We start from the raw sequence: 57,671 nt of genomic DNA, 5'->3' as shown, positions 1-57,671 counted from the left end.
AAGGTCGCTTCGGTGAGGTCCTGGTCAACGAGCAGTTCCGCGGCGCCCGCCGGGAGTTCCAGGGAGGTGATCTCCGCGGCGGCCTTGAGTACCCGGCGGAACCGGGCAGCTTCCCGGTCGGCAAAGATGGCACCCCAGGTGAAAGTGGGGGTCCGGCTGACAGCCACGGTCTCGGGGAAGAGCACGGCCGAGTTGGTGTCGTAGCCCGGGGTGAAGTCCACGAAGCGGATGGGGACGAACAGTTTGTTGGAGTGCCCGCCGGCTTCCAGGCCCGCGATGAACTCCGGCCAGATCACCTCCACCAGCACGGCCTCCACCAGCCGGCTGCTGCTGCCGTTCTGGGTGTACATGGGGAACACCACCAGGTGCTGCAGGCCGTCGCGGCGCTGCTCCTGTGGCTGGAACGCCAGCAGCGAGGACAGGAAGTCCGGAACGGCGAATCCGCCCGCGGCCCATGCCCGGAAATCAGCGCACGCGGCCTCGAGGTAGGCGGCATCGTGCGGAAAGGCAGGGGAGAGGGCCGTGACGGCGTCCACGATGGTTTCCACGTGGCGTGCAGCTGTCGCGTGGTCGGCCGCCTCGGGAATTGATCCGTCTTGGACCTGGAGGGCCTGGAGGGCGGTGGCTGCGCCTTTGAGCCGCAGCCAGTCCTGGTTCTGCGCGGAAATACCGGTAACGGCGGTGGTCAGGGTCTCTGTCATCGTCGGCTGCCTTTCTGGTTGCTTGCTTCTCTGGCGAGCGTAGCAAGCAACCAGTAGGACTTATGCCCGGACGGCCTTTGCATAAGCAGAACTTAGCCTAGTGCCGTTGCCTGCTGGATCGAGACCGTGCTTTGGCTGTGGGATCCGTGGATCCAGGGCTACGCCCCGTTAGCCCTGCGCCCCATGGTCTGCCCCCTGGTTTTCCGTCTCATCCTTGGTGACGAGCCGGAGGGAGACGGAGTTAATGCAGTAGCGCTGGTCCGTGGGGGTGCCGTAACCCTCGCCTTCGAATACGTGGCCCAGGTGCGAGTCGCACGAGGCGCACCGGACTTCGATCCTTTCCATGCCGAGGGTCCGGTCATGGATGTAGCGGACCTTGCCCTCGGCCAGGGGAGCCCAGAAGGACGGCCAGCCACAATGGGAATCGAACTTCTCGTTGCTCGTGAACAACTCAGCGCCGCAGGCGCGGCACTGGTACGTGCCCTCCGTGTGCGTATCCCAGTACTCTCCCGTGTAGGGCCGTTCCGTGCCGGCCTGCCGCAGGACGTGGTATTCCTCCGGGGTCAGTTCCTCACGCCACTGGGTATCGCTTTTCGCGACGGACCCGGCTTGGGCCGCAGCCTCCTGCGCGGTGCCCTGCCGTGTCCCGCCGTCGACGCCCGGTGCCTTGTTGCCGAAGATGCTGTTTCCAAAGATGCTCATAGTTTTACCAACGCCTAGGAGTCGCCGATAAATCCCGAACCTGCATAGAGGTGGAGCACGGGCACTCCGAGCTGGTCCTGGGCCTTGTTGGCCCAGTCGGTGTGGAAGGTGTCGGCCACGGCGTGCGGCCTGGTGATCACCACTGCCTGCGAGGCGCCCGTTTCCCGGACCTTGGCCACCAGGGCGTCCACTGCCTTTCCGTCCACCACCTGGCCGGTCACGTCCGAGCCCAGTCCCTGCAGCGCTGCGAGCGAAGCGGCCAGGGTCTCGCCGGCCTGGGCCCGCTCTGCGGCGGCGTCCGGGTTGCGTGCCGCCAGTTCGCGGAAAGCCTTGGCAACGTCCAGCATGGACAGGTTCTCGAGGAAGTCCACCAGCAGGTGGCGCTCTGTGTTCGCCGGCACCAGGACCACCAGGCGGCTGTCCGCGCCGTCCACCAGCCGTTCAATGTTCAGGCGGTCGTCCGCGCCGAGGGGTTCTTCAGTCAGGATGACGATGGGATCACTCATGGCCTTAGCCTAGTCCCGCCCGCGTGCCACATGCACTGACTGGCCATTCCGCCGGTTCCGGCCCACTTCCGGTTCCGCCTTGACCTTGCCGCGCCGTTCCCGTCCGGTTCCCGAATGCAGGCATCTGCGGCGGTGCCGGTAACAATAGTCACATGGCACCTTTCCGGCGAGCGCGCCCTGCAGTGACTGCACCTTCCAGGGATACCAGCGGCGTGTCGCCGGGAGCCAAGTGGGCCATTGGGGGAGCCATCGCCGGGGGATCGGTGGCGAGCCTGCTGGGGGCCGGCTCCTCGGCGCTCGCCGTGTACTTCGCGCGCCGGGTCATCACCCCTGCCCGTCAGCGGACGGCGGACAAGGAAGTCCTGGCCGTGATCCGCGACGGGCAAAAGCAGCAGGTGATCCTGGCCGCCAATGAGGACACCACGGTGGACGGGGTCTATGGATTCTTTTTCGACGGCGGGAAGGGGCATGCGCGGATCGGCCGCATCGTTTCCTACTCGCCGGCGGACCGGACGGTGCTGCGCGAGGTGGAAGCCGTCTACAGCGGGGATCTTTCCACTGCACGCTGGGGCTGGTGGAGCGGGGCCACCTACCCGGACCCGGCCGCCGCCGGAATTCCGGCCGAGGACGTCCTGGTCCCCGTTGAACGCGGTGAAGCCCCCGCCTGGCTGGTCCGGGCCAAGGGAACCGCGCGGACCTGGGCCATCATGGTGCACGGCCGCGGGGCAACCCGCCAGGAAGCGCTCCGGGCGGTGGGGCCGGCCCTGGAACTGGGCCTGACCAGCCTGCTGGTGTCCTACCGGAATGACGGGCTGGCGCCCTCGGCGGACGACGGACGGTACGGCCTGGGGTCCACCGAGTGGCAGGACATTGAAGCCGCCATCCGGTATGCCCTGGCCAACGGTGCCGAGGAAGTTGTCCTGTTCGGCTGGTCCATGGGAGGGGCCATCTGCCTGCAGACCGCCGATCTCTCCCGCTACCGCCACCTGATCCGGGCGATGGTGCTGGACGCGCCGGTCATTGACTGGGTGACGGTGCTGGCGCACCATGCGCAGCTGAACCGGATTCCGTCCTTGGTGGGCAAGTATGGGCAGCTGATGCTGGGCCACCCGCTGGGACGGCGGCTCACGGGTCTCTCGGCGCCAGTGGACCTCAAAGTCATGGACTGGGTCTCCCGCGCCGTGGAGCTGAGGACGCCCAGCCTGATCATCCACAGCGTCGACGACGAGTACGTGCCGTACGGACCCTCGGCCCTGCTGGCCGAACGGAACCCGGAGATGGTCACGTTCGAGACGTTCAACCACGCCCGCCACACCAAGGAATGGAACGTGGACCCCGAGCGCTGGGAGCGGCTGGTGAAGGCGTGGCTGCGCCAGCAGCTCGCGCCGCGCCTCAACCCGGGATCCGGCCCGGACCCGGGCCTTAACTCGAACACGCCGGGCCGCCCGACGCCCGCGGGAGCGTAAGGTGCCGAAACAACGTCCGGCGGGAGCCGTAACCGACCGTGGCAGGGAACTGGCCGCAGGCCTGGCGGCCCTGGTGGCGTCATCCCCGGGCAGGCCGGTCCAGGCCTCGCACGCCCCCTTCGACGGCACCCTGCTTGGCGAAGTACCCATCAGCACGCAGGACGACGTCGGGGCCGCCGTCGAGACTGCCCGGACGGCGCAGCAGCTCTGGGCGGCCCGCTCCCTGGCCGCACGCCGTGCCGTGGTGGCGCGGTTCGTTGCGCTGCTGCTGGACAGGGAGCAGGACATCCTTGACCTGGTGCAGGCAGAGAGCGGCAAGTCCCGGCTTAGCGCCTTCGAGGAGTTCGCGGACGTCATCCTCACAGCCCGCTATTACGAACGCAACGCCGGGCGGCACCTGCGCCCACGCCGGCGGAAGGGCGCGGCTCCGGTCCTGACCCGCACCACCGAATACCGTATTCCGAAGGGGGTGGTAGGGGTCATCAGCCCCTGGAACTATCCACTGACCCTTGCCGTTTCGGACGCCATCCCGGCCCTGCTCGCGGGCAACGGCATCGTCCTGAAACCTGACTCACAGACGCCCTTCACGGCGCTGCTGATGCTCAAACTCCTCAGGCAGGCAGGCCTTCCGGAGGACCTGTTCCGGATCGTCACCGGGCCGGGAAGCTCCATAGGCCCTGCCCTGATCGGGCAGGTGGACTTCCTGATGTTCACCGGATCCTCCCAGACCGGCAAGACCGTCGCCAGGCAGTGCGCGGAGCGGCTGATCGGCTTCTCCGCCGAACTGGGCGGGAAGAACCCCATGCTGGTACTGGCGGACGCCGACATAGCCAAGGCAGCCGCCGGTGCCGTGTACGCCTGCTTCTCCAACTCAGGGCAGCTTTGCGTCAGCATCGAGCGGATCTACGTGCACGCCGACGTCCATGACAGGTTCCTTGCGGCGTTCACCGCCAAGGTGGAGGGGATCCGCATGGGCGCCGGGCCGGACTGGGAGATTGGCATGGGGTCCCTCATCAGCGCGGCACAGGTGGAGCGGGTGGACCTCCATGTCCAGGATGCGCTCGCCAAAGGCGCGCAGCTGCTCACAGGCGGACGGCGCCGGCCGGACCTGGGCCCGTTGTTCTATGAGCCGACCGTCCTGACGGGGATCACGGACGACATGCTCCTCGCCAGGGAAGAGACCTTCGGGCCGGTGGTCGCCGTCTACCGTGCCGCAGACGACAATGCAGCAGTCGCCCAGGCCAACGATTCGGAATTCGGGCTCAACGCCAGCGTCTGGTCCGCCGCCCACGGCGAAGAGGTGGCCCGAAAGCTGCTGACCGGGACTGTCAACGTCAACGAAGGCTACGCCGCCACCTGGGCATCCCATGATGCTCCGATCGGGGGCATGAAGGACTCCGGTGCCGGCCGCCGCCACGGCCGGGAGGGCATCCTCAAATACACGGAACCGCAGACCATCTCCGTGCAGCGGCTGCTCCCGGTAGCCCCCGCCCCGGGAATGTCCAACCACGCCTACGCGCGGATCATGAAAGGCGCCATCACGCTGATGGGCCGCTTGCCCCGAAACCGCTGACACAGTCAGAACCAAGAACCGAGGAGAACTGGGATGGCCAAAGGAACCCGACTTGCCGGCGCAACACTGCTGGTCACTGGAGGCGGAAGCGGGCTGGGCCGCCGCATGGCGCTCGGCGCCGCCCGGCGCGGGAGCCGGGTGGTGATCTGGGACGTGGATGCGGCAGCGGGCGCGGCGGTGTGCGACGAGATCCGGGCGGCCGGCGGCCAGGCCGACGCCCAGTACGTGGACGTGACTGACCGGGACGCGGTCAAGGCTGCCGCGGCAGAGGCAGGCACGGTGGATGTGGTGGTCAACAATGCGGGCGTAGTCAGCGGACAGCGGCTCCTCGATGCCACGGAAGACGCCATCGAACGGACCATGAACGTCAACGTCCTGGCCCTGTACTGGGTCACGCGCGCTTTCCTGGGCGGGATGGTGGAGCGCCGGCGCGGCACCGTGGTCACCGTCGCCAGTGCCGCCGGCCTGGTGGGAGTCGCCCGGCAGACGGACTACTCCGCCAGCAAGTTCGCCGCCGTCGGCTTTAACGAGTCACTCCGCGCGGAGCTCCGGGCGGACCGCGCGGACGTCAACACGCTGGTGGTGTGCCCGTTCTACATCAACACCGGGATGTTCGACGGCGTCCGGACCCGCTGGCCCCTCCTGCTCCCCATCCTCGAGGAAGAGGACGTGGCAGCCAGGGTCCTCGACGCGATCGAGGCCGGGCACCGGAAGCTGGTCCTGCCGCCCCTCGTGAACCTGCTCCCGGTCCTGCGGGTGCTTCCGGTCGGCGTCTTTGACCGGCTCATGGATGTCCTGGGAGTCAACCGGACCATGGACCACTTCACCGGCCGCGCCCCGGGCAGGACCGGAGGACATTCGGGGTAGGCCCGCAGCTTTCTGCGGGGCCCGTGACCCTGTGACAGGCCGGTGCAGAGGTCTATCCTGCTGCTCAAGGGGGGAAACCTGCGAAGAAATGGGGCCCCGAAATGCGCATGACACGACGACAACTGTTACAGGCCGGAGCTGTGGCCGGGGCGGGACTCCTGGCCCCGCCCGGCATATCTGCAGCCGCGGCGCGCGGTCCTGCGGCCGGCCAGCAGGCCATGTTCACCGAGCAACTGCCCACCCTGGCCGAGCTGGGCGTCCTGGACATGCGGGGCGGAGGCCGTACCGCGCTGTGGGTCCGTAACGCCTCCCACCGGTTCCAGGAAAACATGGGCCCGGCGAATACCTTGGCCTACCAGGAGGCCGGCTCTTCGAGGACCTACCTTGGGCCCGTCATCATCGCCAGGAAAGGAGTTCCCTTTGAGCTGAAGGTCCGCAACGCAGCCGAATGCCATCCCCTGGCTTCCGCCATCGACAGCGAGCTGATCCCCCGCGGCAGCAACGATGCGAAGCGGCCGCGGACGTCAGTACACCTGCACGGCGGCAACGTCAGCCCGCAGTCGGACGGCGGCCCGGACCAGGCCTTTGCGCCCGGCGACTCCTACACGTACCACTATGGCAACAACCAGGAGGCTGCCGGGCTGTGGTACCACGACCACGCGCTTGGAATGACCCGATTGAATGTCTACGCAGGACTTGCCGGCAGCTACCTGCTGAGGGACGGGATCGACACCGGGGACGGCACGCAGCTTCCGCCACCGCCGTACGAGGTGCCGCTGATCATCCAGGACAAGATGTTCAACCCCGACGGTACGCTCGCCTACCCGCCAAACCCGGACCTCAAGGGCCCGGACGGGGCCCCGCGCCCTTGGGCGCCCGAGTTCTTCGGGGACGTGGCGACGGTCAACGGCAAAGTCCGGCCGAACCTCGATGTCGCCCGAGGCCGGTACCGCTTCCGCGTCTTCAACGGCTCCAACGCCCGGTTCTACGACTTCACGTTCGACGCCGGCGGCCCGGCACTGGCTTTTTACCAGATCGGGTCCGACGGCGGGCTCCTCAACGCGCCCGTCCGGCTGGACCGGCTGGTGATTGGCCCGGGGGAACGGGCGGATCTCGTAGTGGACTTTGCCGGGCTCCGGGCCGGATCGCGGGTGGTCCTGCGCAACAGCGCCCGGGTGCCGTACCCGGACGGGCCGGAATCCGTGGCGGGCGGCGCCATCCCGCTCCCGCAGGTCATGCAGTTCACCGTGACGTCCCGGACCGGCTATACCGTGCCCCTGCCTGCCCGGCTGCGGGACAAGGGCGGGGAAGTCACCAGCCTTCGGGAGGCAGCGCCGGCGAAAATCCGCCGGATGGCGCTCGTGGAGGTAGCCAACACGGACGGCGTTCCCGTGATGGCCCTGCTGAACAACAGGATGTTCGACAGCCCGGACACCACCGAGGTGGAGGGCGACACGCTGGAACAGTGGGAGCTCATCAACACCACCGAGGACGCCCACCCGATCCACCTGCACTTCACCCAGTTCCAGGTGCTCAACCGGCAAAAATTCCATGCGGACGCCTACCTGGAGGAGACCGGCTATATTGATCCCGCCACCGGCCTGGTCACGCCGGGACGGGGCAAAGCGGTGGAAGTCGAGCGTTTCCTTATTGGCCGGCCCAGGGACGCGGCCGCCAACGAGCAGGGCTGGAAGGACACCGTGGTGGCGCTCCCGGGCGAAGTCACCAGGATCCGGGTTCCCTTCGGTGCGGGGGCGGCAGGCGGAAAGCCCCTGGCGATTGGCTCATCGTTCAAGGGCGACTATGTGTGGCACTGCCACATCCTGGAGCACGAGGACAACGACATGATGCAGCGCTACACCATCAAGTAGCTGCCCGTACCAGGACCGGGTGGTCAGGACCGGGGATTGCCGGCGGCCAGGGAGCTGATGGGCGCGGTGACGGCGCCCGTCAGCCTGGCCAGGTCAGCCGGGGCCAGCTCAATATCCAGGCCGCGGCGGCCTCCGGACACCAACAGGGTGTCCAGTGCCGCGGCGCTGGAATCCAGGACAGTGGGGGAGGGCTGCCTCTGGCCGAGAGGGGAAATCCCGCCCAGTACGTAGCCGGTGCGCCGCTGGGCCGCCGCAGGATCGGCCATGGCTGCCTTCCTGGCGCCCAGCGCCGCCGCCATGGCCTTCAGGTCAAGGGTGCCGCTCACCGGGACGATGCCCACCGCGAGCCTGCCTTCCACGTCCACCACCAGGGTCTTGAAGACCCGGGACGGGTCGATCCCCAGAGCTTCGGCGGCCTCCGTGCCATAGCTCGCTGCCGAGGGGTCGTGGGTGTACGGATGCAGCACAAAGGGAACCCCGGCCGCGGTCAGTGCCGCTGTGGCCGGGGTTCCCTGGGAGTTGTTCCTGCGTGCCATGGAGCGTGGTCAGGCCCGGCTGCTGGATGCTGCGGCGACCTTGCGCTTGATCCGGCCCAGCATGGCCGTCATTCCCCGCATGCGCAGGGGGGTAATGGCGCGGGTGAGGCCGAGCAGTTCCGGCATGTCGTCGGGCACGGACAGGATCTCCGCCGCCGTCAGGCCATCCAGCCCCTCGTGCAGCACACCGGCAAAACCGCGGGTGGTGGGTGCCTCGGGCGGCGCCTTGAAGAACAGGCGGACCGCGCCGTCGTCGTTGGTTCCCGTCTCAATGGTGAGGAACAGCGGCGACTGGCACTCCACAACCTGCTCAAGGAGCTCAGGGTGGTCTTTCAGCCGGTCCGGAAGTTCCGGAAGTCCCTCCGAGAACTCCAGCAACAGCTGCAGCCTCTCGGGTTCGGACACGGACTGGAAGTCGTCCACGATTGCCGCCAGGGCGGAAGGCAAAGCTTGAGTAGTCATCGTTCCAAGTCTACGCGGGGGGCGTGGTCAGGCTCCGACGGCGACCGGAACGGAACCCCGCTCAGCGCCCTTCACGATCGGCACACGGACGGCGTTCCCCCACTCGGTCCACGATCCGTCATAGTTGCGGACGGTCTCGAAGCCCAGGAGGTACTTCAGGGCGAACCAGGTGTGGCTGGACCTCTCGCCGATGCGGCAGTAGGCCACCACGTCGTCGCCCTCGGCCAGGCCGGCCTCGCCCAGGTAGATGGCGGCCAGCTCTTCCCGGCTGCGGAAGGTGCCATCCCCGGCGGCCGCGCGGGCCCAGGGGATGGAGGCTGCCGTCGGGATGTGGCCGCCACGCAGGGCGCCCTCCTCCGGGTAGGCCGGCATGTGGGTGCGCTGTCCGGTGTATTCCTCGGGGGAGCGGACATCGATCAGCGGGCCGGTGCCCAGGTGTGCCAGGACGTCGTCCTTGAAGGCGCGGATCGGGGCGTCGTTGCGCTCCACCACGGGGTAGTTTCCGGGAGCGGGAGCAGGCCGGTCCTTGGTCAGTTCGCGGCCTTCGGCAACCCACTTGTCGCGGCCGCCGTCCAGCAGCCTGACGTCCTGGTGGCCGAACAGGGTGAAGACCCAGAGGGCGTAGGCGGCCCACCAGTTGGACTTGTCGCCGTAGATCACCACGGTGCTGTCGCGGGAAATACCCTTCGACGCCGCGAGTTCGGCGAAGGCCGCGCCGTCCACATAGTCCCGGGAAACTTCGTCGTTCAGGTCCGTGTGCCAGTCGATCTTCACCGCGCCGGGAATGTGGCCGGTTTCGTACAGGAGAACGTCTTCGTCGGATTCGACCACGATGAGGTCGCCGTTGGCCACTGCGCCGCTGCTGATGGCGGCCGCGAGCCAGTCGGTGGAAACGAGCCGCTCCGGGTGGGCGTAGGCTGCGAACTTCTCATTCTGTTCAACCGGGTATGGCATGGCTTGGCCTTTCAGTAAGAGCACGGGAAACCGTGGAACATGCATTGGAACCTGTTCCCACCCTAGCCAGCGCCTGAAGGGTTGTCCGTATTCCGTTAATAGGGCGAAATGTTGCCTTCGTCACGCTCCGGGGCGGCTGGGCGGCGTTCCAACCGGGTACGGCCCGCATTGCCGGTATCCTTTCTGGGGACCAACCACCAGCAGAACGGACCACCTTGGTACAGATCGAACAGCTTGCCGCCCGCACTCCGGCAGTTTCGGTGGATGAACTCCTCAAGGGCTTCTACCCGTCGCCCCGGTTCGGAAAGGTTTCCTTTTCCAGCTACCGCCCGGACCCCAAGCAGCCCAGCCAGGCCGCCGCCGTGCGTGCCCTTGAGGGATTTGCCGACGGCGTGGGGTCAGGTAACGGGGGCGGCCTGTTCAAGAAGCTGTTCGGCAAGAAGGACGAATCCAGGGCGGGAATCTACCTGGACGGCGGTTTTGGTGTGGGCAAGACCCACCTACTGGCGTCCCTCTGGCACGCATCACCGGGACCCAAGGCCTTCGGTACATTCGTCGAGTACACCAACCTGGTGGGTGCCCTCTCCTTCCGCAAAACCGTCGATGCCCTGAGCAGCTACCAGCTGGTGTGCATCGACGAGTTCGAACTGGACGATCCGGGCGACACCGTCCTGATGTCCCGGCTCATGCGTGAACTGGCAGACGCCGGCGTCAAGCTTGCCGCCACGTCCAACACGTTGCCCGGTTCCCTGGGCGACGGCCGCTTCGCCGCCGTGGACTTCCAGCGTGAGATCCAGGTCCTGGCGGACCAGTTCGACGTCATCCGCATCGACGGCGAGGACTTCCGGCACCGCGGCCTCCCTGCCGCACCGGCACCGTTGAAGAACAGCGAACTCAATGCGCACATGAAGGCGGAGTTCGACGGGAAGACGGTGGCCCAGGACGAGTTCTCCACCCTCATCCACCACCTGGCCGGTGTCCACCCCAGCCGCTACCGCCAACTGGTCGACGGCATCGACGGCGTGGTGTGGCGCAACGTGGAGACCATCACGGAGCAGGCCGTGGCACTGCGGTTCGTCGTCCTTGCCGACCGGCTCTACGACAAGGACGTGCCCATCCTGGCCAGCGGCGTCCCCTTCGACCAGCTGTTCACCGAGGAAATGATGGCCGGCGGGTACATGAAGAAGTACTTCCGCGCCGTGTCCCGCCTGACCGCCCTGGCCCGCGAAGGCCAGAACCACGAGCCTTCCTAGGCGGACTTCCTGCCGGCCCGGCCACCAGGCCGGGGTTGCAGCACCAGCCGGACCACCAGGCCCGCCAGGAGCGCCCAAAAGGCCGACCCGATCCCGCCGAATACCAGGCCGGAGGCGGCCATCAGGAACGTGACGGCGGGGGCAATCCGGTCCTCGGCGTCCGCCAGCGCCGCCGAGGCGGCCGAGGCCAGGGTGCCCAGCAGTGCCAGCCCGGCAACGGCTTCAAGCATCCCGGCCGGTGCCTTGCTGACCAGCGATACCAGGGCCGCCGAGAAGGCTGCCAGCACCAGGTACGCCGCGCCGGACGTGAAGCCCGCGATCCATCTGCGGCTGCGGTCCGCGCCCGCTTCCTCCCCGGCCGCAAGGGCGGCGCTGAGTGCGGCGAGGTTGATGGCGTGCCCGCCGAAGGGTGCACCGGCGAGGGTCCCTGCCCCGGTAACGAGCATGGCCGGCCGCCACGGTGTTTCGTAGCCAAAGGACCTGAGGACGGCAACCCCTGGAATGTTTTGGGAGGCCATGGTCACCACGAACAGCGGTACTGCGATTCCGGCCATGGCCTGCACGCTGAATGTAGGCATGGTCCACGCCAGTGCCGGGACCAAAGCGGCAGGTGCAACGGGCGTTCCTGCCGACGCCAGCGACACTCCGATGACGCCCAATGCAACCAGCAGGGCGGCGGGCACCGCCCACCGCGGGGCGAACTTCATCATCAGCAGCCAGCACAGGATCACCGGTGCCACGAAGAGGGGCACCGAACCAAGGGCCTTGAACGGTGCCAGGCAGAGCTGGAGCAGGACACCGGCCAGCATGGCCTGGGCCAGGGATGGCGGGATGCGGGCCATCAGCCTGCCGAGCGCAGGCACCAGGCCGGTCAGCGCCAGCAGCAGCCCCGCCCCAAGGAAGCCTCCGACGGCGGCCGGCCACCCGCCGTCGGGCACTCCCGATGCAGCAAGCAGCGCTGCGCCCGGTGTGGACCAGGCCAGGGTTACCGGGACCCGGGAACGCCACGAGAGGAAGAGTACGCCGAGGCCGACAGTGAGCGTCACCGCCAGCAGGCCGGACGCCGCCTGGGCGGGATTGGCACCCACCGCCGTGAGGCCGGCCAGGACAACAGCGAACGATGAGGTGAATCCGACCAATGCGGTGACGATCCCGGCGATGGCCGGCCTGGAATCGGTCCGGACCAGTCCGGGACCGGCGGATGTTGCGGGTGCGGGGGACTTGGGCATACCGGCAGGGTACCGGCGCAGGTTTCCCAACCGGCAATCGGGAGCTCCGGAAGAAGCCGTTAAGCGCCAAAGGTGCGGGTGCCGCCTCCCGGCGGGACCCGCACCTCCTTGACGTGCCGGGCAAGAGCCCTGGCCGAATCCTTTACGGAGCCCTGTCTACCGGCGGAACCGGATTGCCAGGAGCTGCCGGGGGAACCTGCTCGGTGGCAGGTGCGTGCCCCGGGGTGCCGTTCTGGTCAACAAGCTTGGAAGCGCCATCCTGGATCTTGTCGACGTGGCCTGCGTACTTGCCGCCGGTCTTGGTGTCGACGAAATCGCCGGCCTTGGTAATGCCGTCCTTGATAGCCTGCTCGTTGCCGCGGATGAGACCCTGAGCCTTGCCCTTAAGATCGTCAATCAAACCCACGGACACCTCCCTTCTATCGCGGAGCCAGGTCGCTCCTCGCGCATTCGATCCTAGCCGGGCGCGGGAGGCGTGCCAAGGGAATCCCGTTCGCCTGCAGCGGATACCCGGAAACGAAAAAAGCAGCTCCGGAGAGCTGCTGTTCGTGTGTGGGCGATACTGGGATCGAACCAGTGACCTCTTCCGTGTCAGGGAAGCGCGCTACCGCTGCGCCAATCGCCCCGAAACCGGAAGACCGGCTGTGGGATGTAAGAGAGCGGACGACGAGATTCGAACTCGCGACATCCACCTTGGCAAGGTGGTGCTCTACCAGCTGAGCTACGTCCGCATTTGTGCAGGTTGTTCCGGAGGATCCGGTGGTACTGCCGGCAAGTTGCCTTGCCGAGTGGGCGATACTGGGATCGAACCAGTGACCTCTTCCGTGTCAGGGAAGCGCGCTACCGCTGCGCCAATCGCCCATTGCATCCGGAACTCCGGAAACCCTGGTTTTCACCGAGGTGGGTACGGGATTCGAACCCGTGTATACGGCTTTGCAGGCCGCTGCCTCGCCTCTCGGCCAACCCACCGTGCTGGCGCCGATTCCTAAGAATGTTTGCCGTGACAGTGTCCTGCGAGCGGACGACGAGATTCGAACTCGCGACATCCACCTTGGCAAGGTGGTGCTCTACCAGCTGAGCTACGTCCGCATTTTGGAGGCTTGATTCCTTGCCGTTTCCGGCATTTCCTCGCGTTCCAACGAGTAAAAACAATATAGGAGGTTCCGGGAAACTCCAAATCGGAGGGAGTCGCGCAACTGCGAACCGCCGTCCTTCCCAGCGTCCACGCGGATTTTGTCGAGTTACAGGCGTGTAATTTCCGACGGCGGCGGTTGGCTTCCCGGGTCAAGGGATTGGAAGGTGCCGCGTTCGGCAGGCCGGGGGAAGGAGCGCTCCGGGCTGCGGCATCACCGATTTTTGAATTGGGGCAGACGTGGGCTAGCATTCAAATGCATCGGGGCGATTGGCGCAGTGGTAGCGCGCTTCGTTCACACCGAAGAGGTCACTGGTTCGAACCCAGTATCGCCCACCGCAGAGGTCCGTTTCCGCTCATCAGCAGCGGAAACGGACCTTTTTTGTGTGCGGCTCCGGACCCCCGGAGCTTTTGTCGGCCCCCTGTGAAAGAGTCTTTTGTATGACTGATCCGCTTCTCGCCCACGCCACCGAATACGGCCGGATGTACGCACGGTCAACGTCTGAGCAGTTCTCGGTGCCTTCCATCACCACGGTAATCAGCCAGCAGCCGCATGGGCTCGACGGCTGGTTCGGCTACATGGGCGCCAGCAGCCTGGCCAACGATCCGCTGCTGTCCGACTGCCTGGGGAGCCCTGCCAAGATCAAGCAGGCCATCAACCGTGCAGCCAAAGCCGCCGAAACCTACCGGGATGACGCCGCACGCCGCGGAGACCGTGTCCACAACTACTGCGAACAGGTGGCACTAAGGGCACTGGGCCGCCCCCATGCCATGAAGGAAGCCCGCGAGGCGCTGGCCGCCAACGGTGAGGAAGCCTTCGCTGTTCGGTTCGACGAATGGTGGGAGCTCTTCCGCGTGGAGCCCATCGCTCCGGAAATCACGGTCTGGAACGACTCAGTGGGATACGCCGGCACACTTGACCTCGTGGCCAGGATCAACGGGCGCATCTGCCTGATCGACTACAAGACCAAGGGAACAACGCGGGACGGGCAGGTCAAGCCGCTGGATGACAAAGTGGTCATGCAGCTGGTGGCCGGCATGAAGGCGGAAGAGAGCCTCGTGGACCCGGAAGCGGGGACCTGGGAACCCTGGAAGTACGGCGAGGACCCGGTCCTGCTGGCCGTGGCCATCGGCGAGACGGAAGTCCGCCCGGTCCGCGCCAACCCGGAAGTCCTTAAGCACCACTGGTGGAAGTTCTGCGCCCTGCGCCGCGTCTGGGAGCTCTCCGCAGACACCCTCAGCGCCGGCACCGCGCTGTTGCCCATCGCGCCTCCACCCCTGGCCCGCACCGCCTAACGGAACGGTGCACGTGGAGAGACTGCACCTAAACTGGACAGGTTCCCTTTTGCCGCCAACCGTGAGGACACACAGCGCATGGCTATTCTGAATATCCGCATCATCGGCGATCCTGTGCTGCGCACAGTCGCCGATCCCGTGACGGAATTCGGACCCGACCTTGCCAAACTGGTCGCCGACATGACCGAAACCATGGAGGACGTCGAAGGCGCCGGCCTCGCCGCGCCCCAGATCGGCGTCAGCAAGCGCATCTTCACGTACCGGATCGACGGCGTCGAGGGCCACATCATCAATCCTGTCCTGGAAAACAGCGAGGACTACCAGCCGGACCATGTGGAGGGCTGCCTCTCCATCCCGGGCCTCGGCTTCCCGGTGCGCCGTTTCCGCGCCACCCGCGTCACCGGTGTTGACATGCACGGCAACCCGGTCGCCATTGACGGTGAAGGGATGCTGGCGCGCTGCTTCCAGCACGAAAACGACCACCTGGACGGTATCCTCTACACGGACCGCCTCGAGGGCGAGGACAGGAAGGCGGCGCTGAGGTCCATCCGCAACGCCAATTACGACGCCGTCGCCGGACGCACCACAGCCAAACGCGCCAGGAGTGTCGGGTCAAGCTTCGGCGGTGCCAGCTTTGGTGGAACCAGCACCCCCGGCTCCAGCTTCGGCGCAGCCGGGTGAGGGTCCTCTTCGCGGGGACACCCGCCGTCGCAGTCCCATCCCTGGACGCGCTGGTCGACGCCGGCTTCAACGTCGTTGCCGTCCTGACCCGGCCCGACGCGCCGCTGGGCCGCAAGCGCGTGCTGACGCCGTCGCCCATTGCCCAGCGGGCTGCGGAACTGGGCATCGAGGTCATCCGTGCGGCGCGCGTCGACGCCGATGCCATAGCCGGCATTGCCGCGGTGCAGCCGGACGTCGCGGCCATCGTCGCTTATGGCGGACTGGTTCCCCCTGACGCCCTGGGCATCCCGCGGCACGGCTGGGTCAACCTGCACTTTTCCCTGCTGCCGGCCTGGCGCGGAGCGGCGCCGGTCCAGCGATCCATCATGGCCGGAGACGACGTCACCGGCGCCGTGACGTTCCAGCTGGAGGAAGGCCTGGACACCGGTCCCGTCTTCGGCACCCTGACCGAGGCCGTCAAGGCCCAGGACACCGCCGGTGACCTCCTGGAACGGCTGTCCCACAGCGGCGCGGTCCTGCTGGCCCAAACCCTGTCCGCCATCGACGCCGGAAAAGCAGCGCCGCAGGCACAGGCCGGCGATGTGTCGCTCGCGCCGAAATTGACGTTGGAGGACGGCCACCTGAACTGGGCGCATCCGGCCCTGGCCATCAGCAGGCAGGCGCGCGGCGTCACCCCCGAGCCCGGTGCCTGGACCCTGCTCAACGGGCAGCGGGTCAAGCTCGAGCCGGTCCGGCTGCGGCCGGATGTTTCCGGGCTGGCCCCGGGAGCCGTGGAACTGAACGGCAAAGCCGTGCTGGTGGGAACGGGGTCGCACGCGGTGGAACTGACGCGTATCCAGCCTGCCGGGAAAAAGATGATGGCCGCCCCCGACTGGGCGCGCGGTTTGGCTTCACTGGATAGCGTGGTGTTCGAATGACCGGGTCCGGAGGCAATACAGGCGGACGGGGCAGCGGCGGGAAAGGCGGGCAGGGCGGCAGCGGCGGACCTGCCGGCGGCGGCCGTGGCAACGGCGGTCCCCGGGACGCCAGCCGGCGGAACGCCAAGGGCCGCGAACGCAACCGCGGGCCGCAGCGGAGCTTCACCGGGCAGGCTCCGTCCCAGCGCACCAGGCGCGCGGATCCCGCCCGCCTCGTGGCCTTCGAGGTGCTCCGCGCCGTCGCGGCGGAGGACGCCTACGCCAACCTCGTGCTGCCGGCCCGGATCCGGCACCACCACCTGGACAAGCGGGACGCCGGGTTCGCCACCGAACTGAGCTATGGCGCACTCCGCAACCAAGGCACCTATGACGCCATCCTGGCACGGTGCGTGGACCGTCCCCTGGCCCAGCTGGACCCGGCCATCCTTGATGCGCTCCGCATCGGTGCCCACCAACTGCTTGCCATGCGGGTCCCGGCCCACGCTGCCCTGGACCAGACCGTGGGGCTCGCGCGCGCGGTGATCGGCGCCGGACCGTCAACACTGATCAACGCCGTCCTGCGCAAGGTCGCCGCCCGGAGCCTCGAGGAGTGGCTGGACCTGTTGGTGGAAGGCGAAACCGACGCTACGAAGGTAGCAGCGGTGAAGTACGCGCACCCGGAGTGGATCGTGCGCGCCATGCGCCAGTCCCTCGTGGCCCACGGCCGCTCCGCGGCGGAGATCGATGAGCTGTTGGAAGCTGACAACGCCGCCCCGGTGGTCAACCTCGTTGCGCTGCCCGGCCTGGGCAGCCTGGACGAGGCACTGGAAAGTGGCGCCGCTCCCGGGGAGCTTGTTGAAGGCTCAGCGCTTTCCAGTGGCGGCGACCTTGGCCGGCTGGCTTCCGTCCGCGCCGGCACCACCCGTGTACAGGATGTCGGTTCCCAGCTGGTGGCCAGGGCCCTGGCCGCGGTGGATCTTGGCGGGCCGGCGGACGGAAGCGCGGCCGTCAGCGCTCCGGCGGTGGACGGCGACGCTGAAGCGTGGCTCGATCTTTGTGCCGGTCCCGGCGGGAAGGCGGCGCTCCTGGGTGCGCTGGCGCACCAGCGGGGCGCCACCCTGCTGGCGAACGAACCGGCGCCGCACCGGGCCAAGCTGGTCAGCCAGGCATTGTCCGCCGTGCCGCATGGCAGCTGGCAAGTCCGCACCGGCGACGGCCGTGAAGTGGGCGGTGAGCAGCCGGAGCGTTATGACCGTGTCCTGGTTGACGTTCCCTGTACCGGCCTGGGCGCGCTTCGCCGCAGGCCGGAGTCCCGGTGGCGTCGCTCGCCCAAGGACATCGCGGACCTCGGGCCATTGCAGCGCGAACTGCTGGCCTCGGCCCTGGCCGCCGTCCGGCCAGGGGGAGTGGTGGCCTACGTGACCTGTTCACCGCATCCGGCGGAGACAACAGCGGTGGTATCAGACGTCCTGCGCAAGCGCACCGACCTTGAACTCCTTGACGCCGGGGCCGCCCTGGACGCGGTCAGCCTGACCGGGTCCCTTGGTGCCGGCCACGAGCTGACTGCCCAGCTCTGGCCCCACATCCATCACACCGACGCGATGTTCCTTGCCCTGATCAGGAAGAAAGCCTGACCATCAGGAACGGCGCGACACCCAGCAGCCACGGCGTGGTCCATGCCGTGGGACCAGAACAACCAGCGAAAGGCATTTCCGTGACGCAGTGCTGCATCAACCCGAGCATCCTCTCCGCCGACTTCGTCAACCTTGAGGCTGAACTGCAGCGGATCAGCAATGCCGATGCCGTGCACGTCGATGTCATGGACAACCACTTCGTTCCCAACCTGACCATCGGGTTGCCCGTGGTGCAGCGGATCCAGGCCGTCAGCCCCGTACCGCTCGATGCGCACCTGATGATCGCGGACGCGGACCGCTGGGCGCCAGGTTTCGCGGACGCCGGCCTGGCTTCCGTGACGTTCCACGCGGAAGCATCAGTTGCGCCTATCAAGCTGGCGCGGGAACTGCGCAGCAGGGGGGCCAAAGCAGGGATGGCCCTGCGCCCCGCGACGGCTGTGGAACCGTACCTGGACATGCTGGTGGAACTGGACATGCTGCTCATCATGACCGTGGAACCGGGCTTCGGCGGCCAGGCGTTCCTGGACATCACCCTGCCCAAGATCCGCAGGGCCCGGGCGGCCGTGGAGGGTTCCGGGCTGGGGGTTGCGATCCAGGTGGATGGCGGCATTACCGAAGAGACCATTGCCCGCGCCGCCGAAGCCGGGGCGAACGTCTTTGTGGCCGGTTCCGCTGTGTATGGCGCCGAGGATCCGTCCGCTGCGATCGACCTGCTGCGCGCCAAGGGCAGCCGGACATTACGTGCCGCGACGGAATAACCGGGAGGCCATCCGGGTTGTGGCACAATAACAACACACATACGTGCTCCGGGGTCGGTGTAAGTCCGAACCGGCGGTGACAGTCCGCGACCCGCGAGCCGGTGTCCTCCCAGGAGGATTCCGGCAGACGGTTGAACCGGTGGAATTCCGGTACCGACAGTTAAAGTCTGGATGAGAGAAGCACGTACAGCTGTATCTGCGCAGCCTTTGGGCTCCGCAGCGTTCTGCTGTCGTATCCCCGGAGCCATCGCGGTTCGACAGGGAAGGAACGACGCACAATGAACCCCCAGCGATGGCTCTTAAACGCCGCAAGTCCTGCCGCTTCCAAGGCAGGCAACTACTCCGCATCGGCAGCCGCATGACGGGCGCCGCGAAGCTCCAGCCGGACGCCGGCGTGGTCACAGCCTTCAGTGCCGCCGAAACGGGCGCCATGGAAGACGCCCTCAGGGCAGCACTGGAAGGCCCCCGCGGCGCGAATCCCCTCGTGGGGGCGGTCGTCATCGGGCCTGACGGCCGGCAGCTGGTTTCCGGCCACCACCGCGGTGCCGGGACCGCACATGCCGAGGCCGACGCGATAGCCCAGGCCGCCGCCGTCGGACTGGATCTGTCCGGCTGCACCATGGTGGTCACGCTCGAACCCTGCAACCACGTGGGCCGCACGGGTCCCTGCACGGAAGCGATCATCGCCGCCGGGATCACGGACGTGGTGTACGCCGTGGACGACCCCCATGACCCTGCTGCCGGGGGCGCGGCGACACTGCGTGCAGCAGGCATCCGGGTCCGCAGCGGACTGGGCGCCGATGAAGCCCTGGACCTGAACCGCCAGTGGTTCGAGGCAGTGGCTGCCAAGCGGCCCTTCGTCACCCTCCACATCGCGCAGACCCTTGACGCCCGCATCGCTGCCGAAGACGGCACCAGCCAGTGGATCTCCAGCCCGGAGTCCCTGGCGGACAACCACGGGATCCGCGGCCGCATCGATGCCATCCTGGTGGGCACCCAGACCGTGATGGTGGACAACCCGCGGCTGACCGCCCGGGATGCCGCCGGCAACCCGGCATCCAAACAACCCGTTCGTGCGGTCATGGGCCTGCGTGCCATCCCGGAGGACGCCGCAATCCATGGGGACGACGGCCTGGCCGTCCACCTTCCCACCCGTGATCCGCACGAAGCCCTGTCAATGCTGTATTCGTCCGGCATCCGGCACGTCATGGTGGAGGGCGGGTCCAGCATCCTGAGCTCCTTCCTGGCGGCCGGCCTGGTGGATGAACTCATCGTGTACCTGGCGCCCACACTGCTGGGATCCGGCACCCCTGCACTGAACGGGCTGGGCATCACCAGCCTTCCCGACGCCCAGCAATGGGAATGGGACGCGTCCGACGGCGGCGCGGTACGGACGCTGGGCCGGGACCTCAGGCTCCACCTCAGACCGCAACGGCATGTTGCACTTGACCACCCACCAACCCGCGCAGCCGCGGAGCCAGCCCAGGGAGGCTACTGATGTTTACCGGAATTATTGCCGAGCAGGGGCAGGTGCTGTCCGTCGAGCGGGACGGCAACACCAGCGCCACCGTCCGGCTGCATGCGCCCGCCTCCACCGAGGGCCTGGCACTTGGGGGCTCCATCGCCGTCAACGGTGTCTGCCTCACGGCAACAGCGATTGACGGCAAGGACTTCAGCGTCGACGTCATGGGGGAGACCCTGGTGCGGAGTACCATCGGCGAGCTCACCGCAGGCGACTCCGTCAACCTGGAGCGGTGCGTTCCCGCAGGCGGCCGCCTGGATGGCCACGTGGTGCAAGGCCACGTGGACGGCGTGGGTGTCCTGCTGGAACGGGAAGCCCAAGGCAACTGGGAGCGGCTGCGCTTCGGCGTTCCCGCCAACCTGGCCCGCTACATCGCCGAGAAAGGCTCCATCGCCATCGACGGCGTCTCCCTCACCGTGACGGCCGTCAGCCCGGCGGCGGAGCAGGAACCCTGGTTCGAAGTGGGCCTGATCCCCACCACCCTCGCCGAAACCGGCCTGGGCACCAAGACCACCGGCAGCCGCGTGAACCTCGAAGTGGACGTCCTGGCCAAATACACCGAACGGCTGCTTGCTTTCCGCGGCGCCGGCTCACCGGCAGGAAACGGCGAAGCCGCCCTGGCGGGAGGTGCACGGTGAACGCTGCAGTGCGCCTGGAACCCGCCGTCGCGAACGATCCCCAAACCAGCCAGCCGGTAACCGGTGGCTCCGCCGCGGGCGGGGCGTCATCCGGACCCGCCCGGGGACTGGACTCCATCGCGGACGCCGTGCGGGCCATGGCTGCCGGGCGCCCGGTGCTGGTGGTCGACAACGAAGACCGCGAAAACGAAGGCGACATCATCTTCGCCGCCCAGCACGCAACTCCGGCGCTGATGGGCTGGACCATCCGGTACAGCTCCGGAGTGATCTGCGTGCCGCTGACCGGGGACCGCGCCGACGCACTGGCCCTGCCTCCCATGACGGCTGTCAACGAGGACGCTAAAGGCACCGCCTACACCGTCTCCTGTGATGCGGCCATCGGTGTCAGCACGGGAATATCCGCCACGGACCGGGCCCTGACCGCAAGGATCCTGGCCGACCCGCAGGCCGGACCGGCGTCCGTGACCAGGCCGGGGCATATTTTCCCGCTCCGTGCCGTTGATGGTGGTGTGCGGGAACGCCAGGGCCACACAGAGGCCGCTGTGGACCTGTGCCGCCTCGCGGGCCTTGAGCCTGTCGGGGTGATCGCGGAAGTGGTGTACGACGACGGCGAAATGATGCGCCTGGACGGGCTCCGTTCGTTCGCAGCTGAACATGGGTGCCCCCTCATCTCCATCGAGGACCTGGTGGCGTATCTTGAAGCCGGGGCCGGGGGCGCCCTGGATGAGGATGCCCGGGTGGTCCCGGGTGGAGAAAAGGAGAAACGATGACGGCAGCGGCAGCCAGCGACGACAGCCAGCACAACGGTCACCGCAAGTCCCACGCGGTGTCCGGCGAGGCGCCCCATCCCGTCAGCGGAGGACCGGTAGTGCAACTGCCCACCGCCTTCGGCGACTTCGTGGCGCAGGCGTGGACCGACCTTGTGACCGGTGTTGAGCACCTGGCCGTCAGCTCGCCAAACGCTCCCACCGACGGAAAAGCTCCCTTGGTCCGGCTGCACTCCGAGTGCCTTACCGGCGATGTCTTTGGCTCCTACCGGTGCGACTGCGGGGAACAGCTCGCCTTCGCGCTGGAGCTGATCCGGGACAACGGCGGAACCCTGCTCTACCTTCGCGGCCAGGAAGGCCGCGGCATCGGCCTTGCCAACAAGATCAAGGCCTACGCCCTGCAGGAAGCCGGCTTCGACACCGTGGAGGCCAACGAACAGCTGGGCCTTCCCGTTGATGCCCGCTGCTACAAGGCCGCGGCCCAGATCCTGGCCGAAATGGGCCTGCATGAAGTACGGCTGCTGAGCAACAACCCGGACAAGCAGAACAGGCTGGCCAAGGCCGGGGTGACGGTGGTGGAAATGGTTCCCACGGAGGTCCCCTCCCGTGAACAGAACATCCGGTACCTGCGCACCAAGAAGGACCGCATGGAACACCGGCTGCTGCTGGACTCCCAGGTGGCTCCCGTGCCCGTCCCGGCTTCCGAAACCCCCTACGACCACGAACAAGACTGACGTCTTCACGAACGAACGGAACACTGAAAACCCATGAGCGGACACGGCGCCCCCGACATCGACCTCAGCACCCTCAACCCGGCTGAAACCTCGCAGCTGAAGCTGGCCATCATTGCAGCCAGCTGGCACACGCAGATCATGGACGGCCTCCTGGACGGGGCACTCCGCGCCGCCAAGGACGCCGGCATCGCCGAGCCCACCGTGCTGCGGGTCCCCGGCAGCTTCGAACTTCCCGTTGCCGCCGCCCGCCTGGCACCGCACTTTGACGCCGTGGTTGCCCTCGGCGTCGTGATCCGCGGCGGCACGCCGCACTTCGACTACGTCTGCCAGGCCGCGACGTCGGGACTCACCGACGTCAGCGTCTCCACCGGCGTGCCGGTCGGCTTCGGCGTGCTCACCTGCGACAACGAACAGCAGGGCCTCGACCGCGCCGGCCTGCCCGGCTCCAAGGAAGACAAGGGCCACGAGGCCGTCACCGCGGCGCTGGCCACCGCCGTCGTCCTCAAGCAGTACCGCAGCTAAGCGGCACCGCGCTGCACGGGCGCGGTGTGTATTCCCTCACATCGCGCCCGTCATGCAACCGCCCGGGAAGCGCCGCTGCGTCCGCAGCAAGTAGGCTGGAGGGCGTGAAGAATTTCGAGACGCTGTTCGCTGAGCTCAGCGAGAAGGCAGCCACCCGCCCGGAAGGCTCCCGCACCGTCGCTGAATTGGAGTCCGGTGTTCACGGCATCGGCAAAAAAGTCGTTGAGGAAGCAGCCGAAGTCTGGATGGCTGCCGAATATGAATCCGATGAAGCTGCGGCCGAGGAAATCTCCCAGCTGTTGTACCACCTGCAGGTCCTCATGCTCGCAAAAGGCCTGACCCTGGAAGACGTCTACAAGCATCTGTAGCCACCGGCCGGCGCTTTGCCGCCGGCCTGCTGTGGCCTGCATTGCCTGAAACCCAGACCTTCCACCCAGAAAGAATTTCCCATGCTGCGAGTAGCCGTCCCCAACAAGGGCTCCCTGTCCGAAGCCGCGTCCGCCATGCTCTCCGAAGCCGGATACCGCCAGCGGCGCGACAGCCGCGAGCTGGTCATGGTGGACCCCGACAACGACATTGAGTTCTTCTTCCTCCGCCCCCGCGACATCGCGGTCTACGTGGGCCGCGGAACGCTCGACGTCGGCATCACCGGCCGCGACCTGCTGCTGGACGCCGAGGTGGAAGCCGAAGAGCTCCTGCCACTGGGATTCGCCGCGTCAACGTTCCGCTTCGCCGGCCCGGTGGGCGATTTCAGTTCCGCCGCCGAACTCGAAGGCAAGCGCCTGGCCACCAGCTACGACGGCCTGCTGCGCAACTACCTGGCCGAACGCGGCATCAACGCCAGGGTGGTCCGGCTCGACGGCGCCGTTGAATCCTCCGTGCGCCTCGGCGTCGCGGACGCCATCGCTGACGTCGTGGAAACCGGCAACACCCTCAAGGCCGCCGGCATGGAAATCTTCGGCGAACCCATCCTCAAATCCGAAGCCGTCCTCATCCGGCGCACCGGTTCCGGCGGGGAAGCGAACGGCACGGCCAAGGAAATCGACGTCCTTATCCGCCGGCTCCAGGGCGTCCTGGTGGCGCGCCAGTACGTGCTGATGGACTACGACATCCGCAAGGAGCTCGTGGAGAAGGCCGCCAGCCTGACCCCGGGCCTCGAATCGCCCACCGTCTCCCCGCTGCGCGACTCCGACTGGGTGGCGGTCCGGTCCATGGTTCCCAAGAAGGAAACCAACCGGATCATGGACGAACTGTACGACCTGGGCGCCCGCGCCATCCTGGTCAGCAGCATCCACGCCTGCCGCATCTGAGCACCGGCGACCCCCAGCAGCACTGAATATCCAGGAGTTCCCATGGCAGTAGCAGTCCGCGTCATTCCCTGCCTCGACGTCGACGCCGGGCGCGTCGTCAAGGGCGTTAACTTCGAGGGCCTCCGCGATGCCGGCGACCCCGTGGAGCTCGCCCACCGCTACGACAACGCCGGTGCCGATGAACTGACCTTCCTTGACGTCACCGCTTCCTCGGGCAACCGCGAGACCACGTTCGACGTCGTCCGGCGCACCGCTGAGGAAGTCTTCATTCCGCTCACCGTTGGCGGCGGCGTCCGCGGCGTGGCAGAGGTGGACAAGCTCCTGCGCTACGGCGCGGACAAGGCCTCCATCAACACCGCCGCCGTGGCCCGGCCCGACGTCATCGACGAAATCACCCGGCACTTCGGTTCCCAGGTGCTGGTCCTTTCCGTTGACGCCCGCCGCACCCGGCCGGGGTCCCAGCCCACACCGTCGGGGTTTGAAGTGACCACCCACGGCGGCCGCACCGGCACCGGGATCGACGCCATTGAGTGGGCCAGGGAAGCGGCCGACCGCGGGGTGGGGGAGATCCTGTTGAACTCCATCGACGCGGACGGCACCAAGGACGGCTTCGATCTCGAACTTATCAAGCTGGTCCGCGCCGCCGTCAGGGTTCCGATCATCGCGTCCGGCGGAGCGGGGGAGCCGGCGCACTTTCCGCCCGCCGTCGCGGCCGGTGCGGACGCGGTCCTGGCCGCCTCGATCTTCCACTGGGGACCGGACAACATGATGTCCCAGGTCAAGGACGCGATTCGCGAAGCAGGCTTCGAAGTCAGGTAGTCCCCACCCGCTCCCTCACCCCGCTTCGGCCAGGGAACCCTGCGGGCGCTGGCCCAGCCTTTAGAGTCCTACTTCGGCTGACTGGAGGAGGGCGACGGCGTCGGGCTGGCCTTCGAAGGTGACCAGGGCGTGGCGGGTGCGGCCATGGGCGTGCATGAGCAATTCACCCGGCTCACCGACGATTGCCACCGAAACAGGTGCCCGCTTGGCGACGTGGCGGGGGCCGGACGGACGGACCAGGACAATGCCCAGGTCCACGCCGCGGTAGAGGATGGCGGCACGCTTGACCAGTTCGTCCCACAACGCATCCGAGTAGGCCTCGTCCAGGGCCCTGGGCGCCCACCGGTCCACGGCACGGCGGACGTCCTCCGTATGGACGAAGTATTCAATCAGGTTGGCGCTCTCATCCAGCGCAGGGATGCTCATCGGAGAGAGGGCAGGCGGCCCGGCGCGGAAGGTGTTCACCAGCCGGGCGTAGTCCTCGTTGGTGGTGAGCTTGGCGGCCAGCTTCGCGGTGGCCTGGTCAGAGGCCTTTGCCAGGCGCTTGATGATCAAACCGAGCCCGACGGCGGCCTTCCGCTCGCGCAGGTAAAGGTGCGCGGCAAGGTCCCTGGTGCGCCAGCCCTTGCACAGCGTGGGCGCATCAGGGCCGGCCGCAAGCAGGGTTTCGGCAAGGACTTCTCGGGACGGTTCGACGAAATGCATCACTTGTGAAACTAGCACGAGTGGTGTGGAGATGGGCAGCACTGCGGCGGCCGGTGGCGTGCCGTTGTTCACAACAGGAGAACGCTCCGGCGGAGGCACTAGACTTGAGGCGATGTCTGAGCAGCCAACCCCCGTCCAAACCGCAGGATCCGCCGCGTCCCACGTGCCGGCGTCGTCCGTCGGATCCTCACCGGCGAGCCCGCTTCCCAAGGAGGTGGCCGCCGCCCTCAAACGCGATGGCGCGGGCCTGGTGGCCGCCGTGGTGCAGCAGTATGACACGAACGAAGTGCTCATGCTCGGCTGGATGGACGACGAAGCCCTGCACCGCACCATGACCACCGGCCGCGTGACGTTCTACTCCCGCTCCCGCCAGGAGTACTGGCGCAAGGGGGACACCTCGGGACACGTCCAGTGGGTGAAGTCCGTAGCCATGGACTGCGACGGCGACGCCCTCCTGGTGCGCGTCGACCAAGTGGGTGCCGCCTGCCACACCGGGACCCGGACCTGCTTCGACGGCAGGGACCTTGACGCCGTCGCGGGCCAGGCAGGCTAGGCCGAACACATGGCCCGGGCCGGCCGGCAGCCGGCTGCGGGCATCCCATGCAAAGCACATCCAAGGAACCGGCGCTGCCGGGCCTTTCGAAGAACAGGTGGACAAGCACAGCCATGCAGGACCTCGGAACCATCAGCCCCAGCCTTGAGGAGTTCCGCGAACTCGCCGGCCACAGCCGCGTCATTCCCGTCCGGCTCAAGGTGCTCGCCGACGCCGAAACCCCCATCGGCCTTTACCGGAAGCTGGCCCAGGGGCAGCCCGGCACCTTCCTGATGGAATCGGCCGCCGTGGGCGGAGCCTGGTCGCGCTATTCCTTCATCGGTGCCCGGTCGCGGGCCACGCTGACCACCAAGGACGGCCAGGCGCACTGGCTGGGCGAGCCGCCCGCCGGGGTACCGGTCAGCGGCAGCCCGGTGGACGCCATCCGCGACACCATCGAGGCCCTGCGCACGGACCGGTTCGAGGGGCTCCCGCCCTTCACGTCCGGCCTGGTGGGCTTCCTCGGCTGGGAAACTGTCCGCCACTGGGAGCGGCTGGTCAGTCCGCCGGAGGACGATCTGCACCTGCCCGAGATGGCCCTGAACCTGGTCACGGACATGGCGGTGCACGACAACGTTGACGGCACGGTCCTGCTGATTGCCAACGCCATCAACTTCGACAACAGCTCCGAGCGCGTCGATGAGGCCTGGCATGACGCCGTCGCCCGGGTCAAGGAACTCCTGGCCAGGATCAGCGCGCCCGTGGTGCAGCCGGTCTCCGTGCTGGCACCGGCAGCCCTGGACTTTGCGTCCAGCGTCCAGGAACGCTGGGACGAAGCCGAGTACCTGGCAGCCCTGGACCGCGGCAAGGAAGCCATTGTTGACGGCGAGGTCTTCCAGGTGGTGATCTCGCGTCGCTTCGAGATGGAGTGCAAGGCATCTGCCCTGGACGTCTACCGCGTGCTCCGTAACACCAACCCCAGCCCGTACATGTACATCTTCAGCCTTGAAGACGCCGAGGGCCGCGAATACTCCATCGTCGGGTCCTCCCCGGAGGCACTGGTAACGGTCACCGGCGAGGAAGTCATCACCCACCCCATCGCCGGTTCCCGCCCCCGCGGCAAGACCGTCGAAGCGGACAAGGCACTGGCCGAGGAATTGCTGGCCGACCAAAAGGAACGCGCCGAGCACCTCATGCTGGTGGACCTGTCCCGCAATGACCTCTCCAAGGTCTGCGTTGCCGGCACCGTCGATGTCACCCAGTTCATGGAGGTGGAGCGCTTCAGCCACATCATGCACCTGGTATCCACCGTGGTGGGGCAGCTCGCCCCGCAGGCCAAAGCCTATGACGTCCTTAAGGCCACTTTCCCGGCCGGCACGCTCTCCGGGGCCCCCAAGCCCAGGGCGCTGCGCCTCCTCGATGAACTGGAACCGCACCGCCGCGGCATCTACGGCGGCGTGGTGGGCTACCTCGACTTCGCCGGCGACATGGACATGGCCATTGCCATCAGGTCCGCGCTGCTCCGCGAGGGGCGCGCCTACGTCCAGGCCGGGGGCGGCATCGTGGCAGACTCGGTGAACCCCACCGAGGCCATGGAAACCGTCAACAAGGCCGCCGCCCCGCTGCGTGCGGTCCACACCGCCGGATCCCTGCACAACATTTCGGCGGAATCCCTCCCCGGCGGGACCGATTCCTGATGACGAGTTCCGGAGCAACGGTTGACCCCGCAGGCAACGCCGGCACACCAGGCGGTGCCGGCAAACCCGGGACGCGCCGCGCCACGCCCGCGTGGGCACGCAAGTCCACGCTGGTGCTGCTGATCACGGTCCTCGCGCTGGCAGCCTTCGGCAGCACCACGCAAACCTGGATGACAGCCACCCTCGACCCCAACCAGGTAGGGCAGGCCGGCGCCGCGCAAAGTGTCATCCAGGTGCAGGGCAGCAAGGCCGCCACCACCGTGACGGCCCTGGCGCTGGTGGCCCTGGCCGGCGGACTTGCCGCTGCCATTGCCGGCAGGATCGCCCGGTGGGTCATCACCGCCATCATCGTCCTGGCCTCTGCCGGCGTTGTTACCGCCGCGGCGATCGTCCTGGCGGACCCGCTCGCGGCCGCGCAGGGCACCATCGCAGGCGCCACCGGGATCTCCGGCAGCCAGGCGCACGTTGAGCTCACCCCCTTCCCGGCACTCGCCGTCGTCGCCGGCTGCCTGCTGGCGCTGGCAGCCGTGCTGATCCTGCCGGCGTCCCGCCACTGGAAGACACGGACGAAATATGACGCACCCGGCGCCGCCGGGACCGCTGCAGCGGCCGGGCCGGTGGACGAGATCGACAGCTGGGACCGGCTTTCCCGCGGCGAGGACCCGACCTAAGGCCTTCGGCCGCCACCGCCGGGCAAGGGCGTCCAGCCCTGCGGTACGCGGGCGGCGGCCAAAAAATGGCAGAATGTAAGCAGTATCCACCCTGAGGAGATTTTCCATGAGCAAAGCACCTGCGTCCGTTTCCAAGTCCGGCACCCGCCAGGTCGCCCCGGGCGCCATTGACCACAGCCAGGAACTCGGCCACGGCAACAGCCCGGCCGCATGGACCTGCGTTATCGTCATGCTCGTCGGCGCGCTCATCGCAGCCATCGCCTTCGTCATCGCCAGCACCCCCATCTTCATCGGCGGCGCCGTTGTCATGGTGATCGGCCTGATCCTCGGTTACGTCATGCGCAAAGCCGGCTACGGCGTCGAGGGCAGCAAGCTGAAGAACTCCGGCCACTGATGGCCACTGTTCTCGATGACATCAACGCCGGTGTCAGGGAGGATATGGACGCCAGGAAGCGCCTTGTTACCCTGGCCGAGCTGAAGGACCTGGCCCAGGCCGCGGCACCCGCCCGCGACGCCTGGGCAGCCCTCGGCGGGACGTCCCCAGCGCGGGAACAGCTGAAAGTCATCGCCGAAATCAAGCGCCGCAGTCCCTCCAAAGGCGATCTCGCCAGCATCGGGGATCCGGCGTCGCTCGCCAGGCAGTACGCCGACGGCGGTGCCTCCGTTATCAGTGTCCTCACCGAGCAGCGCCGCTTCAACGGGTCCCTGGCCGACCTTGATGCCGTGCGCGCCGCCGTCGACATCCCGCTGCTGCGCAAGGACTTCACGCTCGACGAGTACCAGGTCTGGGAGGCCCGCGCCCACGGCGCCGACCTCATCCTGCTCATCGTGGCGGCCCTGTCGGACGCCCAGCTCTCCGAGTTCAGCGCCCTCAGCCGGGAGCTCGGCATGAACGTCCTGGTGGAGACGCACACCGAGGAGGAAATCGAGCGGGCCGTGGCGGCCAACGCCCGGATCATCGGCGTCAACGTACGCAACCTGAAGACGCTCGACGTCGACCGTTCCGTGTTTGCCTCACTCGCGGGAATGATCCCCGCAGAGGCCGTGGTGGTGGCCGAGTCAGGCGTCCGGGACGCTGACGACGTCACGCATTACGCCGCCAGCGGTGCCAACGCCATACTGGTGGGCGAGGCCCTGGTGAGCCACGCGACCCCCCGGGAGCGGATCGCCGAATTCACTGCCGCGGGTGCCGCCGCGATCGCTGCCCGCGCCTGAGGCACACAGCATTCATCCTGCGGGGCCGCTGGCGGGCCGGCAGGGCAGGCACATATTTCCGGCCTCCGGCCGGAGCCGCACACTTTTGACCACTACCAACCGAACAGGACAGGACTGATGGCTGACGCACCCTCGGGAAACGCTGACAACAAGACCGCGGAAGCATTCCTGCAGGGTGGATCCCTGCGCCACGCCCCCGGGCCGTACTTCGGCAATTACGGCGGGCGATGGATGCCTGAGTCGCTCATCGCTGCCCTGGACGAACTCGAAGAGACCTTCAACAAGGCCAAGGACGATCCCGAATTCCGGGCGCAGATCGCCGACCTGAACAAGAACTACTCAGGCCGTCCGTCCCTGCTCACGGAAGCCAAGCGGTTCTCCCAGCACGCCGGGGGAGTAAGGGTGTTCCTCAAGCGCGAGGACCTGAACCACACGGGCTCGCACAAGATCAACAACGTCCTGGGCCAGGCACTGCTCGCCAAGCGCATGGGCAAAACCCGCATCATCGCCGAAACCGGCGCCGGCCAGCACGGCGTGGCCAGTGCCACCGCTGCCGCCCTCATGGGCCTGGAGTGCGTGGTGTACATGGGGGCCGAGGACTGCCGCCGCCAGGCCCTGAACGTTGCCCGGATGGAGCTGCTGGGGGCCAAGGTCATTCCCGTGACCAGCGGGTCCCAGACCCTCAAGGACGCCATCAACGATGCCCTCCGTGACTGGGTAGCCAACGTTTCCACCACCCACTACCTCCTGGGCACCGCCGCCGGAGCCCACCCGTTCCCCGCCATGGTCCGCTACTTCCACGAAGTCATCGGCGAGGAGGCCCGCGCCCAGATCCTCGAGCAGGAGGGCCGGCTCCCGGACGCGGTCTGCGCCTGCATCGGCGGCGGCTCCAACGCCATCGGCATTTTCCACGGGTTCCTGGACGATCCCAGCGTGAAGATCTACGGGTTCGAGGCCGGCGGCGACGGCGTGGAGACCGGCCGTCACGCAGCCACCATCACCCTGGGCAAGCCCGGTGTCCTGCATGGCGCACGCTCCTACCTGATGCAGGACGACGACGGGCAGACCATCGAGTCGCACTCCATCTCCGCCGGACTCGACTACCCGGGCGTCGGCCCGGAGCACTCCTACCTGGCCGACATCGGACGCGTCAGCTACGAGCCCATCACGGACGGTGAAGCGATGGAAGCCTTCCGTCTCCTCTGCCGCACCGAAGGCATTATCCCGGCCATAGAGTCCTCGCACGCGCTGGCAGGAGCCATCAAGGTGGGCCAGCGGCTCGCCGCCGAAGACCCGGCCTCCGCCGGCGACAAGATCGTGATCGTCAACCTGTCCGGACGCGGCGACAAGGACGTGGCCACCGCCGCGGAATGGTTTGACCTGTTGGACAAGAATTCCGCCGAATCCGAAATCGGCAAAGAGGGGGAGCAGCTGTGAACAGCGCAGACATCGCCAGCCAGGCAGGAACCACCAGCAAGTCGGCAGCAGCCATCGACAGGGCGCGCGCCCAGGGGCGCTCGGCCCTCATCGGTTACCTCCCCGCCGGCTACCCCACCGTTGAGGACACCATTGCCGCGGGCATTGCCCTCGCGGAGAACGGTGCCGACCTGATCGAAATCGGCATCCCCTACTCCGACCCCGTCATGGACGGCCAGGTCATTCAGGCCGCCACCACCGAGGCCCTGGCCAAGGGCTTCCACGTCAGCCAGGTGTTCGACGTCGTTGCCGGTATTACCAGCAAGACCGATGCTGCCGTCCTGGTCATGACCTACTGGAACCCTGTGGTCCGCATGGGCGTGGATGAATTCTCCCGGCGCCTCTCCGAGGCCGGCGGCGCCGGCCTGATCACGCCGGACCTGATTCCGGACGAGGCCGCCGAATGGATGGCAGCCTCTGACAAGTACGGGCTGGACCGGGTATTCCTGGTGGCTCCGTCCTCCACGGCGGAGCGCATGCAGCGGACCGTGGACGCAAGCCGCGGCTTCGTCTACGCCGTGTCCATCATGGGCGTCACAGGTGCCCGGACATCCGTCAGCACGGCCGCCAAGGATGTTGTGGCAGCCGCACACGGAGCCGGCGCAGAACGCGTCTGCGTGGGCCTCGGCGTCTCCACCGCTGACCAGGTCCGCGAAATCGCCGCCTACGCCGAAGGCGTCATCGTGGGCACCGCCCTGGTGGCAGCGCTTCGGGACGGGGGAGTGGACGCCGTCGGCGCCCTCACCAAGGACCTCGCCACCGGCCTGGCCCGGGAATCCGGCCTTTCGCGGGAATCCAGGGCGTAGCCGTGCAGCCGCTCCTTCAGGCAACCGCCCTGGCACCCACGTTGGTGTCCGCCAGCATCCCCAGCCCGGACTGGTCCGGCTTCGACATCCCCCTCCCCTGGGGCAGCCTGCGGATCCACGCCTATGCGCTGTGCATCCTGGCCGGCATTGTGGTGGGCCTGTGGCTGACGTCAGTCCGCTGGGCCAAACGCGGCGCCCCTGAAGGCAGCGTCTGGGACATCGTCATCTGGGCCATTCCCTTCGGCATCATCGGGGGCCGGCTCTACCACGTGGTCTCGTCCCCGGACGCTTACTTCGGCCCCGGCTTCAACGGCACCGGAGACCTCTCCCTGATCCCCCAGATCCAGCGCGGCGGGCTGGGAATCTGGGGCGCCGTCGTCCTCGGTGCCGTGGGTGCGTGGATTGGCTGCCGGCGCAGCGGCGTGAAGCTGAGCGCCTTCGTCGATGCCGCGGCGCCGGGACTGCTCCTGGCCCAGGCCATCGGCCGGTGGGGCAACTACTTCAACCAGGAACTCTTCGGTGGGCCCACCACCCTGCCGTGGGGCCTGCAGATCGACGCCAACAACCCCAACTTTCCCGCCGGAATGCCGGCCGACACCCTTTTCCACCCGACATTCCTCTACGAGTCGCTGTGGAACCTGGCCGGCGTGGTGATCCTGCTGGCCCTGGACCGCCGGTTCAGTTTCCGGCGGAGCAGGCTTTTCTGGCTGTACGCCATGTACTACACGCTGGGCCGCGTCTGGATCGAAGCGATGCGGATCGACGACGCCGAGCAGATCAGCATCCTGGGCATCACCACCCGGCTCAATGTCTGGACCAGCATCTTCGTGTTCCTGGCAGCCCTGGCGTTCTTCGTTATCCTGGGGCTCAAGGGGCGCCCGGATCCGGACACGGTGTATCTCGCGGGCCAGGAACCGGACCAGCCGGTCACGGCCGGCCCACATTCTGAGACCGTCACAGAGGTCCGGGATCCGGACAATGTTGTCTCAGATAGTGATTCGCGTGGTAATCTCCCTGATAACCACAGCGGTTCCAGGCATGCTTCCGACCCCACGGAAGAAGCCGCGGCGGCGCCGGCCGGCTCAAAGCCCGGAACGGATGCAACGGCTGCCGGACATTCCGGCAGCACAGCCACGGGATCCGCGTCGGAGGCCGGCACCGGAAAGTAGGGTGCCGTCCAGGCAGGGCAGTAGAGCCACCGCTCGAAGAGCCCGAAACCACAATGTCGTGGCATGGGGCACCGTCCGGACAGCGTGAAGCTGCTGTTCGGTGTTGCCCCGGGCAGGTGCCTGCGTAACCGTTAGTTCAGCAGGCTGCGCTGACCTACAATTTCCAGTAATCAACACTTTGTTGTGCCCTTGCAACGGCGCCGACGAGTGGGGCCAACGGTGTCCCTTCCATACGCACGATCAGGAGGAAGGACGTCTCCCATGACCCAAACTCTTAACACTCCCAGCTGGTCCGGACCGGATCAGCCTGAGGTTGCAGTGTCGCCGTTCAAGCGCTTCGCAGCCATGCCGGAGGCCGCCGGGCTGTACAACCCGGAACAGGAGAAGGACGCCTGCGGACTCGCCATTATTGCGACGCTCCGCGGCGAACCCGGGTACGACATCGTCGATGCCGCCTTGACCGCGCTGCGCAACCTTGAGCACCGCGGCGCCGTGGGCGCCGACGAGGGAACCGGCGACGGCGCGGGGCTGCTCATGCAGATCCCCGACGAGTTCTTCCGGGCCGTCACCGAGTTCGAGCTGCCGGCTCCCGGCCGGTACGTGGCCGGTACCGCGTTCCTTCCTGCCGAGCAGCGGGAGGCCGACGCCGCCAAGGCAGGCATTGAAGGCCTGGCCGCCGACGAGGGCCTGAAGGTCCTCGGCTGGCGTGAAGTGCCGGTGGTTGCCGACCTGGTAGGCGCCATGGCCCGTGCGTGCATGCCGTACTTCTCCCAGCCCTTCCTGGCTTCCGCCAACGGCGAGGAACTGGACCGCAACGAGCTGGACTCCCGCGCCTGGCGGATCCGCAAGCGCGCCCAGAACAAGTTCGGCGTGTACTTCCCGTCGCTGTCCTCCCGCACCATTGTGTACAAGGGCATGCTCACCACCGCGCAGCTGGAGCCGTTCTACCCGGACCTGTCCGACAAGCGGTTCAAGACCAAGCTCGCGATCGTGCACTCGCGCTTCTCCACCAACACCTTCCCGTCCTGGCCGCTCGCGCAGCCGTTCCGGACCATCGCCCACAACGGTGAAATCAACACCGTCAAGGGCAACCGGAACTGGATGCGCGCCCGCCAGTCGCAGCTTGCAAACCCGCTGCTGGGTGAGTCGCCGGAAGAGCTGTACCCCATCTGCACCCCCGGCGCCTCCGACTCCGCATCCTTCGACGAGGTGGCGGAGCTGCTGTGGCTCTCCGGCCGCCCCATCACACACTCGATCATGATGATGATCCCGGAGGCCTGGGAAAACCACGCCACGATGGATCCGGCCCGCCGTGCCTTCTACGAGTACCACTCGCTGCTGATGGAACCCTGGGACGGCCCCGCCGCCGTCTCCTTCACCGACGGCAACCTGGTTGGCGCCACCCTGGACCGCAACGGGCTGCGTCCCGGCCGCTTCTGGATTACCGAGGACGGACTGATCGTCTTCGCCTCCGAGGTGGGCGTGATCGACGTCGAACCCTCCAAGGTGGTCAAGAAGGGCCGCGTGTCTCCGGGCAAGATGTTCCTGGTGGACACCGATGCCGGCCGCATCATCGACGACGAAGAGGTCAAGGCCGAGGTCGCTGCGGCCAACCCGTGGGCCGAGTGGGTCAAGGACAACCTGATCGACCTCAATGACCTGCCCGAGCGTGAGCACGTGGTCCACACCGCCGCGTCCGTGAACATCCGCCAGCGCACCTTCGGCTACACCACCGAGGAACTGAAGATCCTGCTGGGCCCCATGGCCCGGACCGGCGCCGAGCCCCTCGGCGCCATGGGTTCAGATACCCCCGTTGCCGTGCTGTCCAAGCGTCCGCGCCTGCTGTTCGACTACTTCGTGCAGTCCTTCGCGCAGGTCACCAACCCGCCTCTGGATGCCATCCGCGAGGAGCTTGTCACCTCGCTGACCTGCGCCATCGGACCCAACGGCAACCTCCTGGACACCAAGCAGGTCCGCCAGCCGCAGGTCCAGCTGCCGTTCCCGGTGATCAACAACGACCAGCTTGCCAAGATCGCCAACATCGAGGACGCCGACGGCAACCGCGTTGCCATGAAGGTGCGCGGCCTGTACCGCCCCGAAGGCGGCGAGAACGCGCTCCGCGCCCGGCTCACGGAAATCTGCGAGCAGGTCTCCGGCGCCATCAACCGCGGCGTGCAGTACATCGTGCTCTCCGACCGTGACTCCAACGCCCAGTGGGCGCCGATCCCGTCACTGCTGCTGGTCAGCGCCGTGCACCACCACCTGCTGCGCAGCGCCAACCGCACCAAGACCGCCCTGGTGGTCGAGGCCGGCGACGTCCGCGAGACGCACCATGTTGCAGTCCTGATCGGCTATGGCGCCTCCGCCGTCAACCCGTACCTCGCCATGGAATCCGTGGAGCAGCTCATCGCGGCCGGGGACGTCACCGGCGTGACCCCGCAGGACGGCGTCTACAACCTCATCAAGGGCCTGGGCAAGGGCGTCCTGAAGATCATGTCCAAGATGGGCATCTCCACGGTGGCCTCCTACACCGGCGCCCAGACGTTCGAGGCACTGGGCCTGGGCCAGGACCTGGTGGACGAATTCTTCGCCGGCACGCACTCCCAGCTGGGCGGCGTGGGCCTGGACGTCATCGCCGCGGAGGTCTCCGCCCGCCACCAGATGGCCTACCCCGAGGGCGGCATCGAACAGCCGCACCGCCCGCTCCTGGGCGGCGGCGAGTACCAGTGGCGCCGCGACGGCGAGCCGCACCTGTTCAACCCGGAGACCGTCTTCCGGCTGCAGCACGCCACGCGTGAACGCCGCTACGACATCTTCAAGGCGTACACCAGGGGAGTGGACGACCAGTCCACCAACCTCATGACCCTCCGCGGCCTGCTCAAGTTCAAGAACGAGCGCCCGTCCGTTCCCCTTGAGGAAGTGGAGCCTGTCTCCAGCATCGTGAAGCGGTTCTCAACCGGTGCTATGAGCTACGGCTCCATCTCCCAGGAGGCCCACGAGACGCTGGCCATCGCCATGAACCAGCTGGGCGGCAAGTCCAACACCGGTGAGGGCGGCGAGGATGTGGACCGCCTGCTGGACCCGAAGCGCCGCTCCGCTGTCAAGCAGATCGCGTCCGGCCGCTTCGGCGTGACCAGCCTCTACCTGACCAACGCCGACGACATCCAGATCAAGATGGCGCAGGGTGCCAAGCCCGGCGAAGGCGGCCAGCTGATGGCGCAGAAGGTCTACCCGTGGGTGGCCCGCACGCGGCACTCGACCCCGGGGGTCGGCCTGATTTCCCCGCCCCCGCACCACGACATCTACTCGATCGAGGACCTGGCGCAGCTCATCTACGATGCCAAGCGCGCCAACCCCTCGGCCCGTGTGCACGTGAAGCTTGTCTCCGAAGTGGGGATCGGCACCGTGGCGTCCGGCGTGACCAAGGCCAAGGCCGACGTCGTCCTGGTCTCTGGGCATGACGGCGGCACCGGCGCCTCGCCGCTGAACTCGCTCAAACATGCCGGTGTTCCGTGGGAGCTCGGCCTGGCCGAGACCCAGCAGACGCTGATGCTCAATGGCCTGCGCGACCGCGTGGTGGTCCAGGTGGACGGCCAGCTCAAGACCGGCCGCGACGTCGTCATCGCCGCCCTGCTGGGCGGCGAGGAGTTCGGTTTCGCCACCGCTCCGCTGGTGGTGGAAGGCTGCATCATGATGCGCGTCTGCCACCTGGACACCTGCCCGGTGGGCGTCGCCACGCAGAACCCCGAACTGCGGGCCCGCTTCAGCGGCAAGCCGGAGTTCGTGGTCAACTTCTTCGAGTTCCTGGCCGAGGAAGTCCGCGAAATCCTGGCGGAGCTTGGGTTCCGGAGCCTCGAGGAGGCCATCGGCCACGCCGAGGTCCTGGACACCCGCGACGCGGTGGACCACTGGAAGGCCGACGGCCTGGACCTGGACCCGATCCTGCATGGCCTGGAGTTCGACGACGACGCGCCGCTGCGGAACATGACCGGCCAGAACCACGAGCTGGACAAGCACTTTGACCAGCGCCTGATCACCATGGCCACCGAGGCGCTGACGGACCGTAGCCCGGTCAAGATCACCGTGGACGTCATCAACACCGACCGCTCGGTGGGCACCATGCTGGGCCACGTGGTTACCAAGACCTTTGGTACCGACGTCCTGGCCACCGACACCATCGACGTGACGCTCAACGGCACCGCCGGCCAGTCCCTGGGCGCCTTCCTGCCCGCGGGCATCACGCTGCGGCTGTACGGCGACTCGAACGACTACGTGGGCAAGGGCCTGTCCGGCGGCCGGATCATCGTCCGCCCGGACCGCACCAACGTGTTCAAGGCGGAGACCAACGTCATCGCCGGCAACGTGATCGGCTACGGCGCCACCAGCGGCGAGATGTTCCTGCGCGGCCAGGTGGGCGAACGCTTCCTGGTCCGCAACTCCGGTGCCACCGCCGTCGTCGAAGGCATCGGCGACCACGGCTGCGAGTACATGACCGGCGGCCAGACGCTGATCATCGGCCGCACCGGCCGCAACTTCGGTGCGGGCATGTCCGGCGGTACCGCCTACGTCCTGGACCTGCGGACCACCCGCGTCAACAAGCAGGCGCTGGAGTCCGGCGAGCTGCAGCTGCGCGAGCTGGACTCGGAGGACCGCGACATCGTCCACAACTTGCTGGTCAAGCACGTGGAAGAAACTGACTCCCAGCTGGCGGCACGCCTCCTCGAGAACTTCGATGACACCGCTGCCCGCATCACCAAGGTGCTGCCGCGCGACTACGCGGCCGTGCTGCAAACCCGTCTCGACGCCATCGAAGAGGGCCTTGACCCCGACGGCGAAGAAGTATGGTCTCGAATCCTGGAGGTTACCGGTGGCTGATCCACGCGGATTTCTGAAAGTACGCCAGCGTGAAACCCAGCCGCGCCGTCCCGTTCCCGTCCGCATCATGGACTGGAAAGAGGTCTACGAGGCGCAGGAAAAGGGCACGCTGAAGGCCCAGGCCGGACGCTGCATGGACTGTGGTGTTCCGTTCTGCCACCAGGGCTGCCCCTTGGGAAACCTCATTCCCGAGTGGAACGACCTCATGTGGCGGGACAAGGGCGATGAAGCGATCGAGCGCCTGCACGCCACGAACAACTTCCCCGAGTTCACGGGCCGGCTCTGCCCGGCACCCTGCGAGGCGTCCTGCGTGCTGGGAATCAACCAGCCCGCCGTCACCATCAAGCAGGTGGAAGTCTCGATCATCGACGAGGCCTGGGACAACGGCTGGGTCAACCCGCTGCCGCCGGCGCGCCTCACCGGCAAGACCGTTGCGGTGGTCGGCTCCGGTCCTGCCGGCCTGGCCGTCGCCCAGCAGCTCACCCGCGTGGGCCACACCGTTGCCGTCTACGAGCGGGACGACAAGATCGGCGGCCTGCTGCGGTACGGCATCCCCGACTTCAAGATGGAAAAAGAGCAGGTGGACCGCCGGGTCGAGCAGATGAAGGCGGAAGGCACCCGCTTCCGGACCGGCGTGTCCGTGGGGACCGACGTCACCTGGGAGCAGCTGCGCAGGCGCTACGACGCCGTCGTGGTCTGCACGGGTGCCACCGTGCCGCGGGACCTGCCCATCCCGGGCCGCGACCTGGACGGCGTCCACTTCGCCATGGATTATCTGGTGCCCGCCAACCGCGCGGTGGCCGGGGAAACCATCGAGAACCAGATCAACGCCCACGGCAAGCACGTGGTGATCCTGGGCGGCGGCGATACCGGTGCCGACTGCCTGGGCACAGCGCACAGGCATGGTGCCGCGTCCGTGACTACGCTTGCGATTGGCAAGCAGCCCCCGGCTGAGCGGGCCAGCCACCAGCCGTGGCCGACGTTCCCGACCCTGTTCGAGGTTGCCAGTGCCCACGAGGAAGGCGGCGAACGCACCTACCTCGCCTCCACCGTCGAGTTCGTGGGCGAAAACGGCAGGCTTACCGGGGTGAAGGTGGCCGAGACGGAGTTCGTGGATGGCAAGCGGCTCCCCAAGGCCGGCACCGAGCGGATCATTCCCGCCGACCTGGTGTTCCTGTCCCTCGGCTTCACCGGCGCTGAACCGGCCGGAATCACCGAGCAGGTAAGCGCTGAATTCGACGGCCGCGGAAACGTGGCACGCGATGGCTACTACATGACCAACACCGAAGGTGTGTTCGTTGCCGGTGACGCCGGCCGCGGGCAGTCCCTGATCGTGTGGGCCATCGCCGAGGGCCGCGCCGCCGCGGCCGCGGTGGACAAGTACCTGATGGGAAGCACCATCCTTCCTGCGCCTGTAGCGCCAACGGACCGCGCCATCGCCGTCCTCTGACCGCTGTCCCGGGGGATGCATCGAGGGTTCACCTCGCAGACAACTTAACCAATGCAAGAGACCAATAGGGTAGGTATATGAGACGCGCAAAAATTGTGGCTACGTTCGGCCCGGCAATTGCCAGCTACGAAAACACCCTCGCGGTGCTGGAAGCCGGCGTTGACGTCGCCCGCATGAACATGAGCCACGGTGACTACACCGTGCATGACAACACCTACGAGAACGTCCGCAAGGCCGCGTCCGACCTGAGCAAGGCAGTGGCTATCATGGCCGACCTGCAGGGTCCCAAGATCCGCCTGGGCCGCTTCGTTGACGGCCCGCACGCCCTCGCTGTTGGTGACATCTTCACCATCACCACCGAGGACGTTCCGGGCACCAAGGACATCTGCTCCACCACACTGAAGAGCCTCACCGAGGACGTCAATGTGGGCGACGCCCTGCTGATCGACGACGGCAAGGTGGCACTTCGCGCCATCGAGGTTGACGACGTCAAGGTGGTCGCCGAGGTCACCGTCGGCGGCATGGTGTCCAACAACAAGGGCATCAACCTCCCCGGCGTGGCAGTCAACGTCCCCGCGCTGAGCGAAAAAGACGAGGACGACCTGCGCTGGGCCATCCGCCGCGGCGTTGACCTGGTGGCGCTGTCATTCGTCCGGGATGCCTCGGACATCACCCGCGTGCACGAGATCATGGACGAGGAAGGCCGCCGCGTGCCGGTCATCGCCAAGATCGAAAAGCCGCAGGCCGTGGAGCAGCTGCCCGAGATCATCGACGCGTTCGACGCCATCATGGTGGCGCGTGGCGACCTCGGTGTGGAACTGCCGCTGGAGGAAGTGCCGATCGTCCAGAAGCGCGCCGTGGAGCTGGCACGCCGCTGGGCCAAGCCGGTCATCGTGGCCACCCAGGTCCTGGAGTCCATGATCGACAACCCCCGCCCGACCCGTGCAGAGGCATCCGACTGCGCCAATGCCGTGCTGGACGGTGCTGACGCCGTGATGCTTTCGGGTGAGACCAGCGTGGGCAAGTACCCCATCGAGACGGTCAAGACCATGGCCCGGATCATCGAGTCCACCGAGGTCCATGGCCTGGAGCGCGTTCCTCCGCTGGGGACGAAGCCCAAGACGCGTGGTGGCGCCATCACGCGTGCCGCCGTCGAAATTGCCGACCAGCTGGATGCCAAGTACATCTGTACCTTCACCCAGTCCGGCGACTCCGCCCGGCGCCTTTCCCGCCTGCGGCCCATCAAGGCCGTGTTTGCCTTCACCCCGGTGGAGCACGTGTGGAACCAGTTGGCGCTGACCTGGGGCATCCAGCCGGTGCTGGTCCCCATGGTGGGGCACACCGACGAGATGACGTCCCAGGTTGACCGCAGCCTGCTGGAAATGGACCTGGTGGACGACGGCGACCTGGTGGTAATTGCCGCCGGTTCCCCTCCCGGAAAAGCCGGCTCCACGAACATGCTGAAGGTCCACAAGGTGGGCGACCTCGCCGACGCAGGCAGCCAGGGCGGCGAGCCCGGCAGCAACCGTGAGAAGCTCGGCCCCTGGCCGGAAAAGAAGAAGAAGAACCAGGCCACCCAGGCCTAGGCTTCAACGAAAAGGACCCCTGCCGGTTGGCAGGGGTCCTTTTCGTTGTGCTGGCCGTTTGGTGACCGTTCGAGCCTTGGGGCCGGGCCGTCGTCGTACTATCCCGGCCCGGCCGGGGCCTAGTTGACCTGGTTGATGATGGTTTCGGCGACCTCGCGCATGCTGAGGCGGCGGTCCATGGAAGTCTTCTGGATCCAGCGGAACGCTTCCGGTTCCGTCAGGCCCATCTTGGTGGTCAGCAGGCTCTTGGCTCGTTCGACGAGCTTCCGGGTGGCGAACTGCTCCTGGAGGTCGGAAACTTCGCTTTCGAGGGCCTTGATTTCCTCGTGGCGGGAGAGTGCGATCTCGAGGGCCGGGATGAGGTCAGCGGGTGTGAAGGGCTTGACCACGTAAGCCATGGCGCCGGCGTCGCGGGCACGCTCCACCAGTTCCTTCTGGCTGAAGGCGGTCAGCAGCACCACGGGGGCGATGCGGGCCTTGACGATCTTCTCGGCCGCGGAAATGCCGTCCATGACGGGCATCTTCACGTCCATCAGGACCAGGTCCGGCTTCAGTTCCTCGGCGAGCTGGACGGCCTTCTCGCCGTTGTCCGCCTCGCCCACGACGTCATAGCCTTCACCGCGCAGGATCTCGATGATGTCGAGGCGGATGAGGGTTTCATCCTCTGCCACAATGACGCGGCGCGCCGGCTGGGACGTGGGCTTGGACTCCGTCTGTTCAGTCACGGGATCTCCTTGAAAAGGTACGGCGGGACATCACTATCTTAGGTGCCACCGCGGCTGTACTTGGCTTGCAGGGTTCGTTTGCGGCGACGGCGGCGCGATTCTGGAATTCAGCCTATCTGCATGTAGAGTAATTCCGCGTACGTGAAGCGATCGCGTTGCTCACAGTCAGCTGTGGGCGTACTTTCGGTTCATGTAATCCGCGCCCGAGTGGCGGAATTGGCAGACGCGCCGCACTCAAAATGCGGTATCGAAAGGTGTGTGGGTTCGAGTCCCACCTCGGGCACAGTGTTTCCGCAGGTCAGAAGCCTGTTTCGTCTCTGCCTGTTGACAAATCCGCCCAAAGTGTTGACAGCGGCGTACCGTTTTCTGTGTGGCCAGCATTCGCAAACGCACCAAAAAGGACGGTTCATCGTCCTACATGGTGCTGTGGCGGGACCCGAAGAGCCGCGAGCAGCAGGGCCTGACAGTTCCGAGCGCGGCCGAAGCCGAGACCCTGAAGCGGTTGCTTGATGCCAACGGTCAGTCTTTTGAAATCGCCCAGCACGCCATTCTGACGAACGAGAAGCGTCCCCCAACTGTGGCGGACGTCATCCAGGAACACATCGACCTGCTGGTCCGCCCGTCGAGTGGGACGATCAAGACGTACCAGACGATGCTGGACCTCCATATCCGGCCATTCGTCGGTCACGTTCCAGTGGACAAACTTGATTATCGCGTCATGGCGCACTGGGTGAAGTCGATGCTGGCGAAGGGTAAGGCGCCCAAGACGATCCACAACATCCACGGTCTGATTTCAGCTGCGATGAACACCGCCGAGATGCTGGGCTACATCAGCCGCAATCCTTGCCGGGGCGTGCAGTTGCCGAACATTGAGAAAGCTGAGGATGAGGCCATGTTTCTGACCCACGTTGAGTTCAGCCTCATCATGGAGGGCATGGGGGAGCGGTACAAAGCCTTCACCAATTTCCTTGTCATGACGGGTACCCGCTTTGGCGAGGCCACTGCCCTTACCGTGGCCGACGTCGACTTGCTCTCCAAACCACCCACCGCTCGGATCAACAAGGCATGGAAGCGGGACGGGCAGAACCAGTTCTACGTTGGCCCGACCAAGACCGGAGCCGGTAAGCGCACCATCGGCCTGAACCCCGCCCTGGTTGAGCTCCTGATCCCCTTGGTGGCAAGCAGGCCAGGAAAAGAACTTGTGTTCACGTCGCCGAAGGGCGACCGGATCTATCACAAGCTCTACTGGGATGACTACTGGCTCCCAGCCGTTCGAACGGCCCAAGCAATCGGCTTGACCAAAAACCCGCGAATCCACGACCTGCGCCACACGCACGCGTCCTGGCTGATCCAGGACGGCGTCCCCCTATTCACTATCTCGCGCCGGCTCGGGCACGCCTCCACGAAGACCACCGAGCAGGTTTACGGGCACTTGATGCCTGAGGCATTGCAGGTGGGTGCCGACGCCACTGAGCGGTCCGTGACGGCTTTCCAGCGGCTGTAGCGAGCCTTCAGGGGGTCGGCGCCGGCGACTACGGATCTCGGTCATGTTGGCGAGTCCTGCCGGGTGCATGAACTGGGAAACGTGCACCTATTCCTGGGAGACGCTGTGGATATCGAATTTTTTGAGCCTGCCGAAGCAGCAGCGCTGATGCGCTGCACTGAGTCTTGGCTGCGTGACGGCGCGACCAGCGGAAAGTTCCCTCACGCTTGCTGGGGCAAGGGAAAGATCATCTTTACGTCAGAGCACATCCGGGAAATTGCGAGATTGAGTGAGATCCTTCCCGGCGCGGAGTCCAAGCAATCAACGGAGCACCCCCTGACCAAGCAGCGGCTCATAGGGACCCGTTCCAAGGGTCGCCTGGCCACGGTGAACTGAGGTGAACTGAGGTGAACTGACCAGCGCCTTGCAGTCTGATTCCTACAGTGCTCCAGCATGTGTCCGGCACTACATGTCCTCTTACCGACTTCGCGAGGTGGTCGAAGTTAGCGTGGAACAACTTCCCGCAATAAAGAAGGGCCATTCAATCATTCGCTCCATCGCCCCAGTCTTGACCGCTGCCGCCGCCCTGTTCCTCGTTGGTCCGTTGGCCGGTTGTGACTCTGCCGCGCATGCCATCGCGGGCATCGGATCAGCTCCAAGTAACCCTTCCGGACAGCCGGTGGGCGGTGGCCCTGCCCGAGACGCAGCCCAGGCTCTCGCCCAACTCGAGAGCATCCCGGTCAAGGGCCGAGCCCCGAAGACTGGCTATACCCGCGATGAGTTCGGGCCCGCTTGGGCCGATACTGACCACAACGGCTGCGACACACGCAACGACATCCTCGCACGCGACCTGACCGGGGAGACGTTCAAACCCGGCACAAACAATTGCGTCGTCGCGACCGGCACTCTGGCGGATAAGTACACGGGCGCCACTATCAAATTCGTCCGCGGCCAGGACACCAGCTCAGACATCCAGATCGACCACATCGTCCCACTCAGCGACGCATGGCAGAAAGGTGCCCAGCAGCTAAGCGCGGTCCAGCGTAAAGAACTCGCGAACGACCCGCTAAACCTCACGGCTGCTGACGGGCCTACCAACAGCGCCAAAGGCGACAAGGATGCCGCCACATGGCTTCCGCCGAACAAGGCGTTCCGATGTGAATATGTAGAGCGGCAGACAGTAGTCAAAGTGAAATACAGTCTCTGGTTCACGCAGGCCGAGCGAGACGCCATCGCCGGCATCCTGAAGGTTTGCCAGTAGCCATGATGCGATCACCAGCATGGGCGTTCCTTTGCCTGGATCGTCAAGGCCATAAGGTACACACATTTGCTACGGCTGATGCGGCACTGCTCAAAAGACGTGTACCTTCACGAGCGAGGTGTCGGGAGAGGGAGGCGCTCCCAACGCGCCGGAGCGCTGGGCCTGCTAGCTGTAGTGGTCGCCCGGGCGTGAATGCCTGGGAGGCAAGTTCGCGTCAAGCGCGCGAATTGGCCGCCTAGTATGGCTACCAACCATAGTATGGCTTTCCATACCCGGCTTATCGTGGCTCATGACCGGCGTGCGAGTTTGAAGGGGAGCGAAGATGGCGAATGAACTCGAACTTGAGATGTGTCAGTACGCCCATCCAGTCGATGAGGTGATGTCGGTGCTCGAAGCGGCATGTACTGAGCACGAGCGCGTCAAACGCCTGGAACGCGACGGCGACGCGCTGCGCTTTGACTTTAAGATGCCGATCCTCGCTCCGGGCGGCTTATCATGGGTACTCCGGCCGACGCCCTTCTTCAACGGAACCGTGGTCTCGGCGTTCGTCATCAAGGGGATCTCGTACCAAGGTTCAAGCGCCGCCGCCGATCGCGGAAAGGTGAAACGGCTCCTTGAAGCAGTCGCGACGACACTCGCAGGCAACGCGGAGGCCCCGAGTTCTATCCCGTTGGTTGCACCCAACTTCGGCGAGCAGCATGCACACCTGCGTCAACAGGCCCTGCTGGCCTTGGACCACGCCGAGCACTGCGGGGAACAGGGCGACATGATCGGCGAGGAACTTGCCATTGCGCGGTCGGAGCGCATCATCTCCTCCGTCAGTGGGTCCTCAGCGGGCGAGTGGCTATCGGCGGAGATCCATGCACGAATGGACGCAGGACGGCTACGCCGAGACGTCGAAGACTTGGGCGAGATCGGCGAAGAACTCAAGTTGATGAGTGACCGAATCCTCTGCAAGAGACGGGTCAAAGATTTGGTTGAGACCACAGTCAGACCACTGGATGCTGACGTCACAGCATTAGTCGAGGACGGCGGCAACACGGAGACCTTGACAAAGCCTTCGTTGACACGAATGGCGGTGCGCGCGGTGCTCCCGAGGGCCGTGAACTTCGTTCTGAGCCACCCGCAGTGGAAGTTGGTGGTCCCCACTGACCCCGCAGCGGCCGATCGCGTCACCGACCTAGCGGTGCGCGTGAACTCCATGTCGGGTACGCTGCCAGACGGAGAACCTCAGTCCCGTGCCTCGGTGGCTCCCGCAGCACCTACGGCGTCACTGGCCGATCAACTCCGCGACCTAGCCGCGCTGCACCGGGACGGCTTACTCACCGAGGACGAGTTCACGAGCGCCAAGGCGAAGCTGCTTGAAGGCTAGAAATTGCCCTTCGGCGCCGTGCCAACCACCGAAGAGAGCTGTGGCTGGGCCTTTCGTACAGAGGTCCTTGTAACCTCTTGCGACGCCTGCACCACGGTTCCTCAAGCTTGACAACGTTTGCGATGAGCTGAGCATTTCCAGCTCCGTGCCGGAGGTGCCCGGAAGCGCTACTGCCGCACCGATGGGGGAGGAAGCTCCCCGGATTTTGCCCGTGCAAGTGGTTTCCGTGAGGGCAACATCGTGCAGCGGACCATGCAGACGCCACTCGGTGAAGTTCGGGACATGGTCACGGGCGGTGCCTGCTACCGCCTATTCGTCGCCAGCCACGTCTACGGCTGGGGAGAACCCCCCGACATTTCGACGGCAACGCCTCGATAGCCGATATGGTGCCGGGGCGTTTTGCTGTCTCGGGCCCCGTGCTCAGTAGCTGAACATTTCCAGGCCAGACCGGCCCTCGAATTCCGGATCCAGCGTGCCGGTACCCTCCACATCGGTTATCTCCTTGGCTTCCTTGACCGAGTAGGCGAAGCCGATGCCCTCCTCCCGGGACTGCCATCCGAGCCGCTCCTGGTACTTGGCCACCACTTTGTTCGTAGGTTCGTCGAACGATTCGCCGCCGATCCATTGGCCGGCGTCGTCATACAGGGCGGTGATGTAAACCCGAGGGAACTCGAACTTGGTGGTCACCCACGCTTCCAGGATGTGCCAGGTGAAGAAGGAGGCATTCGGTTCCACTTTGAGGATTTCCTCGGACATCTCGCGCAGGATCGGCGCGTGCTCGGGTGACGGTGCAGGCATGATCTTCCTCCCAGTTTTTCGTCACAGCGTAACAGCGCTGTCCGTTGGCCTGGCGAGAGGAACCGGCGAGTCCACGCCCATGGGCCCGGATCACCCGTCCGCCAGAAAGTTCTCCATGAGACACTCCTCATCGTCCGCTTGATCGGCGCCGCGCTGCTGTTCTCCTCGACGTTGATCGGGTCGAAGAAAGAGACTGGTAGACGAACATTCGGTGTCCTAGCGGGATGGATAGGCTGAGATCACAACCTGCTCGTGTATCCGTCCAGATCACGAATCGTGATGCGCCCTGCCCCGTCAGCACCGAGGACACCTTGGAGGGCGCGGGTCTGCTTGCTCCGTGAGGGGGCGTCGAGGACGATGGTCTTTGCGCCTTCGTCGCCGTGGATAACGCTCAGGTCTGCATGAGAACGGGACAGCACCGAGGGCGGGTCAGCCTGACGCCGCACCCGGCAACCGCGAGGATCGCTGCGATTGAGTATTGCGGCTGCTATTCGACTTCCCATGTTGCACCCCTATGCCCGGCCACCTCTTGGTGTTCAGACCAGGCCTGGGTTGGTGGCAGGTCTACAGTGTGCGGAAGGCGAAGCGTGATGAGACGACGCGGGTCATGCACGAGATGAGCTACCACTGCTTCTGACCCCTGCCTCGCGCCGGCATTCGTTTCCGCCCTGACTCTGACAGAATGGCCGGGTGAATGCGACTGGGGATCAAACCACACTTCATCCGTACTGGGACGTCTGGCAGATTGTGCAAGGTGCACTGGACGCTTCCAAGCCCGCCGCCGCGGCCACCGCCTTCCATTGCGCCGTCAGCCTGATGCCGACCGAAATACCTGCGGCGGAGAAGAACCCGGCTCTGATGCCGGAGTCCTTTAGGGAGCTTCGCAAGCTAGAGGTCTCCGACTATGACCGTGCTAAGGGCGTCACCTCTTACTTCGCTTACCCGCTCACTGACCAAGGTGCCCTCGCATATGCCGCAGCGCTTGGTGACATAGGCTCCCTGGCCATTCTGGACAGCTTCTGCGGCCGCTTCGGATCGGAAGAACCGAAGCCCTGCAGCGATGATTACCTTCGCATAGTGGCCAAAGTCCGGGAAATTGTTGCAGCAAAAGAGCTGACCGACATTAAGGACGTGCGCAAGGTCTTTTCAGCCGAGGACCGTGTCCGGCTTCGATCGGTCTGGCGAGCCATGCGGGACGCCGGGCAGTTGATCGTTGAAACCAAGGGCACCAAGATCCTCTTCCACCGCACAGCCCCTGAACCTGCGCCTTCCCCGGCGAAGCCTGTCCCTTTCAGGAAGGGTATGAAAGTGGCCGAAGCGCGTCTCCTGGAGCTTCCGCCGCGTTGGGGTTCAGTGGACGCCGGTCGACCCGCCGACGGCGAAAGTCCCCTCGACGGGTGGACCACCGCAACCCCGGCCGGAACCCCCCTTGCTAAGGCATTGCAGCGCACGCGAACGGCCGAGCCTTTGTCGGCGGGGGCCAACACCTGGCTGCAGACCGGTTTCGGGAAGCGGGCTGACGGGTCGCGCTATTTTCCCACCGAGGTAATTGGCCCGGACGGCTCCGTCCTTGATGCGGTTGACTTGGAACCGGGCCGGTTTAGGTCTGACCCTCAGGGTGATTGCGTCGTGTCCGTCGACAGCGATGTCATCGCCCGCATCTACTCTCTTGACGCGAGGTTAGTAGCCGCTTTCGATATGGGCTCATCCCCGGAAGTACTGGACGTGATGCGCAAGTTCGGGGACAGGAGCCTCCAGCCGAGTTCGGCTGTGCGCTCCGTTCATGCCTCAATTGCCCAAGGACTCCTGGTGGTGAGCGTTATCGACCATGTCTTCGTCTACAAGTTCGACGGCGAAGTGGTCGCAGCCCTTCGACTCAACGAGGCAGTTAGGGAACACCTTTACGAGGGTGTTTCCGTGGGCAGCAGTTCGCGCCCGGACTGGGCATACTTCGTGCAGTTGGCGGCCGGTGGCGACGATGTGTTCATCGGTGCTTACTCCGGGCTTCTGCTCAAGATGAAGTTCAACGGGGACTTGACCAGGTCGTGGAACATGGACCAGGCGCCGATGTTATTGCGCGAGACACCGGGAGGCATCGCCGGCTTGGTCGGCATGAGGTTCTTCCAGGCGAACGGTGGGGAGCCGGTCGAGTATAAGCAGGCGGAGTTCAATCAGATTCCGGAAGTCATAGGCAAACACGTACTCCTGAAAACCCGGAAAACCTGTGCTGTGTTCGACTTGGAGTCATTCCAAGGCTGGAAGGTCGATCTCCCCGAGGCGCGGAGGGCCGCGTATCTGGTGAACGGCGGCCTCGTCATGGAGACCACGAAGAGCCGTTACTCCTTCTGACAGCCCCGAAGCCCGCTTCGTCCATTGGACGGGCGCGCGTTTTCGCACCGTAGGCTTACGAGTTTTTACCGCCAGTACGGATCAGCTGCAACACGGAGTCCTCTTAGCGCCCCTGCGATACCGGAAGCGCCTGGGGCAAGGAATCTGCATCCCCGCCTTCCAGAGGGCTGGCCCGCTCGTCGTTGCCCGATTAGATCCGCGTCAATTCAACTCCCTAAATTTCAGGACTTGGCCGCAGGAACAGCTGCGCTGCCCGTTGGGGTGGTGATGCTTGCCCGTCACTGGGATACGAGAAGCTAACGGGGCAGTCAGAAACCCGTGGCCGGGCAGCGGCTTGCCCTAGTCGCCGCACTTGCCCTTATCGCCGGAGCTGGCCTGTTCCTCGGCCTTGGGAGCGGCCGGCCTACGATACATCGTGCTGTTCGGAGAACATAGGACTGCGTTGAAGAAAGGCCAGTAAAACCGGTGGGCGGCCGTCCGGTCTGAAGAAAAGAAACACCCTCTCCTTCCGGTCAAGGGGACACTCAGAGCCGATCCCGTTTTGGCTCGCCTGTCCTGGGAAATCTACGGATACACCTTGGTGTAGGCATCCCCACCCCAACGAACGTCTTCCGGACACTCGAAGCATTGCCGCCCGAAACAGGAGAGGTTCCACTTGAGCACAGTTGCAGGTGATGGCTGACGACTCTTGTTGCAGCCCGGAGTGCTGCGCTGCGATGTGGCGGCCCCATAACTGAACGGGGAGCGTGTCAAGGGACGCCACCCCGTCCCGTCCATGGATCGGGCGCTTTCCCTCTGTAGGGGCAGCTTGTCAGCCGTAAACCGATTGAAAATCCCGTGCGGGTGTCGCCGGTACGCCGGACTTCTCCGGTCCTTAGCGGCGACTTCCATGTCTCGTGTAAGGCCTGGCTGCTTAGGGAGTGTAGAGACCAAATCGCCCTACTTACTCGTGACGGTGTTGGTCACAGCCGCCAGTTTAGGAGTGATTGGACCCATACGAAGCTTGAAAAACGGCAATATGTGGAGACAGAACGTGTATCCTCTATCTGAGGTTACGAGCAACCGTAGACATCAGCCCCCCGACCGGGGCTGTTTCGCTAAAAGGGCCCCGGTGGCTAACGCTCGACTTTTTCTTAGCGGTTTTCCTGATTGTGCACATCTTCTGATTCCTGGGTCGGCAGGACAAATCGGAGGATTCCTGTGGCCGTTGCAAAAAACCTGAAGAAGACAACGCGCCTTGTGGCTCGTGCTACTGGGCAAAGCTATGCACAAGCACTCAGACTCCACACGGCCCAAGGCTTTCCAATCGTCTGCGCCCCTACCCCGCCCCAGGAAGAGTTGGAAGGGGCACTGCTTTCCAAGATTGGTGACCTATTTCCCAGCACGATGGACGGGGCGGACCACCTCTTCGACTTAGGCAAGGTGGCGCCCACACCAAACAGCCTGATGCTTGGGCCAGTGGCTTCCGCGCTGCTTCCCAGGTTAGCCCTGGACCTCATGCCCGTACTCGAGTCCCCACATGTATCAGCGGAGCTATACGGCGTTCCTGGACTTAGAGTCCGCCCTCATCCGGTCGGCCTCAGCCTCCTCCGGCACGAACTGGATGCTGAAATCATCCTCAAGGGCACTAGTGCCCGGGAATGGGAATTGGGTCACCAGTCAGGGCTGGTTGAGGAACATCGACTTGGTATATGCCTGGCGGTCCGCCATCCTGCAAGCTGGACAAGCATGGAGATGGAACATCACAAGAACGGCCTTCCAGAGGACCCAGTGTGGCAAAGCGCTCTGCTCCGTCGGATCGGTTTGATAAGTGAACTGCGTCCTCGTGTAGTGAGCACCTATTGGTCACACGGGCAGGGTGTCGTTGTCGAGGTTCAGCATCAACAGATCGATGCCGCTGCTGTAGAACATTTCATACGGGACTTCACCTCGCCTTTGCTGTCACCCGAAGTTGTTTACATTCCAGAGGACGACGACTCGTGCCGTGGAGATGTGACCCGTTCGGTCCAGTTCGTGACGCCGAGGAGTCCACACCGCCTGACGATACGCTTCGTTCAATTGCGGCAGTTCTAGCCTCAGCAGCAAGAACATCAGCCGCCGCGGCCATTCCTGCATAGATACCAGCATGCACAATCATCGAGAGGGCGAAAACGCTCGCGCCGCCATCTACACCCGTATCTCCAAGGACATGGCATTGGAAGGCCTGGGTGTTGCCCGGCAGCTGAAGGACTGCCGGGCACTGGCAGAAAAGTACGGCTGGACTGTCGTCGAGGAGTTTGAAGATAACGACGTATCGGCTTCCGGGGGGAAATACCGACGTGGCTACGAACGGCTGAAGGCGCTGATGGAAGCGAAGGCTGTCGACGTGGTCGTTGTATACGCTGCCGATCGCCTGCACCGAAACCCGAGAGAGCTCGAAGACTGGATCGACCTGGCCGCTCGGACCGGAATCAACGTTCATTCCGTGATGAGTGGAACGATTGATCTGAGCTCCCCTGATGGCAAGACGGTCGCACGGGTCGTTACGGCATTCGCGGCTGCGGAAGTAGCGAAAACTAAAGCTCGGATTCAGAGGAAACACCTTGAGCTTGCTGAAGCTGGTGCATGGACTGGCCGTGCCTGTTACGGATACACGGCTGACGGGAAAATAGTTGAAGCAGAAGCTGCGGTGATTCGAGAGATGGCTGCTCGTGTCCTGCATGGTGAGGGCCATAACGCGATAGCCCGAGATCTGACAGCGCGTGGAATTCCTACCGCCCAGGGAGCAAACTGGCGGGCAGCAAGCATTAGAAACATCCTCAAAGCACCCCGCATAGCCGGACTCCGCGTTCACCACGGAAAGATCGCCGCCAAGGGTCAGTGGGAGGCCATTGTGTCCGAAGAAACGCTGGCGATGCTCAGAGCCAAATTGGCCCCGGGCCGCACCGAAGGCAAGAAACGTGGAGGTGCCCGAAAACACCTGCTGACAGGGTTGCTGGTCTGCAGCAAATGCGGAACCGGAATGGTGAAATCCATAAACGGCAAGAGCAAGAAGCCTTCATACCGATGCCCCCGGAACGCTGGAGCAGCGGCGTGCGGCGGAACAACCATCGTTGCAGCTGAAACAGAGGCATGGCTTGCCGAGGCGGCCTTCCAGTTTCAAGACGCGCGAGTCGTGGACGAGGAAGACAGAACGGGGGAGTGGCTGGAAAAGATCGGCGCCCTGGACGCCCGTCTGGAAGAGCTCGCCGCGGACTACGGCAGCGGGGTCATTTCGCGGAACGAATGGTTGGCGGCGAGGGCAGCCGTAGAGCGGCAGAAAGCCCAATACCCTGTCCCTATCGTCCGGCCCCGGGAATTGACGACGGGCGCCATGCTGAGGGATGCCTGGCCCGATATGACGACTAGTGCCCGTCGGGCCGTTCTGGACGACATCTTTGTCAAAGTCGTCGTCATTCCGAGACGCCAGGTAACCGGTTTGAAGTCCTTCGATCCTGGTCGGCTCGTCCCCGAATGGAGGGTTTGAGCGCCCAGCGACAGCCGTGCTGCCGACCCATGCATAGAGAGCAGCATGGACACAAACGAGGAAAGCATCATCGACTGGATCGTCGCTACCAGGACCGCCCAAGGTCTGAGCGGAACGGTCTCGCTCGACCCGGCACTCCATGCAAGAACTCTTGGCGCCGTAGACCGAGTGGCCGCAGAAAAAGCACGCGGAGATGCCGCTCAAGGAAGCCCCGCGGCGTGAGTGCGCGACAGCTCTCCTGTTCAGGGTGGCCCGGCACAACTGTCAAACGCAGACCTGCCGCGGTCCGCATGACGCTCAGAGTAACCCCTCCGACCAAGACGCCAGCCGGAACGAGTAGAGGACTACCTCACCAACTGTTGACGGATTTTCGCCGAAGATGGCTGTTTGGCTTCAGACGGTCAAAGCGGCTTATCTTCGCCTACCTCGTAAGTCCCATGTTCTGGTTGCGTGCCCGCAAGGGATCTACGGCATGAATGGTCTCCTGTATCTGTGGACCTTCAATCATCTACGTTGCTCGAGCGCCCGGAAAACCAGGCCGAGATGCCTTTTCGCCCCGGCTCGATTCCGGCCGGCAGCTCCCGGTCCAGGTCCCAGGACTTCACGCCCTCGGCTTCCCAGATGTCGAAGAGGTCGTCGGACCGGTTGCCGTGCCTGTATTCGGCTTCTTCGGGGAAAACGGGTAGGGCGTCCAGGAAGACCACGTGCCCGTCCGGCAGGTCCAGCTGGGGCATGAAGTCGTCCGGCCGCTCCGTGAGAACCCAGCCAGTGAATTTCCGGCTCTCGATGATATTCCAGTCACCTGCAACGAAGACGCCGTGCTGTGGGACTGTCCCGGACTCGCGGACGTTCAGGGCCATGTTGGCGAAGGCTTTCAGGACTTCCTGTCCGCCGTGGTTTACACCGGCGAACAGTTCCACGGCGTGCCGGTGGTCGTCCTTCCGGTAGTGGCCGGCGCCCGCGGAGGCGTAGAGGTGGACCCCGAGCCTGGTTGTGCCTGCGGGCCATTCAAAGACACCCATGCGCTTCCCGGTCCGGGTGTTCATCTCGTGCAGGACCGGCTCGGCGCCGATGGCATTGGTGTAGTGCTCGTGCAGCTCGTCGATCACAGCATCTCCTCGATGTCCGGGCATTGAATGTGGACGTGTTCCGGCTGGCCGGGGTCATCTCCCCAGATGCTGGTGGCGGCGTCCTGGGTTCTTGTCCTGAACGTGGCGATGCTGTCGAGGTAGACGGTCTGGACATCGATGAGCCGCCGGCTGGAGTGCAGGAGGCCCTGATGGAGTTGCATCAGGGAGGGGTCCTCAGGCGGGGTCGGCCCAATGGTCGCTGTCACCGGACCATCAATATCGTGCTGGACGGCGACTCCCCAAGCGTTCTGGCTGGTCCAAAAATTGGCGACGCCGTCGATGTCGGGGATGACGAGCTCCTGGTCGTCCTCGGACATGAGCCACATCAGGGCATTCGGAAACGCGACGACGGTCTTGAAGCCGCTCACTCGGCCGGATCGATCAGCTCGGGTCCGTTGTTTCTAACGCTGTTGACCCGGGTGCTGATGATTCGCGGGATCAGGATCGGCTCCGGCAGCGAATCGAGCAGGTGCTGGATGTCGGCCTTGTCGGTCAGGTCCGGGTCCAGCCACTCGGCGAAACGGTCCCGCGGGATGATGACCGGGCTCCGGTCGTGCACGTGCCCCAGGGCGTCCTGGGCCGTGGTGGTCAGGACGGTGCAGCTGAGCAGCCAGCGCTCCGGGTCGTCCTCCGGCAGGGCCGGATCGGCCCACCATTCGTACAGGCCGGCGAAGCCCAGCAGGGGCTCCTTCTCGGAGTACAGGTAGTTCGGGATCTTCTTGCCGTCCTCGGTCTTCTGCCACTCGTAGTAGCCCTCGGCCGGAACGATGGCCCTGCGCTTGACGGCAGCCTTCCGGAACGATGGCTTCTCCAGGATCGATTCGCTGCGCGCGTTGATCATCTTGGCGCCAATCTTGATGTCCTTCGCCCAGGAGGGGACCAGACCCCACTTCGCGATCAGCAGGTGCCGGTCAAGGGTTCCCTCATCCAGACGCTCAGCCACAATTGGTACCGCCTGGGTAGGCGCCACGTTCCAGCTTGGCGGAGGCGGCGTGCCCTCCACCTCCTTGGCCTCAAAGTGGCTCAGCAGGTCACCGGTGGCCTTGGACATCACGTATCTGCCGCACATGGGCCCATTCTGCCTGATCACCCGCCGACGGTTGGAGAGCACCAGCCTGAATGGCTAATCGAAGACACTATGCGGCGCCGGACCTCAGCAGTCGGAGTGCACATGTACGTTGGAGTCCATGACCCAGAGTGCGATCTTCGTTGATGCCGGCTTCCTCATCGCAGTAGGCGGCACGCACGTCGCCGGCACTTCCCTGCGCTCGGCGTTCAGGGTCGACTACGACAAGCTCGTCCAGGGCATCCTGAAGCGCACGGCTGAGCACTCGGGCCTGGATGTCCTGCGGGTCTACTGGTACGACGCGTCGAAGGACGCCCTGTTCACCGATGAGCACAAGCGCATCGGCCTGTTGCCGGACGTGAAGGTCCGTCTGGGACGAATCTCGTACAACGGCGAGCAGAAGGGCGTGGACCTCAAACTCGGCCTGGACCTGGTCGGTGTCGCCCGCAACCGGGCCGCGTCGGTAGCGTTCCTGATGTCGGGGGACGATGACCTGGCCGAGGCCGTTGAGGAAGCCCAGGACCTGGGCATGAAGGTCGTCCTGGTCGGCCTGGACAACCCCAACCACCGGCTCGGGGTCACCTCCGTCGCCGAGCACCTGGCGCTGCGCGTGGACAGCATCATCACCCTGCCCACGGACCTGATCGAGGAATGCTTCACCAAGACCGTGGCCGAACAGCCGCGGCCCACACCGGCCGTGGCTGTTCTGCCGCCGGCACCCGCTCCGGCGCCAGCCGCCCCGTCGGGACCCCGCCCGTCAGACATGGCCGCGCGCCCGGCACCTCCCCGCGGACGCATCAACTTGCCGGCCCCGCCGCGGCAGCACCGCTCCGAGGCTCATTTGGTTTACAGCTCCGGCGGCACCGGGCCTACAATCCTGCCGCCGGAGGACAGCCCCCTGGACGTCGCCTTCGAGGTCGGGGAAAGCGTCGCCACCAACTGGTACGGCACCATCACGCAGGGTGAACTCATCGAGCTCTTGGCCGACCGGCCCATTCTGCCGGTGGAAATTGACCGGGTGCTGCTGAAGGACTGCGCGCAGCGGATCGGCGAATACAAGACCGATCTGCAAGGGGTGCGCCGCGCGCTTCGCGAAGCGTTCTGGACGAAGCTGGACCAGCTCATCTGACTACCTGTCGCCCGCCGCGGGAACGGATACCAGGTAGCAATAAGAGTCACCACCGTCCCCGTGTAGCAACTTTCCTGCCCGCTATAGCCGTAGGCGAGAAGGAAGCCTCGCATCTCCCGCTGATCCAGTGCCATGGCCCAAGGGTCGGTTGCGGGAGAGCTCGGGCCGGGCCGGGCCGGGGACCGGCGTCGGAAAGCCGGAGCGCTCCATGGGCGAAGGGATCAGGTGTGTTCGGTCTTCGGCGCGCATCCAGTGGGGGGTGGCGGCCAGCAGTGGGGCGTGGTCAACAACGGCGGTGGCATCGAAGGTTTCCCATGCAGTGAACTGGTACTCGTCCAGCAGACTGCGCTTGACCCACTTGCCGGGACCGGGCACGTTTTTGAGTGCGAAGTTAGCGGTGAGGCAAAAGAAGTCCTCTGATAGCTCGTGCCTGGCAGGGAACCACTCGTCCCACGCAGCGATGCCAATACGCGCTGCAGGGGAGTCGGTGCTGGTGCCGGGAAACTCCTTCAGCACAGAGGCGACCCGGCGGTAGATTTCATGACGGGGATCGCCGGCACGGTCTTTGGGCCGGTCGGGGTGGGGTGCGGCGATGAAAAGGATAGTGAGCCCTGAAGTTTCCAGGGGGCGTTCGCTGAGCAGCTGCGCCCACCGGCGAACTTTGTTTTCCAGCGACTTGGACGCGGTCGCTGTGAGCTCGTAAGCGATCCGCATTCCGTCGGTGCGGACGATGGTCCCGTCGGCCCGACGGTTGTCCGGGTTCTTCACTTTCTTGCCGAGCCCGGAGCCGGCGAGCAGGTCGACCGAGGAGAACTTCTCACCTAAGACTGCACCGATCGGTAGGTACTCGGCGGCGCGGAGGGCGAGCTCGGTGGAGAGCAAATTGTGTCTGTCGTGCTGGCCGCCACCCGACCAGGGATAGCCGCCGGTGACGGAGATCCATTCTGGCCAAGTGAGCTCGGGCGCGATGAGCTTGTCGAAGGTCTCCGTGTTGGACGGCCTATACAGGCAGTTGCGGTTGAGAACTGCCTCGGAGACCTCGGGAGCGGAGTAGGTGCCCACGTCGAGCAGGTGGAGTGAAATGGAGGCGGCGACGTTTGACGACGCCGAGTTTAGGTAAAGATGGGAACCGGTCATCGCGGCGAGCTGCTCGGCAGAGACGGTGCGCCAGGAGTCGACGACACCCCAGGCAGCGAGGCGTTCTCTGCGCCCCCGGTTGATGGTGAGCAGCCGCATGGCCTCGTGCTCATCCATCAGGTAGCGAGCGTTCACCGACGTTGGATTCGCTTCCTTTCGTTGCTGAAGGAGCGGCCGATTGGACCAGGTCGCCTGGGACCCCGGCGCCCACAGCCGGTCCCAGTAGGGGTCGCGGCGGGAGTGGGTCGCGAGCTCGTCGTTGGGGCAAGCCGAGGGAACAAGAGAGGCGTGGACTGAGCTGGAGGTGGTGCGGCTCGGGGTTAGATTGGTGACGGTGGAGCTCCTGTGACGATGGGACGACTGTAGCCTTGGACGGCTGGTAGACAGCGATGCTCGGACGGCCGGCAGCAGTCCAGCACTCCAAACCATGCGTAGGTGAAGGCCTCGTTGGCTTTCTAAATGCCTCTGATCCTGAGAAACCCCAAGCCCGGGATAACCGCGATCGGCAATGGCGGTCCGGGTAATACAAACCCTGGTTATCCCCGGACAACAGGACCGGGCCGCTCGCCCCCGCTTCAGGCCCCTGGGGTTGCCCGCAAATCGTGGACAATTGATCAGGCGGCTTGTGCCGGCTGAGGTTGTGCTGTGGAGAGCAGTAGCTCGTGCTCCACAGGAGTGTTGAAGCCCAGAGCTGAGTGCAATCGG

51 protein-coding genes, 7 tRNA genes and 1 riboswitch (1 of these 59 running past the window's edge) are annotated in these 57,671 nt (G+C 65.6%); of the genes, 38 read left to right on the top strand and 20 right to left on the bottom strand.

The genetic code is table 11. The features are described 5' to 3' along the window. The 3 genes from J2T23_RS17675 to J2T23_RS17665 form a co-directional block, all read right to left on the bottom strand. On the bottom strand, positions 1–701 hold the 5' portion of the coding sequence (locus J2T23_RS17675; protein ID WP_141181293.1) for a DUF6421 family protein. It extends 667 nt beyond the left edge of the window; 701 of the gene's 1,368 nt are visible here — the first part of the coding sequence; the start codon lies at positions 699–701; its stop codon lies beyond the left edge, outside the window. 168 nt (positions 702–869) lie between these two features. Next, entirely contained in the window at positions 870–1,403 is a 534-nt protein-coding gene (gene msrB, locus J2T23_RS17670; RefSeq protein ID WP_141181294.1) for a peptide-methionine (R)-S-oxide reductase MsrB, read from the bottom strand. A 14-nt stretch (positions 1,404–1,417) separates the two neighbouring features. Then, positions 1,418–1,909: a hypothetical protein gene (locus tag J2T23_RS17665; protein ID WP_141160765.1), complete on the bottom strand. Its 492-nt coding sequence runs from the start codon at positions 1,907–1,909 to the stop codon at positions 1,418–1,420. A 152-nt stretch (positions 1,910–2,061) separates the two neighbouring features. Here J2T23_RS17665 and J2T23_RS17660 point away from each other — a divergent pair, with 152 nt between their 5' ends. The 4 genes from J2T23_RS17660 (at position 2,062) to J2T23_RS17645 (ending at position 7,686) form a co-directional block, all read left to right on the top strand. Beyond that, the gene (locus J2T23_RS17660) at positions 2,062–3,375 is read left to right on the top strand and encodes an alpha/beta hydrolase family protein (RefSeq protein ID WP_307362102.1); all 1,314 of its coding nucleotides are present in this window, start codon (positions 2,062–2,064) and stop codon (positions 3,373–3,375) included. A gap of 1 nt (position 3,376) precedes the next feature. After that, the gene (locus J2T23_RS17655; protein ID WP_307362100.1) at positions 3,377–4,948 is read left to right on the top strand and encodes a succinic semialdehyde dehydrogenase; all 1,572 of its coding nucleotides are present in this window, start codon (positions 3,377–3,379) and stop codon (positions 4,946–4,948) included. A gap of 33 nt (positions 4,949–4,981) precedes the next feature. Further along, positions 4,982–5,815, top strand: a complete 834-nt coding sequence (locus tag J2T23_RS17650) for an SDR family oxidoreductase (RefSeq protein WP_307362096.1) — start codon at positions 4,982–4,984, stop codon at positions 5,813–5,815. A 107-nt stretch (positions 5,816–5,922) separates the two neighbouring features. Beyond that, a complete protein-coding gene (locus J2T23_RS17645; RefSeq protein ID WP_307362093.1) occupies positions 5,923–7,686 on the top strand; it encodes a multicopper oxidase family protein in 1,764 nt (587 codons plus the stop codon). Positions 7,687–7,709: 23 nt separating this feature from the next. On the opposite strand, the gene ybaK is transcribed toward J2T23_RS17645, so the two are convergent. From ybaK to J2T23_RS17630, 3 genes are read right to left on the bottom strand one after another with little or no spacing between them, the layout of a single operon-like run. Then, the gene (gene ybaK, locus J2T23_RS17640) at positions 7,710–8,222 is read right to left on the bottom strand and encodes a Cys-tRNA(Pro) deacylase (RefSeq protein WP_141160761.1); all 513 of its coding nucleotides are present in this window, start codon (positions 8,220–8,222) and stop codon (positions 7,710–7,712) included. Between the two features lie 9 nt (positions 8,223–8,231). Next, positions 8,232–8,684: a SufE family protein gene (locus J2T23_RS17635; RefSeq protein ID WP_141181300.1), complete on the bottom strand. Its 453-nt coding sequence runs from the start codon at positions 8,682–8,684 to the stop codon at positions 8,232–8,234. A 27-nt stretch (positions 8,685–8,711) separates the two neighbouring features. After that, complete coding sequence (locus J2T23_RS17630) at positions 8,712–9,638, bottom strand: sulfurtransferase (RefSeq protein ID WP_307362090.1); 927 nt, start codon at positions 9,636–9,638, stop codon at positions 8,712–8,714. Positions 9,639–9,853: 215 nt separating this feature from the next. Here J2T23_RS17630 and zapE point away from each other — a divergent pair, with 215 nt between their 5' ends. Beyond that, the gene (gene zapE, locus J2T23_RS17625) at positions 9,854–10,891 is read left to right on the top strand and encodes a cell division protein ZapE (protein ID WP_141181302.1); all 1,038 of its coding nucleotides are present in this window, start codon (positions 9,854–9,856) and stop codon (positions 10,889–10,891) included. Here zapE and J2T23_RS17620 read toward each other — a convergent pair. The 7 genes from J2T23_RS17620 to J2T23_RS17590 form a co-directional block, all read right to left on the bottom strand. Then, positions 10,888–12,120, bottom strand: coding sequence for a benzoate/H(+) symporter BenE family transporter (locus J2T23_RS17620; protein ID WP_307362087.1), 1,233 nt, complete (start codon positions 12,118–12,120; stop codon positions 10,888–10,890). The two genes, zapE and J2T23_RS17620, sit on opposite strands and share 4 nt — an antisense overlap. A gap of 142 nt (positions 12,121–12,262) precedes the next feature. Next, positions 12,263–12,526 (bottom strand): antitoxin, encoded by a 264-nt coding sequence (locus J2T23_RS17615; protein ID WP_141160756.1) that lies wholly within the window; start codon positions 12,524–12,526, stop codon positions 12,263–12,265. A 147-nt stretch (positions 12,527–12,673) separates the two neighbouring features. Continuing rightward, positions 12,674–12,745 (bottom strand) — tRNA-Val (locus tag J2T23_RS17610). A gap of 33 nt (positions 12,746–12,778) precedes the next feature. Further along, a tRNA-Gly gene (locus J2T23_RS17605) sits at positions 12,779–12,851 on the bottom strand. Positions 12,852–12,909: 58 nt separating this feature from the next. After that, positions 12,910–12,981 (bottom strand) — tRNA-Val (locus J2T23_RS17600). A 37-nt stretch (positions 12,982–13,018) separates the two neighbouring features. Continuing rightward, positions 13,019–13,089, bottom strand: a tRNA-Cys gene (locus J2T23_RS17595). Between the two features lie 47 nt (positions 13,090–13,136). Beyond that, positions 13,137–13,209 (bottom strand) — tRNA-Gly (locus J2T23_RS17590). Positions 13,210–13,516: 307 nt separating this feature from the next. On the opposite strand from J2T23_RS17590, the gene J2T23_RS17585 reads away from it, so the two are divergent. The 14 genes from J2T23_RS17585 to hisF all read left to right on the top strand — a co-directional run bounded on the left by J2T23_RS17585 (position 13,517) and on the right by hisF (position 24,829). Further along, a tRNA-Val gene (locus J2T23_RS17585) sits at positions 13,517–13,588 on the top strand. Between the two features lie 105 nt (positions 13,589–13,693). After that, a complete protein-coding gene (locus tag J2T23_RS17580) occupies positions 13,694–14,548 on the top strand; it encodes a cytochrome (protein ID WP_141160755.1) in 855 nt (284 codons plus the stop codon). Between the two features lie 78 nt (positions 14,549–14,626). After that, the gene (gene def / locus J2T23_RS17575) at positions 14,627–15,229 is read left to right on the top strand and encodes a peptide deformylase (RefSeq protein ID WP_141160754.1); all 603 of its coding nucleotides are present in this window, start codon (positions 14,627–14,629) and stop codon (positions 15,227–15,229) included. Then, positions 15,226–16,146, top strand: a complete 921-nt coding sequence (gene fmt / locus J2T23_RS17570; protein ID WP_307362080.1) for a methionyl-tRNA formyltransferase — start codon at positions 15,226–15,228, stop codon at positions 16,144–16,146. The genes def and fmt overlap by 4 nt, the downstream gene beginning before the upstream one ends. Then, positions 16,143–17,759, top strand: coding sequence for an RsmB/NOP family class I SAM-dependent RNA methyltransferase (locus J2T23_RS17565; RefSeq protein ID WP_307362078.1), 1,617 nt, complete (start codon positions 16,143–16,145; stop codon positions 17,757–17,759). The genes fmt and J2T23_RS17565 overlap by 4 nt, the downstream gene beginning before the upstream one ends. 80 nt (positions 17,760–17,839) lie before the next feature. Continuing rightward, a complete protein-coding gene (gene rpe, locus J2T23_RS17560; RefSeq protein WP_307362076.1) occupies positions 17,840–18,517 on the top strand; it encodes a ribulose-phosphate 3-epimerase in 678 nt (225 codons plus the stop codon). A gap of 39 nt (positions 18,518–18,556) precedes the next feature. Beyond that, a riboswitch (FMN riboswitch) is annotated at positions 18,557–18,705 on the top strand. 170 nt (positions 18,706–18,875) lie between these two features. Continuing rightward, on the top strand, positions 18,876–20,015 hold the full coding sequence (ribD, locus tag J2T23_RS17555; protein WP_307362153.1) for a bifunctional diaminohydroxyphosphoribosylaminopyrimidine deaminase/5-amino-6-(5-phosphoribosylamino)uracil reductase RibD: 1,140 nt from the start codon (positions 18,876–18,878) through the stop codon (positions 20,013–20,015). Then, positions 20,015–20,677, top strand: coding sequence for a riboflavin synthase (locus J2T23_RS17550; RefSeq protein WP_141181306.1), 663 nt, complete (start codon positions 20,015–20,017; stop codon positions 20,675–20,677). Before ribD ends, J2T23_RS17550 begins: the two co-directional genes overlap by 1 nt. Continuing rightward, on the top strand, positions 20,674–21,447 hold the full coding sequence (ribB, locus tag J2T23_RS17545; RefSeq protein ID WP_370871455.1) for a 3,4-dihydroxy-2-butanone-4-phosphate synthase: 774 nt from the start codon (positions 20,674–20,676) through the stop codon (positions 21,445–21,447). The genes J2T23_RS17550 and ribB overlap by 4 nt, the downstream gene beginning before the upstream one ends. Continuing rightward, the gene (gene ribA, locus J2T23_RS17540; protein ID WP_141160748.1) at positions 21,444–22,178 is read left to right on the top strand and encodes a GTP cyclohydrolase II; all 735 of its coding nucleotides are present in this window, start codon (positions 21,444–21,446) and stop codon (positions 22,176–22,178) included. Before ribB ends, ribA begins: the two co-directional genes overlap by 4 nt. A 33-nt stretch (positions 22,179–22,211) precedes the next feature. Then, positions 22,212–22,700 carry a 6,7-dimethyl-8-ribityllumazine synthase gene (gene ribH / locus J2T23_RS17535; RefSeq protein ID WP_018770776.1) on the top strand — a complete coding sequence of 163 codons (489 nt, stop codon included), beginning with the start codon at positions 22,212–22,214 and terminating at the stop codon, positions 22,698–22,700. 104 nt (positions 22,701–22,804) lie between these two features. Beyond that, entirely contained in the window at positions 22,805–23,068 is a 264-nt protein-coding gene (locus J2T23_RS17530; RefSeq protein WP_009358176.1) for a phosphoribosyl-ATP diphosphatase, read from the top strand. A gap of 81 nt (positions 23,069–23,149) precedes the next feature. Continuing rightward, positions 23,150–24,010, top strand: a complete 861-nt coding sequence (gene hisG / locus J2T23_RS17525) for an ATP phosphoribosyltransferase (RefSeq protein ID WP_141160746.1) — start codon at positions 23,150–23,152, stop codon at positions 24,008–24,010. A gap of 42 nt (positions 24,011–24,052) precedes the next feature. Continuing rightward, positions 24,053–24,829, top strand: a complete 777-nt coding sequence (gene hisF, locus J2T23_RS17520; protein WP_141160745.1) for an imidazole glycerol phosphate synthase subunit HisF — start codon at positions 24,053–24,055, stop codon at positions 24,827–24,829. A gap of 60 nt (positions 24,830–24,889) precedes the next feature. On the opposite strand, the gene J2T23_RS17515 is transcribed toward hisF, so the two are convergent. After that, complete coding sequence (locus J2T23_RS17515; protein WP_141160744.1) at positions 24,890–25,534, bottom strand: TIGR03085 family metal-binding protein; 645 nt, start codon at positions 25,532–25,534, stop codon at positions 24,890–24,892. A gap of 112 nt (positions 25,535–25,646) precedes the next feature. Here J2T23_RS17515 and hisI point away from each other — a divergent pair, with 112 nt between their 5' ends. The 11 genes from hisI to pyk all read left to right on the top strand — a co-directional run bounded on the left by hisI (position 25,647) and on the right by pyk (position 41,011). Continuing rightward, positions 25,647–26,087, top strand: a complete 441-nt coding sequence (hisI, locus tag J2T23_RS17510) for a phosphoribosyl-AMP cyclohydrolase (RefSeq protein WP_141181310.1) — start codon at positions 25,647–25,649, stop codon at positions 26,085–26,087. A 113-nt stretch (positions 26,088–26,200) separates the two neighbouring features. After that, positions 26,201–27,763: an anthranilate synthase component I gene (locus tag J2T23_RS17505; protein WP_307362068.1), complete on the top strand. Its 1,563-nt coding sequence runs from the start codon at positions 26,201–26,203 to the stop codon at positions 27,761–27,763. Continuing rightward, positions 27,763–28,434, top strand: a complete 672-nt coding sequence (locus J2T23_RS17500) for a Trp biosynthesis-associated membrane protein (RefSeq protein ID WP_307362066.1) — start codon at positions 27,763–27,765, stop codon at positions 28,432–28,434. Before J2T23_RS17505 ends, J2T23_RS17500 begins: the two co-directional genes overlap by 1 nt. A 106-nt stretch (positions 28,435–28,540) precedes the next feature. Then, on the top strand, positions 28,541–28,828 hold the full coding sequence (locus J2T23_RS17495) for an HGxxPAAW family protein (protein WP_141160741.1): 288 nt from the start codon (positions 28,541–28,543) through the stop codon (positions 28,826–28,828). Next, complete coding sequence (trpC, locus tag J2T23_RS17490; protein ID WP_307362062.1) at positions 28,828–29,649, top strand: indole-3-glycerol phosphate synthase TrpC; 822 nt, start codon at positions 28,828–28,830, stop codon at positions 29,647–29,649. The genes J2T23_RS17495 and trpC overlap by 1 nt, the downstream gene beginning before the upstream one ends. A gap of 117 nt (positions 29,650–29,766) precedes the next feature. After that, entirely contained in the window at positions 29,767–31,086 is a 1,320-nt protein-coding gene (trpB, locus tag J2T23_RS17485; protein WP_141160739.1) for a tryptophan synthase subunit beta, read from the top strand. Beyond that, complete coding sequence (trpA, locus tag J2T23_RS17480) at positions 31,083–31,931, top strand: tryptophan synthase subunit alpha (RefSeq protein ID WP_141160738.1); 849 nt, start codon at positions 31,083–31,085, stop codon at positions 31,929–31,931. Before trpB ends, trpA begins: the two co-directional genes overlap by 4 nt. A 2-nt stretch (positions 31,932–31,933) precedes the next feature. Beyond that, positions 31,934–33,100 (top strand): prolipoprotein diacylglyceryl transferase, encoded by a 1,167-nt coding sequence (lgt, locus tag J2T23_RS17475; protein WP_307362058.1) that lies wholly within the window; start codon positions 31,934–31,936, stop codon positions 33,098–33,100. A gap of 261 nt (positions 33,101–33,361) precedes the next feature. Further along, complete coding sequence (gene gltB / locus J2T23_RS17470) at positions 33,362–37,975, top strand: glutamate synthase large subunit (protein WP_307362056.1); 4,614 nt, start codon at positions 33,362–33,364, stop codon at positions 37,973–37,975. Next, positions 37,968–39,425 carry a glutamate synthase subunit beta gene (locus J2T23_RS17465; protein ID WP_141181317.1) on the top strand — a complete coding sequence of 486 codons (1,458 nt, stop codon included), beginning with the start codon at positions 37,968–37,970 and terminating at the stop codon, positions 39,423–39,425. Before gltB ends, J2T23_RS17465 begins: the two co-directional genes overlap by 8 nt. A gap of 77 nt (positions 39,426–39,502) precedes the next feature. Next, positions 39,503–41,011, top strand: a complete 1,509-nt coding sequence (gene pyk, locus J2T23_RS17460) for a pyruvate kinase (protein WP_141160734.1) — start codon at positions 39,503–39,505, stop codon at positions 41,009–41,011. Positions 41,012–41,130: 119 nt separating this feature from the next. Here the strand turns inward: pyk and J2T23_RS17455 are convergent, their stop codons facing one another. Further along, positions 41,131–41,736 carry an ANTAR domain-containing response regulator gene (locus tag J2T23_RS17455; RefSeq protein WP_009358190.1) on the bottom strand — a complete coding sequence of 202 codons (606 nt, stop codon included), beginning with the start codon at positions 41,734–41,736 and terminating at the stop codon, positions 41,131–41,133. A gap of 201 nt (positions 41,737–41,937) precedes the next feature. On the opposite strand from J2T23_RS17455, the gene J2T23_RS17450 reads away from it, so the two are divergent. The 5 genes from J2T23_RS17450 (at position 41,938) to J2T23_RS17430 (ending at position 45,852) form a co-directional block, all read left to right on the top strand. Next, a tRNA-Leu gene (locus tag J2T23_RS17450) sits at positions 41,938–42,019 on the top strand. A gap of 87 nt (positions 42,020–42,106) precedes the next feature. Beyond that, positions 42,107–43,240, top strand: coding sequence for a tyrosine-type recombinase/integrase (locus J2T23_RS17445; RefSeq protein WP_307362054.1), 1,134 nt, complete (start codon positions 42,107–42,109; stop codon positions 43,238–43,240). Between the two features lie 105 nt (positions 43,241–43,345). Continuing rightward, complete coding sequence (locus J2T23_RS17440; RefSeq protein WP_307362052.1) at positions 43,346–43,615, top strand: hypothetical protein; 270 nt, start codon at positions 43,346–43,348, stop codon at positions 43,613–43,615. A gap of 73 nt (positions 43,616–43,688) precedes the next feature. Continuing rightward, on the top strand, positions 43,689–44,480 hold the full coding sequence (locus tag J2T23_RS17435) for an HNH endonuclease family protein (RefSeq protein WP_307362050.1): 792 nt from the start codon (positions 43,689–43,691) through the stop codon (positions 44,478–44,480). Between the two features lie 322 nt (positions 44,481–44,802). Next, a complete protein-coding gene (locus tag J2T23_RS17430; protein ID WP_307362047.1) occupies positions 44,803–45,852 on the top strand; it encodes an SHOCT domain-containing protein in 1,050 nt (349 codons plus the stop codon). A gap of 420 nt (positions 45,853–46,272) precedes the next feature. On the opposite strand, the gene J2T23_RS17425 is transcribed toward J2T23_RS17430, so the two are convergent. Continuing rightward, entirely contained in the window at positions 46,273–46,650 is a 378-nt protein-coding gene (locus tag J2T23_RS17425; RefSeq protein ID WP_307362044.1) for a hypothetical protein, read from the bottom strand. Between the two features lie 690 nt (positions 46,651–47,340). On the opposite strand from J2T23_RS17425, the gene J2T23_RS17420 reads away from it, so the two are divergent. Beyond that, a complete protein-coding gene (locus J2T23_RS17420) occupies positions 47,341–48,999 on the top strand; it encodes a hypothetical protein (RefSeq protein ID WP_307362041.1) in 1,659 nt (552 codons plus the stop codon). A 2,125-nt stretch (positions 49,000–51,124) separates the two neighbouring features. After that, positions 51,125–52,504 carry a recombinase family protein gene (locus J2T23_RS17415; RefSeq protein ID WP_307362038.1) on the top strand — a complete coding sequence of 460 codons (1,380 nt, stop codon included), beginning with the start codon at positions 51,125–51,127 and terminating at the stop codon, positions 52,502–52,504. A gap of 500 nt (positions 52,505–53,004) precedes the next feature. On the opposite strand, the gene J2T23_RS17410 is transcribed toward J2T23_RS17415, so the two are convergent. Genes J2T23_RS17410 through J2T23_RS17400 form a run of 3 tightly spaced genes read right to left on the bottom strand, consistent with a single transcriptional unit; the run spans position 53,005 to position 54,703 of the window. Beyond that, positions 53,005–53,613: a suppressor of fused domain protein gene (locus J2T23_RS17410; RefSeq protein WP_307362035.1), complete on the bottom strand. Its 609-nt coding sequence runs from the start codon at positions 53,611–53,613 to the stop codon at positions 53,005–53,007. Next, positions 53,610–54,002 carry a hypothetical protein gene (locus J2T23_RS17405; protein ID WP_307362032.1) on the bottom strand — a complete coding sequence of 131 codons (393 nt, stop codon included), beginning with the start codon at positions 54,000–54,002 and terminating at the stop codon, positions 53,610–53,612. The genes J2T23_RS17410 and J2T23_RS17405 overlap by 4 nt, the downstream gene beginning before the upstream one ends. Continuing rightward, complete coding sequence (locus J2T23_RS17400) at positions 53,999–54,703, bottom strand: SOS response-associated peptidase (protein ID WP_307362030.1); 705 nt, start codon at positions 54,701–54,703, stop codon at positions 53,999–54,001. The genes J2T23_RS17405 and J2T23_RS17400 overlap by 4 nt, the downstream gene beginning before the upstream one ends. A 118-nt stretch (positions 54,704–54,821) precedes the next feature. Here J2T23_RS17400 and J2T23_RS17395 point away from each other — a divergent pair, with 118 nt between their 5' ends. Then, positions 54,822–55,829, top strand: coding sequence for an NYN domain-containing protein (locus tag J2T23_RS17395; protein WP_307362026.1), 1,008 nt, complete (start codon positions 54,822–54,824; stop codon positions 55,827–55,829). A gap of 81 nt (positions 55,830–55,910) precedes the next feature. Here the strand turns inward: J2T23_RS17395 and J2T23_RS17390 are convergent, their stop codons facing one another. Then, positions 55,911–57,101, bottom strand: coding sequence for a hypothetical protein (locus J2T23_RS17390; RefSeq protein WP_307362025.1), 1,191 nt, complete (start codon positions 57,099–57,101; stop codon positions 55,911–55,913). Between the last annotated feature and the right edge of the window lie 570 nt (positions 57,102–57,671).

It is taken from the genome of Pseudarthrobacter niigatensis, from assembly GCF_030812615.1.
Lineage (GTDB): Bacteria > Actinomycetota > Actinomycetes > Actinomycetales > Micrococcaceae > Arthrobacter > Arthrobacter niigatensis.
Note: the sequence above shows the minus strand (reverse complement) of the source record. Positions and strands in the feature narration are given on the sequence as shown.

Coding starts and splice junctions, on each gene's coding strand:
- J2T23_RS17435 (WP_307362050.1), top strand. CDS start 43,689: ATGTCCTCTTACCGACTTCGCGAGGTGGTCGAAGTTAGCGTGGAACAA.
- J2T23_RS17415 (WP_307362038.1), top strand. CDS start 51,125: ATGCACAATCATCGAGAGGGCGAAAACGCTCGCGCCGCCATCTACACC.
- hisG (WP_141160746.1), top strand. CDS start 23,150: ATGCTGCGAGTAGCCGTCCCCAACAAGGGCTCCCTGTCCGAAGCCGCG.
- pyk (WP_141160734.1), top strand. CDS start 39,503: ATGAGACGCGCAAAAATTGTGGCTACGTTCGGCCCGGCAATTGCCAGC.
- J2T23_RS17515 (WP_141160744.1), bottom strand. CDS start 25,534: ATGCATTTCGTCGAACCGTCCCGAGAAGTCCTTGCCGAAACCCTGCTT.
- J2T23_RS17425 (WP_307362044.1), bottom strand. CDS start 46,650: ATGCCTGCACCGTCACCCGAGCACGCGCCGATCCTGCGCGAGATGTCC.
- J2T23_RS17565 (WP_307362078.1), top strand. CDS start 16,143: ATGACCGGGTCCGGAGGCAATACAGGCGGACGGGGCAGCGGCGGGAAA.
- J2T23_RS17395 (WP_307362026.1), top strand. CDS start 54,822: ATGACCCAGAGTGCGATCTTCGTTGATGCCGGCTTCCTCATCGCAGTA.
- J2T23_RS17650 (WP_307362096.1), top strand. CDS start 4,982: ATGGCCAAAGGAACCCGACTTGCCGGCGCAACACTGCTGGTCACTGGA.
- J2T23_RS17620 (WP_307362087.1), bottom strand. CDS start 12,120: ATGCCCAAGTCCCCCGCACCCGCAACATCCGCCGGTCCCGGACTGGTC.
- J2T23_RS17580 (WP_141160755.1), top strand. CDS start 13,694: ATGACTGATCCGCTTCTCGCCCACGCCACCGAATACGGCCGGATGTAC.
- trpB (WP_141160739.1), top strand. CDS start 29,767: ATGGCTGACGCACCCTCGGGAAACGCTGACAACAAGACCGCGGAAGCA.
- msrB (WP_141181294.1), bottom strand. CDS start 1,403: ATGAGCATCTTTGGAAACAGCATCTTCGGCAACAAGGCACCGGGCGTC.
- gltB (WP_307362056.1), top strand. CDS start 33,362: ATGACCCAAACTCTTAACACTCCCAGCTGGTCCGGACCGGATCAGCCT.
- ribH (WP_018770776.1), top strand. CDS start 22,212: ATGAGCGGACACGGCGCCCCCGACATCGACCTCAGCACCCTCAACCCG.
- trpC (WP_307362062.1), top strand. CDS start 28,828: ATGGCCACTGTTCTCGATGACATCAACGCCGGTGTCAGGGAGGATATG.
- J2T23_RS17660 (WP_307362102.1), top strand. CDS start 2,062: ATGGCACCTTTCCGGCGAGCGCGCCCTGCAGTGACTGCACCTTCCAGG.
- J2T23_RS17645 (WP_307362093.1), top strand. CDS start 5,923: ATGACACGACGACAACTGTTACAGGCCGGAGCTGTGGCCGGGGCGGGA.
- J2T23_RS17635 (WP_141181300.1), bottom strand. CDS start 8,684: ATGACTACTCAAGCTTTGCCTTCCGCCCTGGCGGCAATCGTGGACGAC.
- hisF (WP_141160745.1), top strand. CDS start 24,053: ATGGCAGTAGCAGTCCGCGTCATTCCCTGCCTCGACGTCGACGCCGGG.
- hisI (WP_141181310.1), top strand. CDS start 25,647: ATGTCTGAGCAGCCAACCCCCGTCCAAACCGCAGGATCCGCCGCGTCC.
- ribA (WP_141160748.1), top strand. CDS start 21,444: ATGACGGCAGCGGCAGCCAGCGACGACAGCCAGCACAACGGTCACCGC.
- ribD (WP_307362153.1), top strand. CDS start 18,876: ATGACGGGCGCCGCGAAGCTCCAGCCGGACGCCGGCGTGGTCACAGCC.
- ybaK (WP_141160761.1), bottom strand. CDS start 8,222: ATGGCACGCAGGAACAACTCCCAGGGAACCCCGGCCACAGCGGCACTG.
- J2T23_RS17430 (WP_307362047.1), top strand. CDS start 44,803: ATGGCGAATGAACTCGAACTTGAGATGTGTCAGTACGCCCATCCAGTC.
- J2T23_RS17505 (WP_307362068.1), top strand. CDS start 26,201: ATGCAGGACCTCGGAACCATCAGCCCCAGCCTTGAGGAGTTCCGCGAA.
- J2T23_RS17400 (WP_307362030.1), bottom strand. CDS start 54,703: ATGTGCGGCAGATACGTGATGTCCAAGGCCACCGGTGACCTGCTGAGC.
- J2T23_RS17665 (WP_141160765.1), bottom strand. CDS start 1,909: ATGAGTGATCCCATCGTCATCCTGACTGAAGAACCCCTCGGCGCGGAC.
- J2T23_RS17500 (WP_307362066.1), top strand. CDS start 27,763: ATGACGAGTTCCGGAGCAACGGTTGACCCCGCAGGCAACGCCGGCACA.
- J2T23_RS17495 (WP_141160741.1), top strand. CDS start 28,541: ATGAGCAAAGCACCTGCGTCCGTTTCCAAGTCCGGCACCCGCCAGGTC.
- def (WP_141160754.1), top strand. CDS start 14,627: ATGGCTATTCTGAATATCCGCATCATCGGCGATCCTGTGCTGCGCACA.
- J2T23_RS17550 (WP_141181306.1), top strand. CDS start 20,015: ATGTTTACCGGAATTATTGCCGAGCAGGGGCAGGTGCTGTCCGTCGAG.
- J2T23_RS17630 (WP_307362090.1), bottom strand. CDS start 9,638: ATGCCATACCCGGTTGAACAGAATGAGAAGTTCGCAGCCTACGCCCAC.